The sequence below is a fragment of the Aliivibrio sp. 1S175 genome, assembly GCF_001690985.1.
Lineage (GTDB): Bacteria > Pseudomonadota > Gammaproteobacteria > Enterobacterales > Vibrionaceae > Aliivibrio.
Window position 1 is genome coordinate 1 of sequence record NZ_MAJS01000001.1, and the last position, 50,474, is coordinate 50,474.

Here is a 50,474-nt window from a genome sequence, read left to right on the forward strand (position 1 = left end):
GCAAATAGACGCTCAAGATGTAGATGAAAATGAAGCATTAGAGGAAGCCGTTGTTGAAGTCGAAGGATCTGAAGTTAAAGATGAACCAACAACAGAAGAAGACGATTCGTTATTCGATATTGATGAACTTTTAAATTCAGAAACAGAGGAAGAAAAAGACCCTCTTGATCATACTAAAGATGATGAGAATGACTTTTTATTAGATGATTTCTTAGAGGACAGTGCTGTAGATTTCTCGAAAGAGAATACTGAGGATGATCTTCAATCTGATGAAACTGAAGATAATAATTTTGATGGATTATCTATTGAAGATGCTTTAGCAGCATTGGAAGATGATTCAGAAGTTGCAAACGAGATTGCTACAGAAACATCATTGGATGAAGATAGTTTAACGAAATTAGATGTTGATGAAACCTCTACACCAGACCCTGTTGATTTTCAATCTCGGGTATCTGATGAAGAAAAAGAAGCCTTAACTTATCTTGATAGTTCAGGTTTAGATCTTGATAGCATGTTAGATGATGGTGGTAGTGATTGGAGTGGATTCAATTTAGATAATGCGACAAACACTGAGTCAGAATTAGAAGATGAAGATTGGTCAGAGCAGCCAAGTGTTGAGAGTGATCCTCATGGTGCCGACCGTTTTTTAAGCATTGAAGCGCTGATTGCTGAAAGCGAAAATGGTGATAAATCGGAGTTTGAAGAAGAGGAATTCAACCTTGATGTCGGTTTAAATGAATTCCCTGATATGCTAAATAACCGAGAACTTCATGATGTTGATGTTAATAATGATGTTCAAAGTAAACTTGATTTAGCGAGAGCATATATTGAAATGTCAGATAAAAAAGGCGCTCTAGAGTTATTAAAAGACGTTTTACATTGTGATGACGTTGCTCTAAGGGCTGAAGCTGAGAAGTTAATGAAACAAATTGATTAGTTCTTTTGAATAATCTCAAAAAGGCGGTGGCAGTGTGCCCCGCCTTTTTTATATAATGACGTATAACTGAATAAAAAGAATTGAAATCATGCGAATAGCTTTATGTATTGAATACGATGGTGCCAGTTACCACGGCTGGCAATCACAAAAAGACGTAACAAGTGTTCAAGAAGAATTAGAAAAAGCCTTAATGATCGTCGCTAATGAACCGATTGAAGTGATGTGTGCAGGCCGAACAGATGCTGGTGTACATGGTACGGGTCAAGTCGTTCATTTTGATACAAATAGCACCCGTAAATTACCCGTATGGATGGTTGGGGTAAACGCAAATTTACCAAAAAACATCGCGGTTCGTTGGGTGAAAGAGGTAAATGAAGATTTTCACGCTCGCTTTACCGCTACAGCACGACGCTACCGTTATATCATTTTTAATAATCGTCAGCGTCCTGCTATCTTTAGTCATGGAGTAAGTCATTACCATGAAGCCCTTGATGCTGATTTAATGCATGAAGCCGGACAGTATTTATTAGGCGAAAACGATTTTACTTCATTTCGAGCTGTTCGCTGTCAGTCTCGTACTCCTTGGCGTAATCTAATCCACTTGAAAGTAACTCGTCATGGGGATTTTATCGTGATTGATATTAAAGCCAATGCCTTTGTTCATCATATGGTGCGTAATATTACTGGTAGCTTAATTGAAGTTGGCAGAGGTAAGCAAAAGCCAGAGTGGATACAATGGTTATTAGAAGCAAAAGATCGTAAATTAGCGGGAGCAACAGCTAAAGCTGAAGGTTTATATCTTATTGATGTTGATTACCCTAAAGAATGGGATTTACCTAGAGTACCGTTAGGACCTTTGTTTTTACCAGATAATTGATCAAATTAATGATAAAGATTACAACTTAAAATAGCCTAAAAAACAGACGTGGATTCAACCTTGAAAATAGGTACAACCAGTTTTTTATCTACACTGGCTATTATTTATGGTTTAATCTATTTAATTGATTTTATTTCTCTTGCGATGGTGCGGGAGATCACTAATAGAAAGGTCGTCCATGAGTTGGCTTGAAAAGATTTTTAATACAAGCAATATTGTTAGTTCACGTAAAGCATCGATCCCTGAAGGGGTTTGGACGAAATGTACGTCATGTGAACAAGTACTTTATTCTGCAGAGCTAGAACGTAATCTAGAAGTGTGTCCAAAATGTGACCACCATATGCGAATGAAAGCACGCAAGCGTCTTGAAACATTTCTAGATGCAGAAGGCCGTGTGGAAATTGGTCAAGAACTAGAGCCAAAAGATCTTTTAAAATTTAAAGATTCAAAGCGTTATAAAGATCGTATTTCAGCAGCTCAGAAATCAAGTAATGAAACTGATGCACTTATCGTAATGAAAGGGACTTTGTTAGAGTTGCCTGTCGTTGCTTGTGCGTTTGAATTCTCATTCATGGGTGGTTCAATGGGTTCTGTTGTTGGTGCTCGCTTTGTGAAAGCGGTTGATGCAGCAATTGAAAATAACTGTCCTCTTGTGTGTTTCTCTGCAAGTGGTGGCGCACGTATGCAAGAGGCGCTTATGTCTCTAATGCAAATGGCAAAAACAAGTGCAGCACTAGCGCGTTTATCTCGTAAAGGCCTACCATTTTTCTCAGTTTTAACTGACCCTACTATGGGCGGTGTATCTGCAAGTTTAGCAATGCTAGGTGATATTAATATTGGCGAACCAAAAGCATTGATCGGTTTTGCTGGTCGTCGTGTTATTGAACAAACAGTACGTGAAGACTTACCTGAAGGTTTCCAGCGTAGTGAGTTCTTACTTGAGCATGGTGCAATCGATATGATTGTTGACCGTCGTGAAATGCGTCAACGTATTGGTGGGTTAATGGCGAAAATGACTAACCAAGCATCTCCATTAGTTGTTCCCGTTGACGGTTCAAAGTAAAAATCAAATTAAATGCGAACAAGGTTGCGAGTTCTTACTTTAAAACAGCAACCTAAGTCATATATACTGTCACTATATTCCGTCAGTGAAGTAGTTGAATTATGACACCATTTGATTCTCCGAAAGCCACATCTGATTTATCGGTGTGGCTTCGTTATTTAGAAAGCATTCATACAAGTGCAATAGATTTAGGCCTTGAACGCGTTCAGCGTGTAGCACAACGAGCTAAATTAATTAAACCAGCACCAACCGTTATCACGGTTGCAGGGACTAACGGCAAGGGGTCTACTTGTGCGTTAATGGAATCCATTTTAATTAATGCTGGTTATCGTGTTGGCGTTTATAGCTCTCCTCATCTTATTCGTTACAACGAACGTATCCGTATCAATGGTAACGATTTATCTGATTCTCTTATCACTCAATCTTTTGCAGCAATTGAAGCGTGGCGCAAAGAAACGTCGTTAAGCCTTTTCGAATTTGGAACACTTTCTGCTTTATGGGCATTTAAAGCACATCAAGTTGATGTTGTACTCTTAGAAGTGGGTCTTGGTGGGCGTTTAGATGCGACAAATGTAGTCGATCATGATGTTTCTATCATTACGAGCCTCGCGGTTGACCATGTTGATTGGTTAGGTGACGATATCGAAGTGATTGGTTTTGAGAAAGCTGGGATTTATCGCTCTGAAAAACCAGCGATTTGTGGTCAACCGAATCCACCATCAAGTGTTGCTGCTCATGCTGACGATATTAAGGCTGATCTATACCAAGTTGGTTATCAATTTGATTATCAAGTAAATGCAGATAATCAAACATGGTCTTGGAAAAGCGGGGCTTTTGATTTAGATAATTTGCCACTACCAAATTTACCATTAGCAAATGCTGCAACGGCGATAATGGCGTTAGGTACATCAGGATTGGAGTTAACGGATGTTAATATTGTTGCTGGGTTAAAGTCAGCAAGTTTGCCTGGACGAATGCAGCGTTTAACACGTAATAGTGGAGAGAGTGACGCAACAATTATTCTTGATGTAGCGCATAATCCTCATTCAGCTAACTATCTTGTACAACAAGTAAGACAGCGTTTCCCAAATAAGAAAATTCATGCAGTAGTTGGTATGTTGCATGATAAAGATATTAAATCTACCTTAGCTGAGTTCACGGGATGTGTGGATGTTTGGTATCCTGCGTCACTTTCTGGCCCAAGAGCGGCAAACGCTTGTGAATTAACGGCAGTAATAGAGGCAGAAGCAATAGAGTATTCATCTCCTGTAGAGGCGTTTAAAGTCGCATTGACGCAGGCAAAGAATGACGATTTAATTTTAGTCTTCGGATCTTTTCATACGGTTGGTGAAGTATGGGATTATTGGAAACAAGAACAAGCATAAGGATCATAAGTGTCTAGTCCATTTCAACGACGTTTAGTCGGAACCATTATATTAGTCGCTATTGGGGTGATTGTATTACCCGATTTATTTGATGGTAAGAAAAAACATTATCAAGAAGAGTTTGCGAGCATTCCAATCAAACCTGAGTTATCGAAAGATGTTGAGCAATTTGAGATCCAAGAACCAATAGACTTTGATGCTGAGCTTCCAGAAGAGCCGGTAGAGGTGACTATTGAGTCATCAGAAACGGAACCAAAAAAAGAAATACTTTCGATTGTTGAGAAAAAACAGCCAGAGAAAGTAGAAAAAATAGATTACGCAAAGAGTGCTTGGATTATCCAACTTGGCGTATTTAGAAATGCAGATAACGCGATGAATTTAGCTCTTAAACTACGTAAGCAAGGCTTTCAAGCTCATACTTTTCCTAAAGAACCTAAAAAAGGGGATTTAGTTAGGGTGGCGGTAGGCCCAGATGTTTCTAAATCGGATCTTGAAAAACAGTTACCGAAATTAAAAGAAATAACTGGCTTAAATGGTCAATTGCTTAAATTTTCACCATTAAACCCATAAGAAAACGTTTGCGTCGCGGATTTTTCTGTTAAAATGCGCAGCAACAGAGAAAAGATAAATTATGATTTGGATCGATTTTGTCATTTTAGGTGTTATTAGCCTATCAGCTTTAATCAGTTTGGTTAGAGGTTTTGTTAAAGAAGCGTTGTCGTTAGTGATTTGGTTTGGCGCCTTTTTTGTTGCCAGTAACTTTTATCCTAAGTTGGCCGCTTATTTCACAAATATACATGATGAAATGATAAGAAATGGCAGTGCTATTGCTGCCTTGTTTGTAGCAACTCTTGTTGTTGGTGCGGTTGTGAACTATGTCGTTGCACAATTAGTACAGAAAACGGGGTTGTCAGGAACAGATAGGGTATTGGGTATTGTCTTTGGGGGATTGAGAGGCGTGCTAATTATCGCAGCAGTTCTTTTCTTTATTGATGCCTTTACCTCATTATCGGATTCTGAGTGGTGGAAGCAATCTCAATTAATACCGCAATTTTCGGTAGTGGTTGAATGGTTCTTTGATTACTTAAAGGATACATCAAGTTTTCTTCCTGGCGCTAACTAGCGCCAGTTTTTTAGCAAATTAAGGACTCTAGGACATGTGCGGTATTGTTGGAATCGTAGGCGTAACACCTGTAAACCAGTCGATCTATGACGCTTTGACTGTGTTACAACATCGTGGCCAAGACGCTGCTGGTATTATTACCGTAGAAAGCAATCGTTTCCGTCTAAGGAAGGCGAATGGCTTGGTTAAGGATGTATTTGAAACAAAACATATGCAACGCCTACAAGGTAATGTAGGTATTGGTCATGTTCGTTACCCAACTGCGGGTAGTTCAAGTGCTTCTGAAGCTCAACCTTTCTATGTGAATTCACCTTTCGGGATCACATTAGCGCACAATGGTAACCTAACCAATGCGAATGAAATCCGTGAGACCTTATTTAAACAAGAGCGTCGTCATGTTAATACAACTTCTGATTCTGAAGTCCTATTAAACATCTTTGCTCACCATCTTGATGCAACAACTCATTATCCTCTTACTGCTGACGATATTTTTAAAACGGTAGCTAACGTACATGAGCAAATCAGGGGTGCATACGCAGTTGCCGCTATGATCATTGGTCATGGTATGGTTGCTTTTCGTGATCCAAACGGTATTCGTCCTTTATGCCTAGGTAAACGTGAAGTTGAAGGACATACTGAATACATGGTTGCTTCTGAATCCGTTGCTTTGGACGCGGTAGGATTTGATTTTGTGCGTGATGTCGCACCTGGTGAGGCAATTTACGCACCATTTGAAGGGGGTCTATACACACAACAGTGTGCACATGATCCAAAACTGAATCCATGTATTTTTGAATTTGTTTATTTTGCTCGTCCAGATTCATTTATTGATAAGATCTCTGTTTACAGTGCTCGTGTTGAAATGGGTAAACGTTTAGGTGAAAAAATTAAACGTGAATGGGATCATCTGGACATTGATGTAGTATTGCCAATTCCTGAAACGTCATGTGATATCGCACTTGAGATTGCTCAGATCATTAATAAACCGTATCGCCAAGGTTTCGTGAAAAACCGTTATGTTGGTCGTACCTTTATTATGCCAGGTCAACAAGAGCGTAAGAAATCAGTACGCCGAAAATTGAATGCAATTCGTTCTGAATTTAAAGATAAAAATGTTCTGTTAGTTGATGATTCAATTGTTCGAGGTACAACCTCAGAGCAGATCATTGAAATGGCTCGCGACTCAGGCGCAAAAAACGTTTACATGGTATCTGCTGCACCTGAAATTCGCTTCCCAAATGTATATGGCATTGATATGCCAAGCGCAAATGAGCTGATTGCTCATGGTCGTGAAGTTGACGAGATTTGTAAGGCTATCGGTGCAGATGCCCTGATTTTCCAAGACTTACCCGATTTAGTTGATGCGGTAGGATGTGGAAATCGTGAAATTGAACGTTTTGAAACATCAGTATTTAATGCTCATTATGTTACTGGTGATGTTGACCAAAATTACCTTGAATACCTAGAAGGGTTACGCGGTGATGACGCGAAACAAGAAAGCGAAGCTCAAGATGTTGCAAGCTTAGATATTTATAACGAAGGCGTGTAACTATCAGCGAATAATAATGAAAAAGCCTGTGAGAAATCACAGGCTTTTTTTGTTTTACTGTGTCATAAAAAAATGTATTAATCAGAAATGTAATTACTTACAAAATCAATAAAAAGGCGTACTTTCTCAGGCTGATGATTCTTATAGTTGTAAACCATATAAATGTCTCTAGGGTTTGCAGACCAGTTTTTAAGAACACGAACCAATGAACCATCTTCAATATATCGGCTAATCATAATATCCGGCATGAGAGTTATTCCCAAACCATCAGAGCAAGCCATTCGGATTACATTCAATTCACTGGCTTCAAATCGACCAGCATCTGTAATTGTAACCGATTCGCCTTCACTATTAGTTAAACGCCAGCGCATCAAAGGGTGTCCTTTTAATAAGCTGTGAGTGTGTAACTCTTGTGCGTGTGTTGGCTCTGAGTTTTTTTCTAGATAGCTAGGGCTGGCGACTAATATATCTTCTAAGGATCCAATCTGACGAGCAATAAGAGAGGAGTCTCGTTGCTTTCCAACTCTGAAAATAATATCCCAATCGGTAGGATCTAATTGTTCAGGTTGATTGCTCATCATTAAATTGATGCTAATATTAGGGTAGAGCAACATGAACTTATTCAAAATAGGCTGGATCATGCGTTTTGTGAGATTAGATGGTGCGGATATTTTTAACTTACCAGCAGCACCACGGCACTCTTCACCTAAACATTCGCTCGTATTTACTAAAGTAGCTAAAATAGGGGCGCATTCATCATAAAACTTTTGCCCAGCTTCAGTTAAGGATAACTTTCGAGCGTGGCGATTGAGTAAACGAATATCTAAGGAATCTTCTAAGGCTTGAATACGACGAGTAATTGTCGCAACAGGTATAAGTGTTTTTCTTGAGGCGGCGGTATAGCTGCCATTATCAACCACCTGTCGAAACAGATTTAAATCATCTAACTTCATTATATTAAGATACTCTCTGTTTTTTTCGAACGCCGAATTGTAACTAAAACCCTAAAGTAGGTGTTGTTATAAGTCAACTAAAGTGAAATTTTATAAATAAAAGTCCGGATTTTCCTCTAACGTAACAGTTATTAACAATCTTATCTAAAAATATTTGTACTCAGCGAAATATCGAACTAAATTAATTTAGTGAGATAATTAAAATATGAAAGGAAATTTCATTATTTGCTAAAAAACGTGCAGAAGGTGGTCGTATGTCGGTAGAGCAATGTCAAAAAAAAAGGGATGTAATTAAAGCGCCAGTGGAAGACCTATTATTTAATAAAGACATCCTAATTGTTGATGATGACCCCATTTTTCGCTCTATGATTAAAGCAGTTTTAGAGACTTACTCTTGTAACGTGAAAGAAGCGGGTAATGGTTTAGAGGGCTTACAAATACTGAAGCATTCATTGCCAGATGTGTTGCTGTGCGATCTGTCTATGCCAATATTGAATGGTATCGAGTTTGTTGAAGAGGCTGTGTTGGAATACCCAATGTTACCTATTATCGTCATATCGGGTAGTGGGGATATGCGAGATGTCGCTAAAGTTTTACGATTGGGAGCGAAAGATTTTCTAGTTAAGCCCATTAATGATATTTCCATTCTTATTAAATCATTAATATCCGCTCTTAAGTTGAGCGAAGAAAGCACCCTTAGAATGCAAGACTTTTCAAGTCAGTGGTTTAGAACGTCTGATTTAGATAAAAGTTGTAATGATGAATTACATTGGCATCTAGAGCACTTACAGAATGAACCAAATATTGGTAGGGAGTTATTGTTCGAACTTTTACCAGAAAGTGATGCTCAGCATGGTCATTGGAAATTGGGTTATCGACTTTTGCAATCAACAGATGGAATGCCTTTAGTTTTTGATTATGAATGGTTATTGGATGGTCGTTTATTTTTCTATCTTGTTGATTCTGATTCAGGTGGAGATAATGGAGTTATTTCTTGTTTATTAATTAGAGCATTTTTTAATGACTTTATTAGAGAACAAAATATCTCTTTAGATACTATTCCCAAGATGGTTACATCAATAGAAAAGGGGATGGAAACGATGGACCATTCTCAGCCGATGTCGGCGATTTTTGGTTATATTGATTTTTCAGAGCAAGCTCTATTTATACTCTCTGCTGGCCTTAATGCAGTATGGGAAAATAAAAATGAGCGTCATGTTCTTCATGCTGATGGTCAGTTAACAGTGAATGCAGCTAAAAACCAAGTACATCGCTTTCCTATCTCTGATCATAATAGTTTGTCACTAAATAACTTAGGCTGTAGCAGTTTTAAATTAGAACTGAATGCATTCTAGATTGATTCTTTGACTAAGAAAGGATCATAATAAAGCCCCTTATCTACATAGAGATGTTAATTTGCATTTTACTCGCAGAGTGCTTTGGTTTGTTCTTGGGGCCACTGCGCTTATTCTTGGTTTTGTTGGGATATTTTTGCCTTTACTACCAACAACACCTTTTTTACTGCTAGCGAGTGTGTGCTTTATGCGAGTCTCTCCGCGTATTCATACTTGGCTTATTACTCACCCTAAATTAGGCCCTTCAATTGTTGAATGGCAGGAACGTAAAACAATAAAAACATCGATAAAAAAGAAAGCGTATATCATGATAATTTTGAGTTTTGCATTCTCAATAATCCTTGCGCCTCTTTTATGGATAAAAGTAATGCTTTTTTTATTTTCTCTTGCACTTCTTTATTGGTTTTCTACTATTCCTACGTCGTAATTATTCCTTAGTTTTGGTTTGATCAACAGCTCATATCAGTTGGTATAGCTTGCTCATAGCCAAGAAAGTGAATAACATAAGTCGGCTAATTTATTTTAATGCCAAATTTAGGCAAAGTAGGTCATAACCATGTCGACAGAAACAGTAGAACTGATTAAAAACAGCATTAAATCAATCCCTGATTATCCAAAAGCAGGCATCGTTTTTCGTGATGTAACTAGCTTAATGGAAGACCCAAAAGCATACCAAGCGACTATTCAACTACTTGTTGAAAAATACAAACAAGGTGGATTCACTAAAATCGTTGGTACAGAAGCTCGTGGTTTCTTATTTGGTGCGCCGTTGGCATTAGAATTAGGTGTTGGTTTTATTCCAGTTCGCAAGCCTGGTAAATTACCTCGTCCAACGATAGCTCAAACGTATGACCTTGAATACGGTACAGATACGTTAGAAATTCATACTGATGCGATTGTTGCTGGCGATAAAGTTCTTGTTGTTGATGACCTGTTGGCGACTGGTGGCACTATAGAAGCGACAGTAAAACTTATCCGTCAACTTGGTGGTGAAGTAGAGCAAGCGGCTTTTGTTATCAACCTACCAGAAATTGGTGGTCAAACACGTTTAGAGGGCCTAGGGCTAAACGTATACAGCATCTGTGAGTTTGCTGGTCACTAATTCTTCATATACACAATAAATTGAGTGAGATCTCTCTATCAAGGGAGATCTCATTTTTTTGCTGTGCTACGATTTAGATCTATTTTATTTTGGGCTGTATTCTATGAGCTATCAAGTTCTGGCACGTAAGTGGCGTCCGCATCATTTTAAAGATGTTGTAGGGCAACCTCATGTGCTTACTGCGTTGGAAAACGCGCTTGACCATAATCGACTTCATCACGCTTATCTATTTAGTGGAACTCGTGGCGTAGGTAAAACTACCATCGCACGTTTGTTTGCTAAAGGCTTAAACTGCGAAGAAGGGATCACCTCAACACCTTGTGGTGTGTGTTCTACTTGTAAAGAAATTGACGAAGGGCGTTTTGTTGATTTACTTGAAATCGATGCTGCTTCTAGAACCAAAGTAGAAGATACTCGTGAGCTACTGGATAACGTTCAATATAAGCCTGCGCGTGGCCGCTTTAAGGTTTATCTGATCGATGAAGTTCATATGCTGTCGCGCCACAGTTTCAATGCATTATTAAAAACACTGGAAGAGCCGCCAGAATACGTCAAATTTTTATTAGCAACGACCGATCCACAGAAATTACCTGTGACGATTTTATCTCGTTGTTTACAGTTTCATCTAAAGCACATCAATGTTGACCAAATTCACGAACAGCTTGATTTTGTTTTAGACCAAGAAGAAGTGACTAAAGATGCGAGAGCATTAGGGCTTATCGCTCATGCTGCTGATGGCAGTATGCGTGATGCATTGAGTTTAACAGACCAAGCAATAGCACTTGGTAATGGCTCAGTGACGACAGATATCGTTTCTGCGATGTTGGGCACCTTAGATACTGATCAAGCCGTTCGGATCTTAGAAGCCATTAGCACGAAAAATATGCAGACATTAATGAGCTGTGTAAATGATCTTGCTGACATGGGTATTGCGTGGGATGGTTTAGCCAAAGAAATAGCGAATCAATTACATAAATTAGCGATGTATCAAGCATTGCCTGCAACGTTAGACAAATCTCAACCAGATGCTGAACGTATAGAGCTATTGAGTAGCCAATTATCGCCTCAAGAAGTTCAATTGTTTTATCAAATTGCATTACAAAGCCGTAAAGACTTGCCATTAGCGCCAAGTGAAAAAACGGGTGTTGAAATGATGCTATTAAGAATGGTCGCTTTTCGTCCTGTGCACGCTCAGGTATTAGAGACACAATCTATTGTTGTTCCTGCATTAGAACCACAAACGGCCGTACAGGCTGCGCCAGTGCAAGCTAGGCCATCACAAATGGCCCCAACGGTTCAAGCAACAGAAAGAGCTCAAGAGCCAATGGCTCGTTCAAGCGTGACACCGGCTCCACAGGCTCAGCAACAAAATTATGTTCCGGCACAAAATGTACCGCCAGTGCAACCAGAACAACCACCAAGATATGATGCACCACCAATGGGTGAGGCACAGCAATCTATGCAACAGCAACCGTCTTCTGTGCCTCCACAGCCACAAGAGCCAGTAGCGGCACCAACAAATAGTTTGCTTGGCGTTCGTAATCAGTTACGTAGTGCCAAAAACAATTTAACAAATACAACGAATGGTACTAGCCCAAAAAAGGCTAGTGCGGCATCCGATAAGAAAAAAACGAGTTCAGTGCTTGAACGTATTGCTGAAAAGCAACATTTAGCTCCTCGTGCTCAGGTGTCGCAAATTGGAAACTCAGCAACACAAGAGAAAAAACCAGAAGAACCATATCGTTGGAAATCGACTCAACCAGAAGCGAAAAGAGTGGTTAGTGATATTACACCAACTAAGCTTAAGCAAGCGTTAGAGCATGAAAAATCACCAGAGATGATGCAACAATTAGTCAATGAATCATCGTTACAAGATCCGTGGTCAGGTTTAGTCATGTCTTTAACGTTACCAAAACTGGTTCAACAATTGTTACTGAATTCTGCTTTTGTCGAGCAGGATGACCAAGTATCATTGCATTTGAGAGCAGAGCAAGCTCACTTAGACAGAGATAAAGCCAACGAGCTTATCACTCAAGAATTAAGTAAAGCGCTAAATAAAAATGTAACAGTATCTATCGATATTAGTTCTGAAGGCGTAAGTCCTTTAGAGTTACGTGAGCAAATGTATCAAGCGAAGTTGCAGGCTGCATATCAGAGTTTGCAGCAAGATCCGCACGTAAATTTCTTTATGCAGAGATTTGGTGCAGAAATAGACCAAGAAAGTGTTAGACCAATATAAAACAATGGTTTGTTTATATCTCAAGTAAAATATTCAATGTGGGTTGAAATTGGTATTTTTTACCCCCATTTTCTTAATATTAAAGAAGTAAACTTAAGAGAGAATAATTATGTTCGGTGGAAAAGGCGGCATGGGCAACTTAATGAAGCAAGCCCAGCAAATGCAAGATCGCATGCAAAAAGTACAAGAAGAAATCGCAAATACGGAAGTTACAGGTGAATCAGGTGCTGGTCTTGTTAAAGTGACCATCACTGGCTCTCACAGTGTTCGCCGTGTTGAGATTGATCCAAGCTTAATGGAAGAAGACGAAAAAGAAATGCTAGAAGATTTGATCGCAGCTGCGTTCAATGATGCATCTCGTCGTATTGAAGAAACACAAAAAGAAAAAATGGCTGGTGTAACAGGCGGAATGCAAATGCCACCTGGCTTTAAAATGCCATTCTAATTTATCTTAAATGATAAAAATCAAGACAGATTATTCGTATTCATCTTGGTAAAATTAGGCGGCTAAGTGGCTGCCTTTTTCTTTTCTGGAATATAAAAAAACTATGCGTACAAGTGGTTTATTAGAACAATTAATGGAATCGTTACGATGCCTTCCTGGTGTTGGTCCAAAGTCAGCTCAACGCATGGCATTTCACCTTTTACAGCGTAACCGTCAGGGTGGAATGCGATTAGCTGATTCGCTTTCGCGCGCGATGTCTGAAATAGGCCATTGCTCTGAATGTCGAACATTTACAGAGGAAGAGACGTGTGCAATTTGTCTTAACCCTAAACGTCAAATGAACGGTGAATTGTGTATCGTTGAAAGCCCTGCAGACATCGTTGCGGTTGAAGCAACGGGACAATTTTCGGGACGTTATTTTGTATTAATGGGGCACTTATCTCCATTAGATGGCATTGGCCCAAGTGACATCGGATTGGACTTACTTGACTATCGTTTAGGGCGTGGGGACATTAAAGAAGTGATTCTTGCTACAAACCCAACCGTCGAAGGTGAAGCAACCGCACACTATATTGCTGAAATATGTCAAGAACATACCGTATCTGCAAGTCGAATTGCTCACGGTGTACCGATGGGAGGAGAGTTAGAGTTAGTCGATGGCACAACGCTATCTCACTCTATTTTGGGTCGCCAGAAACTTTACTAAGCGTTATTAAGCGTGTAGCTAATTGGAGTGTTCCACCACTGAATGCTCCAATAAGATGGGCCTCTGTTGCGACTTTTGCATTGATAAGAGAAATGGTTGAGGCACTCGCTCCAAAGTATTGTTCCCAGCAAATCTTAGCGGTCACACCAATTAATAATAACCAGCCGGTATTGCGTTTTTGCTTTATGTCTTCAATGGCAGCCCAAACAAATAAACCATGTAACACACCGGATAATCCAACATAGGATTGTATTGGGGACAGGAATAAAAGTACCCCAGTCATTAAGCTTATAAAAAACAATAAACCCCATAGTTTTTTGGGATTTAATATATCCTTAAAGATAAAGCAAAATACGGTTAGAGCGGCAGCATTCATTACTAAGTGAGGGAGGTTAGTGTGGGTAAAATTACCTGTGATTAATCGCCAGATCTCGCCTTGTAAAATTAAGCGTCTATCCCAAACAAAAAAATCTGATACCGGAGTTAGTTGTGCGAGACCAAGCACGACTAAAATGCGAAAGAGTAATTTCAACAAAACAAAGGTTCCTTGTGATTCGATTTTGTCTTCAATGCCTAAAAACAAAAAAAGCCTGTATCTGTGAGTGGATAAAGCCAATCTCAACAGAGGTTGAACTCATCATACTACAGCATCCAACAGAAGCTAAGCGACCATTAGGAACGGCTAAAATTTTATCGTTAAGTTTAGCGAATTGCCGTACTTTTATTGGTGAAAACTTTACCGAACATACGGAGCTAAACCAATTATTAACGGATAATAACTATCAACACCAAGTTCTATTCTTAGATGGAACTAGCCAGGCAATTTCATCGTCGTTAAATCATATTGAAAAAAAACAGCGTGTGATTTTATTAGATGGTACATGGAAAAAAGCGTATAAAATGTGGCAGCTTTCAACCAATCTACATACGCTGCCTAAAGTGCATCTTGATACCGAATTATCTGGTAACTATCGAGTTCGTAAAGCACCAAAAGACAATGCCTTATCAACAGCAGAAGCGGGTTATCATGTTTTAAGCCAATTAGATGCAGACGTAATTAACGTTATTGATATGGATAAGTTTGGTTCGATATTAACGGCATTTGATAACATGATTGAGTTTCATATTAGCCAAATGCCTGAAGGGGTATATCAAAAGAACTACCGTTCAGAGTAGTCCTTTCATTATTCGGTATTCGATCAAATAGGAACAAATAGTTGATTATATAAACGCTGAGCATAGCCATCGGTCATGCCTGCGATATAATCTGCAATCACTCGGTGGGCGTTTCCACCAGAAGCCATTATCTCTTGCCATTCACGTTTATCATTTTCTGGTAGCAAGCGTTCGGGATCTGAATTTAGGGCATCAAATATTTCCATTACAATTTGTTGTCCTTTGTATTCAATGCGCTGCATTTCAGAGTTATGAATGACGTATTTACCGACAAACTTTTTAAGTACCTCTAGAGCATACGTCATTGGCGGGCTTAAATAGGCATTCCAGCGGAGTAATTCCGATTCAAATGCTGGTTCTTCTTCAAAAGTCGTTTGTTTAATCGTTATTGAAGTAAGTAGAGCATTCACAATGCTACCAATACCATCTTTACGCTTGTATTGAAGGCCTGAAAATAACTTGTCACTGATGGTTTCGATGTTGGCTTCAAACCATTCGTCACCACATTCTGCAAGTTTACTTGCGACAGACTCTTGCCACTGATTTCTTGTGACAATTCCCATCACAATCGCATCTTCTAAATCATGAACGCCATAAGCTATATCGTCAGCCAGTTCCATAATAGAGCAATCAATAGATTTAAAGCGTGTTTTTCTATGACTCTCGTCATCTTCTTTTTGGAATCGAAGTGTCGATAGTAGTGTTTTATCGTGATCGGATAATGGCGCTAAAATCCAATTAAGAATTTGCTCGTCATCACGATAGATCCCTTTAGGTGGATGCCATTCAATCGATTTTAGATGACGCAGATTAGTGACATCTTCAGGACGGTGCTTAGAATGCACTTGGTCAAGAAATGCAGGGTATTTTAGTACACCCAATAAGGTTCTTCTTGCTAGGTTCATTCCAAAATGTTCAGTGTAAGGTTCTAACTTACTTAATATGCGTAAAGTCTGCCCGTTACCTTCAAAGCCACCATGGTTACGCATCATATAGTTAAGCGCAATTTCACCGCCATGACCAAAAGGAGGATGACCGATATCATGAGCTAAACAAATACTCTCCATCAAGCTTGTTGAGGTTAATAGATTGCGGAATTCTGGTTGTCTTAGTTTGAGTTGTGCTACTACTCCAGTACCAATTTGTGATACTTCTAAAGAGTGCGTTAAGCGAGTGCGGTAAAAGTCATTTACGCTGCCAGGTCCATGAACTTGAGTTTTTGCTTGCAGGCGACGAAAAGCAGCAGAGTGGAGAATACGAGCACGGTCTCGTTGAAAAACGCTGCGCTGATCATTACGACGTAACTTTTGTTCATTACTGATGCGATCTTCCCAATATTGGGATAGAGTAATATCGATTGTTTTATTCATTATTATTGTTCTCGAAGTTATTGCTACACCTCTATCATTACAGGCTTGTCACAAAAAGATCAACGACTTATTTGAAAAATAGAGCCAGAACACATTGTGAAATTATCATTATTTAGTTCATTAAAATGGGTTGCTATAATGAAGTTCACTTTGTTATATGGAATATAGAGCATGAGCAGTGTCGTTAATTTATCGTATGAATTTGAACAGCTTCAACAGGCATATCAAGCGTCGCCATACCCTTCAAAAGAAGAGCGACTCTCTTTACTTAATGAACTGAAAGTGTCGTTATTATCAGAAAAGAAAAACACGGTTGAAGCCTTAGAAAAAGATTATGGCTATCGCAGTCAGTTTGACTCAACGATTTGTGATTTAATGCCATCAATACAACACATTAACTACACCATTAAACGCTTATCTAAATGGCTTAAACCTCAAAAACGTCATGCAGGCTTATTGCTCTCACCCTCTAAATTACATATTAAATATCAGCCTCTTGGGGTTGTTGGGGTCATTGTGCCGTGGAATTTCCCAATTTACTTGAGTGTCGCTCCGATAGTCACTGCCATTGCCGCGGGCAATCGTGTGATGATAAAGCTAAGTGAATACACTCCAGAGACCAATCAAGTACTTCGCCGTGTATTTGCCTCAATTTCTGAGCATATTTGTGTTGTAGAGGGTGAGAGTGAGGTGGCAGCTGCGTTTTCTCAGCTTCCTTTTAATCATCTTTTATTTACGGGCTCTACTCAGGTTGGCAAATTAGTAGCCAGTGCAGCAGCTAAAAATCTTACCCCCGTAACGCTTGAGTTGGGAGGGAAGTCCCCAGTCATTGTTGCCGAAGATGCGGACCTAACCTCAGCGGTTGATGCCATTATGCTAGGGAAATCAATGAATGCAGGGCAAATATGTGTCGCGCCCGATTATGTGTTTGTTCCAAAGGATAAGGTTGATAAATTTATTTCACTTTATTCACGCCGTTTTTTACACGCTTTTCCCGAGAAAAAGGGACATAGAGAATACAGCCATATCATCAATCAAGCTCAATATGATCGTTTAGCTCGCTATCTAGAAGATGCAGAAGGTAAAGGGGCAAAAATTACGTCAATTGGTGAGCCAGAAAAAGCTCAAGGACGATCATTCTTACCGCATATTGTGACCAATGTGAGTGATGAGATGTTGATAATGCAAGAAGAAATTTTTGGTCCTATCTTGCCTATTATCGCTTACCAACATATTGAAGAAGCCATCAGTTATATTCAAAATCGTCCTCGTCCTTTAGCGCTTTATATTATGTCGTTAGACAAAGCGATGATTCAAAATATTTGCCAAAATACTCACAGTGGTGGAGTGGCTATCAATGATACGACCATGCATGTTGCTGCCGATGATGCGCCTTTTGGTGGTATTGGGGATTCCGGAATGGGGAGCTACCACGGTATTGAAGGCTTTAAAACCTTCTCTCATGCAAAAACAATCCTTACTACACCTAAGTGGTTGCCAAGGGCTAGATTGTTATTAAAACATAAGAAATTGATGCTGAAATTACTAAGTCGACAGTTTATGAAGTAATAGTTCTAATTTAGACGCTATTGGTACGGCTTAACAGTTGGCAAATGAGGGGAACAGTCGTATGATCTGTTTCCTTTTTTTAATGTGAATGATGACCCTTTTTATGTCTCAGCATCAACCAGTCCAAGGCGCTTCTTGGATGTTAACCGCAGGCCTTTCCTTTGCGATTGTTAACAGTATTGCTCAATACGTCAGTATGAATTTTGGCCTTCCTTCAACGATGGTGGCTTTAGTTCAATATGGGATTGCGTTGATCGTCATCTTGCCTTATTTACGCACATTAGGGCTGCGTAATTCACTTCGAACTCAACATTTTGGAATGCATGCGTTGCGTGTATTTTTGTCGGTAATTGGCATCCAACTTTGGCTATGGGCTCTCGCTTATCCTGTGCCAATCTGGCAGGGGATAGCATTGCTAATGACGTCTCCTTTATTTGCAACCATAGGGTCGGGTTTATTCTTAAAAGAGAAGGTGGGTGCCGCTCGTTGGTGTGCCACGTTAGCGGGGTTTGCGGGGGCAATGATCATTCTCGAACCATGGGCTGATACGTTTACATGGGCAACATTACTGCCAGTAGGTGCTGCTTTCTTTTGGGCGTGTTATTCGTTAATGGTTAAGAAAATGTCGGCAAATGATTCACCATCAACCATGGTGGTTTATCTTCTGGTTCTTATTACTCCTTTTAATATTTTACTCGCATTACCTGATTGGCATACACCAACAGGCATAAACGTCTGGTTATTACTTTTTGGTGCCGGTGTGATGACAGCATTAGCGCAATGGGCAATTGTAAAAGCTTATGCGGTTGCGGATGCTTCGTTTATTCAACCGTTTGATCATGCTAAATTACCATTAAATGTATTATCTGGTTGGGTCGTTTTTGGTTGGGCTCCTCCTGGTCGATTATGGTTGGGTGCCGCAATTATTATTGCTTCTGTTGCTTTTATTACGCAATGGGAACGCAAGAAAAAAGCGATTATTAAATAGCATTACTTTATTTAAGAACGAGAAAAGCCGATTCGATTAACATTATTGTTAGATTGAATCGGCTTTTTTATTTTATGTCATTTTTAAATTAGGTTAAGTATTACTTCACGGCATCTTCAAGAATTTTACGAGATACTTCGAGAGTAATCGCTTGATGTTCACCTAAAGCAACCATTCCATGAGCTTCAAGTTGCTTGATGATAGCATCAATTGCAGATGCTTTATCATCACCATGCTCAGTTAACTCTGTTGGAGAGTTAAGGCTATGATAGAACGTTTCGATTTCAATGATTGTGCGTTCTGCTAAATCATCAGAAGCGTCTAAACCAAAGACGTTTTTACCCATTTGTTCTAGTTTAGCGCGTTTCGCTTCGATTTGGTTACGAAGTAAAGACGGCTGAATGATAGATAAAGAACGAGCGTGATCAACATGGTAAAGAGCGGTTAGTTCATGGCCAATCATGTGAGTAGCCCAATCGTGAGGAACACCAGTACCAATTAAACCATTCAATGCTTGGTTTGCCGTCCACATTAGGTTTGAACGCCATTCATTATTATCACGGTTCTCGTATTGCTCACCAAGAACTAATAAATTACGAAGTAGAGTTTCTGCGTAACCATCTTGAACCATTGCACCAGCAGGCATCGTTAGGTATTGCTCACAGGTATGAACCCAAGCATCGACTAAGCCATTTGTTAGTTGGCGTTCTGGTAGTGTTTTCATTGAGTCAGGATCAAGTACAGCAAATTTAGGTTGTACTGCCGCTGCCATGAAAGGCAGTTTAGTTTGTGTCGATTTTTGAGTAATTACCGCACCAGAGTTAGACTCAGAACCTGTTGCTGGTAGTGTTAAAATCGCACCCAAAGCCACAGCTTCAGTTACAGTGTGCTTACCAAGTAGAATATCCCAGCCGTTACCATCGTACTTTGTTGCAGCAGCAACGTATTTTGAACCATCAATTACAGAACCACCACCCACAGCAAGAATATAATCAACCTTTTCTGCTTTTGCGATAGCAACTGCTTTATCTAATGTTTCAACCGTTGGGTTAGGTTCAACACCTGAAAACTCAATCCAAGAATGGTCAGAAAGTGCTGCAACAACTTGGTCATAAACACCGTTTGTTTTAATTGAACCACCACCATAAATCACTAATACTTTTTGATCTTGTGGAATAGATGTAGCGATTGCTGCAATTTGACCTTGGCCAAAATGGATTTGTGTAGGGTTAACATAAGAAAATTTCATTGCTGTACCTCATTGGTTCCAAAAGGTGATGCTCTATTTTTTAGAGCTTATTATTTCAATAAATGCATATTAGTACTCAATTGTGGCTTTAGAAAGGCGGATTACTGTATTTTTATTGCCTATTTCTATAAATGTCGGTATTTTAAAAAAATAAAATGATAGATGTGATCTTGATTAGATAAAGGAACCGCGATGAAATCCCTTGGTGAATTAATGCAAAGCTATGCCGATCGATACGGTTTTAATGATCTGGAGGGTATCAGAGAAACCGCGATCCCTGGCGTGTGGTTTTATCGCAGTAGCAAAGGAAACCAACGTCAGCCATTTGTTTATCAATCAGGCATTATTGTCATGGGTAAAGGACACAAACACATTCATATTGGTAATCAGCCGGTACATTATGGGCCTGATGATTATCTGGTTGTCGGTGTGCCAATGCCACTAGAATGTGAAGCCTTTCCTGAAGATGATAGTCCATTACTTGGTTTAACGATCAATGTTGATTCAACGTTACTTCATCGTCTAGTTAATGAGCTTGAAGCTGCTAATTTTCAAGCGCCAACAAAATCAAATCAAGATGGCTTTGGCCTCACATCAGTTAAAATGGCTGATGACATGCTTGAAAGTTGTAAGCGCTTGATGTTGGCACTACATAGTGATCTCGATACGAAATTATTAGGTGAGTCTTTATTAAATGAAATTGTCTATCGAGTACTGACTGGAACAGAAGGGCAGGTATTATTTAACTTAGCGCATCATGATGGTCAATATGCGAGAGTCGCGAAGGCCATGAATAAAATGCATCAATCTTATGCCGATGGTTTAACGGTTCAACATTTAGCTGAAGAAGCGAACATGAGTATTTCTGCGTTTCATTCGGCATTCAGAAAAGTGACACTAGAATCGCCATTGCAGTATTTGAAAAAAGTACGGTTAAATAAAGCAAAAGAGCTGATTCAGTTAGAGGGACGAAGAGTGAATGATGCAGCTCACTCTGTAGGTTATACCAGTACGTCACAATTTAGCCGAGAGTTTAAGCGCCACTTTAATATGACGCCTAAAGGGTGTGTCGCTTAGTTTAAATAGAATAGATAATTCAAATATGTCAAATGTCGTATTTATAGCAACAAGCCTAGACGGATATATCGCGGATAAAAATGGGGGTATAGATTGGTTACATGCGATCCCTAATCCAGAAGGTAATGACATGGGTGATGCTAAACATGTAGCTAGTATTGATGCGTTAGTGATGGGGCGTAATACGTTAGATATGGTATTGAGCTTTGGTATCGATTGGCCTTACTCAAAACCTGTTTTTGTATTGAGCAATACGATGACTTCAGTACCTGATGGCTATGAAGATAAAATCTTTTTAGTAAAAGGCCCATTGAAAGAAGTATTAGATCAAATCCATGCAAAAGGATTTATGAATTTGTATATTGATGGCGGAGTTACGATTCAAAATTTCTTAAAAGAAGATCTGATTGATGAGTTAATTATTACCACGATTCCAGTACTTTTAGGTAGAGGATCGTCACTGTTTGGTGATTTAGAGACATCAATAGACTTTAAATGCATAAAAAGTGAGATATTTTTGGATTCAATTGTTCAAAATCAATTTGTACGTCAGCGTTCATAGTGTTCACTGTTTTTTGAATATAAAAAAGCCTGCAAATTAAGCAGGCTCTATTTTTCATTTTATATTCGCGAGATTGATATTAGATCAATTACTGCTTATAAGTATGTAAGAAGCGCTCTAGACGACCAATTGCCGTTTCTAAATCGTCAACACGAGGCAGTGTTACGATGCGGAAGTGATCGGGTTTTGGCCAGTTAAAGCCAGTGCCTTGAACTAACAGCACTTTTTCTTTGATTAAGAAATCTAGAACAAACTTCTGATCATCTTTAATCTTGTACATCTTAGGATCAAGTTTAGGGAATAAGTACATTGCCCCCTTTGGTTTGACACAACTTACGCCTGGGATTTGAGTAATTAAGTCATAAGCTTTGTCACGTTGCTCTAATAAACGACCACCCGGAAGCAAAAGCTCATTGATGCTTTGATAACCACCTAGTGCCGTCTGAATTGCGTGTTGCATTGGTACGTTTGCACACAAACGCATAGAGGCAAGCATATCCAAACCAGCGATATAACCTTGAGCATGATCTTTAGGTCCATTTAAGAACATCCAACCACCACGGAAGCCACACACGCGGTAAGCTTTAGATAAACCGTTAAATGTCACGGTTAATATATCAGGCGCCAGTGTTGCTAATGTCGTATGAACGGCACCGTCATATAGTACTTTATCGTAAATCTCATCAGCAAAAATAATCAGATTATTTTGACGCGCAATCTCGACCACTTGTAATAAGAAGTCACGACTGTACACCGCACCCGTTGGGTTATTCGGGTTAATTAACACGATACCTTTTGTGTTTGGTGTGATCTTTTTCTTAATGTCGTCTAAATCTGGATACCAGTCAGAGCTTTCGTCACACATATAATGAACAGCTTTACCGCCAGAAAGAGCGACAGATGCGGTCCATAGTGGGTAATCAGGTGCAGGCACCAACATCTCATCGCCATTATTTAATAGCGCTTGCATTGCCATTACGATTAATTCAGAAGCGCCGTTACCGATGTATACATCTTCCACATCTAAATCTAATAGACCACGACGTTGATAATGTTGTACAACCGCTTTACGTGCAGAATAAATACCTTTTGAATCACAATAACCTTGTGATGTTGGTAGGTTTTTTATGACATCAACAAGGATTTCATCAGGGGCGTCAAAACCAAATGAGGCCGGGTTCCCAATGTTTAGTTTAAGAATTTTCTGGCCTTCTTCTTCCATTCTTTTAGCATGTTTAAGAACAGGACCGCGAATGTCGTAGCATACACTGCTAAGTTTTGATGACATTGCAACATTTTGCATGGTTTAACCTTGTTGATATAAAAAACGATATAAGTCCAAATTACACTATTTTTAATGGACTTAGAAACAATTTTTAGAAAAAAAGAGTGTAAAAATGGCTCCTACAATATTTATGTCTGAAAGATGAGGCTTATTTAGATTGATTTAGCCTTCATAAAGCGACACATTTTGATATCAGTTTTATTTTTTAGACATACTATTGATGTGAATTATTTTTTATTTGCTGCACTTTTGCTAGAATCACCACATCTAACAAGGAAATAGCAAGCAATTCGGCTTGTGTATCACGGTGCCATGATGGCTGAAAACGATCAGGAGAGGTTAATTTGTCCACTTTTCAAGATGCCATTGAATCGATTCGTCATCAAATAGCACAAGCAGTATCATCTCAGACCATTTGTATTCACTTAGATTGGTCGGTAGGCGATCAGCTTATTGATTGGCTTGAAGCACAGCCTATATATCCTAAGTTTTATTGGCAATCTCGTGATGGTGAAGAAGAAGTCGCGGTATTAGGTCAAGTAAAAACGTTCTCTGACCCAAAGGTTGCTCAACAAATATTAGCGCCTCAACAGCGAGTTTGGGGTGGGAGATCGTTTGATGGACGCACTGAACGCAATCGTCGTTGTATGCAATCATTCTTCTTTTTGCCACAAGTTGAAATCTCTCGTTTAGCGTCCTCATGGCAGATCATGGTGAATCTATCGGAAGATAACTCACGCCTTTTGTTAACGTTGAATAAATTAGTTGAAAATTTTGCCTCTTTATCTGAGTTACATTGTCGGGTAACACAGCGTATTAATACGCCAGAAAAAGGGGATTGGACTAATATGGTTAATAAGGCACTTACGGCCATTTCAAACAAACAATTTGAGAAAGTAGTATTAGCACGAAAAACCACCTTAACATTGGATCAAAATTTATCTTCTGCACAATTTTTAAAAGCAAGTCGCAAAGCCAATAGCCATAGTTTTCATTTTATGATGGCGCTGGATAGTGAACATTGTTTTATTGGTTCTACACCTGAGCGTTTATATGAACGTAATGGCTACGCATTAAAAACAGAAGCTCTTGCTGGTACGATCGGTCGCGGCCATGACGAAGAAGAAGATAATCAATTAGCATCATGGTTAATTTCAGATAAGAAAAACCAGTATGAAAATCGACTTGTGGTAGATGACATAGTTAATCGATTATCTAAGTTCAGCTTATCTATGAATGTCGCTGAAACGTCTGAGCTAGTGAAACTTCGTAAAGTTCAACATTTAAAACGTCCAATCTCTGCTGAAATCAATAATGATTGCAGTGATTCACAATTGCTTGATAATTTGCAACCTACAGCGGCGATTGCAGGATTACCTCGAATGTCTGCATTGGATTTTATCATTGATAATGAACCTTTTGCCCGTGGGTGGTACAGCGGTGCTGTTGGTTTTTTAAGTCAGCAACGTAGTGAGTTTTGTGTTGCGATTAGAAGCGCATTAGTGATGGGTAATAAATTGCATTTATTTGCGGGAGCGGGCATTGTTCCTGGTTCAGAGCCAAGCTGTGAATGGGAAGAGCTAGACAGAAAAACATCTACGTTATGTTCTTTATTAGAATCTGATATTTCTATAAATTCAGATATCACGGAGTCGCAAGTCGCATGATGCAATCAGAGCAGCAAATAATGCTAAATCAAGTTTGGGCTGAATTGATTATTGAGGAGTTAGTTCGAAATGGAGTGAAGCATGTTTGTATTGCTCCAGGATCTCGTTCAACCCCGTTAACTCTTGCTGCTTCAGAGCACGCACATTTATCTCTTCATACTCATTTTGATGAACGCGGATTGGGTTTTTTAGCGTTGGGTATTGCGAAAGCGTCAAATGAAGCGGTTGCTGTTATTGTTACTTCAGGGACGGCGGTTGCGAATTTATTGCCTTCAGTAGCAGAGTCCGGCCTGACTAAAGAAAAATTGGTATTGCTAACGGCAGATCGACCTGTTGAATTGATAAATGCTGGTGCTAATCAAGCGATTAATCAGCAAAATATATTTTCATCTCACGTTTGCCATTCATTACAATTACCATCGCCAAGTATTAATGTGCCAGCTCAATGGTTATTAAGTCGTTTAGATCAAGCGTGTTTTGCTCAACAACAACAGGGCGGATCCATTCATATCAACTGTCCTTTTCCTGAACCTTTCTATGGTAAAAAAGAGAAACACCTTTTAATTGATTACCTTGCTCCGATCCAAGCGTGGAAGGCTGCATTTTCTCCTTATATTGAACAACCTACGTATTCTTTAAATGTGACAGTATCTCCTCAATGGATGAAAGTGGCACAAAAGAAAGGATTGGTTATTATCGGTAAGGTGACGTTAGAAGAAGCTCAATCTGCAGTTAAATTAGCGAAAGAGTTAGGATGGCCAGTACTTGCTGACCCGCAATCTGGGTATTATTCGCCATGGGCACATTATGATTTATGGCTGCAAAATGTCGCCTGTAATGAGATCCTTGCCGACGTTGAATGTGTATTACAGTTTGGGGCTCGTTTAGTCTCTAAACGTTTATCTTCATGGTTAGATAAATATCAACAAGACTTTTACTTGATCGACCCGCACGTCGAATTGTTGGATGACAGCTATCATTCCCATGTTCGTTATCGTGCAGATATCATGAAATGGTGTCAGGTTCATGCTCAGAGCTTAGAAGGGCGAGATTGTTTCTTTGATCATGCTCCATCACTTGAGTGGAGTGAATCACTTAAAGTGGCTTCACAAAATGCATTAGCGTTAGCGCGCTCAATGGCATGCCATAGTGAAACCTTATCAGAGTTAAGTTTTGCGCTAACCATAGGTCAAAAAACGGAAGCGTGCGATTGGTTTATTGGCAATAGTTTGATTGTTCGTTTACTTGATATGGTTGGAGAGCTCAATCTACAGCATACGTATACTAACCGCGGAGCATCAGGCATTGATGGGTTAGTAGCTACCGCAGTAGGTGTTCAATTAGCAAATCAACAGCCGTTACTCGCTTTAGTTGGTGATACTTCTTTGCTTTATGATTTAAATTCATTAGCCTTGTTGAAGCAAGCAACTGCACCCGTAGTACTTATTGTTTTGAATAACGATGGTGGTGGTATTTTTGATTTATTGCCAGTCGATGAGAAGAAAAGAGATGACTTCTATCGTATGCCACATCAGTTAGAATTTAGCCACGCGGCAGCGATGTTTGGTTTGAACTACCATAAGCCCGAAACGTTGACTTGTGCTATGTCTATGATAAATGATGGCCTTAAAGAAGGACTTCATTTAGTTGAAATCAATACGCCATCGGGTCAAGCTGGCGAAGAGTTAACTCGTTTATTCCAAATGATCCAGCATGCGACTTTATTCTAAATTACGTGTACTCAAAGAGAATACGGCGCAACCTTGTGTCGTATTTTTACATGGATTATTAGGTTCAATTCAAGATTGGGATAAAATAGCGTCTGTTATTGCTCAATCTCATTCTGTGTTATTGATTGATTTACCCGGGCATGGGCAAAGTCAATCGACAGTATTAGATGAATCTATCGGCTTTGATCAAACATGTCAGCTTATTGTTGATGTGTTACAGGCAACCCCATATAAATCATTTATTTTTGTTGGTTATTCCTTAGGTGGTCGACTGGCAATGTATTTAAGTTCGGTTTTTCCATTACCATCATCAATCAATATTTATGGTTTATGTATTGAAGGTGGGAATTTTGGTTTGGTTTCAGAGAAAGAAAAACAATTACGCTTGCAAAATGACATTGTCTGGGCTGAACGATTTGAGCAACAACCCATTGCTGATGTTTTAAACACTTGGTATAAACAAAAGGTATTTTCTTCACTAAACACTGAGCAAAGACAAGTATTAGTGAGGAAAAGAAGTGATAATCTGGGTCATTCTATTGGAATGATGTTGAGAGCAACATCACTGGCCAAGCAACCGTATTTGCTTGATGCTTTACATCGTAGCACCATTCCGATGCTCTATATTTGCGGCGAAGCAGATAACAAATTTCAACACTTGGCTGAGCAAAGTCAATTAACGTATCAAATCATTGCTCAGGCAGGTCATAACGCTCATGTGGAACAGCCAGAACGCTTTACACATGTACTTAATACATTCTTACAACAATGGAAATAAAACCCATGGCAAGAACTGTTGGCATTTCAGAACAAGAACTTTACGCTCCAGTAAATTGGACAGACTGTACGGCTCAATACGAAGATATTCAATATCACAAATCGGCTGATGGCATCGCGAAAATTACTATCGCACGTCCACAAGTACGTAACGCTTTCCGTCCTGGTACGGTTAAAGAGATGATGGATGCATTAGCCGATGCTCGTTATGACGAGAAAGTTGGCGTAATTATCCTAACCGGTTTAGGCGAAGACGCGTTCTGTTCAGGTGGTGATCAGAAGATCCGTGGCGATTACGGCGGTTACCGTGACGACAGCGGCACACACCACTTAAACGTATTGGATTTCCAACGTCAAATTCGTACGTGTCCAAAACCAGTTATCGCTGCTGTTGCAGGCTATGCGGTTGGTGGTGGTCACGTTCTTCACATGATGTGTGATTTAACGATTGCAGCTGAAAATGCGCAATTTGGTCAAACAGGCCCTAAAGTGGGTTCTTTTGATGGCGGTTGGGGTGCTTCTTACATGGCTCGTATCGTTGGTCAGAAAAAAGCGCGTGAAATTTGGTTCCTTTGTCGTTTCTACGATGCACAAGAAGCATTGGACATGGGCCTAGTAAACACGGTTGTCCCTGTTGCTGATTTAGAAAAAGAAACGGTTCGCTGGTGTCGTGAGACGCTACAACATAGCCCAATGGCATTACGTTGTCTAAAAGCAGCGTTAAATGCGGATTGTGATGGTCAAGCGGGCCTTCAAGAATTAGCAGGTAATGCAACAATGATGTTCTACATGACTGAAGAAGGTCAAGAAGGTCGTAATGCATTCAATGAGAAACGTCGTCCTGATTTCGATAAATTCCCTCGTAATCCGTAAACGATACGATCACTTATCTTCATAAGTTTGAGAGGCTCACTGGAGTCTCTTTTTTCTTTTATTGGTTGGAGTAAAAAATGAAAACAGCCAAGATATATCAGTACCAACTCCCTATGGACAGTGGAGTTATTCTTCGAGAGCAACGTCTTCAACAACGAGATGGATTGGTTATTGAATTAAGTGATGGAACACGTTTAGGTAAAGGTGAAATTGCGCCTTTACCTGAATTTAATCAAGAAACATTAGAGCAAGCACGTGAAGATTTACTTGCATTAACTCAAGCATGGTTAAACGGTGAAGAGTTAGATCTTGATGCAAATTGCCCATCGGTAGCGTTTGGTTTTAGTATGGCTTTGTTAGAACTTGAAGGCGGTTTGCCGCAAGAAGGTAATTACCAAGCGGCGCCTTTGTGTTCTGGTGACCCTGATGATTTAGTGGTTAAGCTGAATGAAATGAGTGGCAAAAAAATCGCCAAGATCAAAGTCGGTATGTATGAAGCGATTCGTGATGGAATGGTTGCGAACATGTTCTTAGAATTGATCCCTGATCTTTCTCTGCGCCTTGATGCAAACCGTGGCTGGACACCAAAGAAAGCAGAGCAATTTGCAAACTATGTGAATCCGCAATTTCGATCTCGTATTGAGTTCTTAGAAGAGCCTTGTCACACACCAGAACAAAGCCTTGAATTTACTAAAGCTACCGGTATTGCCATTGCTTGGGATGAAACAGTACGTGATGACGGCTTTGAAGTAACAGCACAAGAAGGTGTAAAAGCCATCGTAATCAAGCCTACTATGGTTGGTTCTGTCACTAAATGTATTGAACTTATCGAGCAAACTCATCTATTGGGAATGCAAGCGGTGATCAGTTCAAGCATTGAATCAAGCCTAGCATTAACACAGCTTGCCCGACTTGCTGCTTGGAAAACACCTAATACGATCCCAGGATTAGATACGATCGATCTGTTTAAGGCACAATTAGATACGGCATGGCCTAATTGTACATTACCAATGATGACATTATCTGAGCTTAACGTTGTATGGGAAAACTGATCACACCACTCTTCACTACATGGCCTTGGATTAAATGGGGTGAAGAGCGTGAATTGGAAATAGCACTTCGTGATGGCAATAACGTATGGACATGGTCTGAAGTATTAACACAGATTAACCGTTATGCTAATGGCTTATTATTGCAAGGTGTGAAACGTGATGATGTCGTTGTCGGCATTGGTAAAAACAGCATCGAACTGATTTGGCTTCAATTAGCCACTCTTCGTATTGGTGCGCATTTTTCAGTGATTAACCCGAAAACACCGACAACCCAATTACACCAACTTGTCACTAATATTGCAGCGAAACATATTTGGTTTGGTGAAGGGCAAGAAACCATCTCTGGTACTTGGCATCATTTACAGTTAATTAATGCCGAATACGGGGTTATTGCAACCATGTGGCAGCCAACGCGATTGGCTACGTTGACTTTTACTTCTGGTTCAACTGGTCTGCCAAAAACGGTCGCGCACAGTGCAAGTAATCACTTACATTCCGCGGCAGGCTTATTAAGTTGGATGGCGTTTGATAGTTCTGATTCTTGGTTACTATCGTTGCCATTATTCCATATATCAGGCTTAGCGATTGTATGGCGTTGGTTACTTTCTGGTGCAACATTAGTGATGCCAACGGAAGAAGGCCTGTTGAGTGATTTATCAGGGGTTACTCATGCCTCATTAGTTCCAACTCAATTGCAGCGTATACTTGCGAGTGGTAATGCATCTAGTCTTGCACTAAAGCGCGTTTTACTTGGTGGTTCTGTTATTCCTACTAAACTAACGGATGAAGCTAAAGAAAATGGCATTGAATGTTGGTTAGGTTATGGTATGACAGAAATGTCTTCCACAGTGACGGCAAAGTTGGCCGATGGCCTATCTGGAGTAGGGCATGTACTTCCTTATCGTGAATTTCGCATTGAAAAAGGGGAAGTTCTAGTTCGAGGCGAAAGTTTAGCTTTAGGTTATTATCGCTCATCTGGAGTCATGAGTATGACCAATGAAGATGGGTGGTATTTTAGTGGTGATCTTGGCCATGTAGAAGGGGCTGAACTTTATATTCAAGGCAGAGCTGATAATATGTTTATTTCTGGTGGTGAAAATATTCATCCAGAAAAAATAGAGCAAGCTTTGTTAACTCATCCTGATATTGAACACGTTATTGTGATTGATATTGCCGATGAAGAATTTGGTCAGCGACCTGTTGCGGTAGTTAATAGTACTAAGAGCATTGATTTTTCAACGTTCCCTGATTTTCTGAAAGGTAAGCTAAGCTCATTTGAACATCCTGTTCGGTATGAAAAGATGCCTGAATATTTACTTGGCACGGGTATTAAGATCTCGCGTCAGAAGGTGAAAGAGTGGGTTCATTCCTCATCTCTAAGTAAATAAACAGCCTATTTTTAATTAAAAGCAGTAATTACGGTTACTGCTTTTTTTTTGCTTTTTAATTCATATAGCCCGTTTTTTTTAACTATACTGCTTACAAGGATAGCTAGAGTTAAAGGATTACTATGAATTACCACCACATTAAAATCGAACAAAAAGACACTATAATGATTGTTCGTTTACATCGACCTGAAAAATTAAATGCAATAAATTACCCTATGTTTGATGAGCTGATCCACATTAGCCATCGTATAAAAAACGATCGAACCATTAGGGCGGTTATTCTAACGGGAAGTGGTGATAATTTTAGTTCAGGGCTTGATTTTAATTCCATAGTGAAACAAAAATCTCATGCAATTAAGCTGCTTTTTAAATTTTGGCCTGGTAATGCGAATAAAGCACAACAAGTGAGTGCTAATTGGCGCACGCTTTCGGTTCCTGTTATTGCTGCTATTGAAGGGTACTGTTGGGGAGCAGGATTACAAATTGTGCTTGGCGCTGATTTTCGTATTGCATCACCTAGCGCGAACTTATCCATTATGGAGTCGAAAATGGGCTTAACCTCAGATATGGCGGGTTCGCTAACGCTTAGAGAAATTATGCCGAAAGACAAGGCAATGAAAATTAGTATGTGTGCGAGCCAATTAGACGCATCAACAGCGTTAGACTATGGATTAATTACAGAGATACAGGCTCAGCCATTAGAGGCCGCTATTCAGTTAGCTCAACAAATATCCCACACTTCGCCAGATGCCATTGCAGCCACTAAACACATTTATAATCGTTATTGGAATGCACCAAAATGGAAACTATTAGCTTACGAAAGTTACAGTCAAATCCGTATTCTAGTTGGTAAGAATTTTATACAGGCTCAATATGCGTTAAAGAAAAAAACGCTACCGATGTTTAAAAATAGGCAACGTTTTTGGTAGATTCATTTTATTGGGCGGTATATTTGAGTCGATCTGATCATTATTTTTTTTCACCGCGTAATTGAGCTACTTTTTCTCGCATTAGTTTTGATGTCGCTTCTTGTGGTAGTACGGGCTCTCCTGCGACCACCTCGATCTTTGACCAGCAGCGACGTGGTCGTTTTAATATTGCTTTCCCACCATGTCGACTAAACAAACTCCCCCATAAACCACGCAGTGCCATTGGGAATACTGGAACTGACGAACGTTTCAAAATGATATCTATTCCACGCAAGAATGGACCCATCTCACCGTCTGAAGTTAATACGCCTTCTGGGAAAATTAATACAATTTCACCATTAGCTAAGGCTTCTTCAACATCAAAAAAAGCACGTCGGATAGAGCTGCTTTTAGTGGCAGTAATCGGGATGACTTTGGTTATGCGGAAAAAATATTTTACTAAGGGCAATTCAGCGTATTCTTCTTCCATGACAAATCGAATAGGACGAGGGCAAGCACCACTGAGGATAAATGCATCCATATAAGTGATGTGGTTACAGACTAATAAAGCGCCGCCTTCTTCAGGTAAGTTCTGCAACCCTTGGTGTTTCACTCGATATAAAGAATGTGTTAATGCCCATAATAAAAAACGAATGACAAAAACAGGCACTTTACAAAACAAGAAGAGAGCGACAACAGCATTTAACCCAGCGAGCAAGATAAAAAATTGTGGAATCGAAAGGTTTAAAATAGACAAACACACAATACCAAGAATTGCGCTAGCAACCATGAATAACGCATTATAGATATTATTAGCAGCAATGATTTGTGAGCGATGTTTCGGTTCCGGACGTTTTTGAATCAACGTGTATAAGGGAACAATGAACAAGCCGCCAGATACCCCTAAAAAGAATAAATTAATAAAAACAGGTAATAAATCAGGGTGTAATAGAATGGTGGCGAAGCCAGTAACATCAACCGGTGATGCTGGTGTATATAACGCAAGGTTTAAGCCGAAGATAGTAATGCCTAAGCAGCCTAAAGGAATAATCCCAAGCTCGACTCTGTGTTTTGATAATACATCGCATCCAAGTGATCCTATTGCAATACCAATCGAAAACAAAGCCAATAAGACGGTTACCGTAATGGCGTTATCATTGAGATGTAAATGTGTAAAGTTAGGGAATTGAGTTAGGTAGCTTGCACCAAGAAACCAAAACCAGCTGATCCCCATAATAGAAAGAAAAACGGCAGGGTCTTTTTTGGCGATACGGAAGGTTTGCTTTGTTTGTTTAATCGGTTGCCATTTAAAACGTAAATCGGGTGCAACGGCTTCTGCGTAAGGGATCGAGCGACTAGCTATATAACCTAATACGGCAAATACAACGACGGTGCCTGCTGCAATGTATTCTGAGTGTTCTTGTGAGGTAATAAACCCAGCGGCAATAGTACCGAATAAAATAGCGAGAAAAGTCCCCGTTTCAACTAAAGCATTACCAGAAACGAGTTCTTCATCTTTTAATTGTTGAGGTAAAAGGGCGTATTTAACAGGGCCAAAAAAAGCCGATTGTGTTCCCATTAAAAATAATAGAATCAGTAATAAAGTGTAATCTTTAAGAATAAAAGCGAGTGCACCAAACAACATAATTATGATTTCAGCGATCTTTACTTTTCTAATGAATGCCGATTTTTCATATTTATCAGCAAGGATCCCAGCTGGCGCAGAAAAAAGAAAGAAGGGGAGAATAAAGAGACCAGCAGCAAGGTTAATAAATAAATTAGAAGAAATGGGTAAACTATCTACACTTGCAAAAGCAACAAATAAGAGCAACGTATTCTTATAGATATTGTCGTTAAATGCACCTAAAGATTGGGTCAAGAAGTAAGGTAAAAATCGACGTTGAGTTAAGAGCTTGGCTTGCTTCGCCATGAAAAATCCCTTTAATTACAAAGCTAATGTTGCTTCCATTGGTTGATATAGTTCAATAGTAGATTATCAATCAGCAGATGACCATCAATAGGTGTCGATGAAAACAGTAAATCGTCTAAACTTAATAGCGTAATTCCGTGAACACTGGCCCAAATAACACGGCTACTCTGTTCTATTTCACTTTGGGCCTTAGTTGGATTAATGGCTTGAATGATCTCTTCAAGCACCTTCATTATTTGGCTAATACGGTTTTCTTGCCAATCAGGTAAGGCTTCACCATTCATGTTATGTTGAAACACTAAGCGCCAGCGATTGGGGTGTTGCTGGGCAAAGTCATAATAACAATAGGCAATGGCTTTTAATGCTTCTTCAGGCCTTGCATTATTTTCCAATCCTTGATCAACCTGCAACATAATTTCATCTAAAGTTTGAGCAATAGCACGCAGTAGCAATAAGTTATAGCTACCAAAAATATTAACTAACGTACTCGGTACGTAACCAATGCTTTTTGCTAGTTTTCTTAAGCTAAGTTCGTGGTGACTATGATCACCAAGAAATACCTTTACATTCTCTAAGGCCATGTGGCGTATTTCATGATGGGTATGGTCGTTTCTGCGAGCCATGTAAACCTAATTTAGATAATTGTGAACAATGTTCTTAATTTTAAATATATCTGTGCATTCTTCAAGTAAGAGTTTTATCAATTAGGGCGCAAAGCACAATGTTGAGAATAAAATAGAGGTTTTTTTAACACTCTGAAACATACTCATGTATTTTAATGCTCCCAATATGAAGCGAGGCAGGCTATTATCAGGTCAAATTATTTTAATATAGTAAAGGAACAGACAATGAAACGTCTTTTATCTATTGCTGCCCTAATGTTTGTTTTTGTTCTTTCTGCACCTCATGCAGAAGCAAAGAAATTTGGTGGTGGTAAATCATTTGGCAAGAGCTTTAAAACAGCGCCTGCGCCAAAACAAAAACAACAAAATACAAATACGATTGGCAAACAAGATACAGCTAAAGGCGCATCAAGCAAAAAAGGCTTAATGGGCGGATTACTTGGTGGTCTTCTTGTTGGTGGTCTTTTAGCATCAGTTTTTGGTGGCGGCGGCTTTGAAGGTATTCAGTTCATGGATATCATCATCATGGCAGGTGTTGCATTTGTTCTGTTCAAACTTTTCCGTATGTTTATGGCATCGAAAGCGGGCAGTATCAATCAGAGGCAAGGGACCGCATATGCTGGTCCGCAAACTTCTAATAACGAGCAACCAAGTTTCCGTGATAACCAGCAGTACTTCCAAGGTGAGCAAGCACAAACACAACCTACAGGTGGTTTTGGTGCTCCAGCTGCTGATGAGGTTCCGCACAATTACCCACCAGGTTTTGATCTGCAAGGCTTCATCAATGGTTCTCGCGAGCATTACCGTATTTTACAGGGTGCATGGAACCATAACCAACTTGAAACGATTCAAGAATACGTATCAATCAGTCTATACAATGACTTGGTTCAAGAACGTGCAAATCTTGAAGGAGATCAGCACACAGATGTAATGTTTGTTGATGCAGAAGTTGTTCGTGCTGATCATAATGCAAGCAGCGCACAATTAAGCCTACAGTTCTCTGGTCGCTACCGTGACTCAGTGGAAGGTGCTGAAGAAGAAATTACAGACATCTGGCATTTAGAACGTGACCTTACACAGCCTAATGCACCATGGTTGATTATTGGTATTCAAGCTTAATTGTTTAAATACTTAATAAGTTGATTAAAAAATATCCTCATAGAGAGTAATCCTATGGGGATTTTTTATAGGTGTGATCTAGCTCTGTTTTAATCTGCTAAAGACAGTCTATGCTGAATCCAGTTAACAAAATAAGAGAGATAAAATTATGCCATTTAATAAAGATGTTATCGAAGAAATGAACCTTCTCAAGCAATTTCCACTAGAAAGCACTCAAGCGGGTTTAAAAGTTCATTCAGACGCAGCACCCGAAGCAATCGAAGCAATGAAGCGTCTTTTCAGTAAAGGATTGGTTTCACAAGAAGACGGTGGTTATTTAACAAGCCACGGTGCTGAGATTTCAGAGCAAGTACAAAACGTAGTTCGCGTATTATCGTAATATCCATCTAATGTAAATATTATAACGTCATTGACTCTAGCTCAGTGATGGTTTGAATTGCTTGTTCTGGTGTTGACCCACATACATCAGGACAGGCTTTAAATTGATGACACACCTTTGGGCGTTCAGCCTTACCAAATAGCTTACACAGATTCTCATCGTTCAATTGAACACAGCGTACACCTGCAGGTTTTCCATCAGGCATTCCCGGAATAAATGAAGTAATACTTGGGGCTATGCAGCACGCACCGCAATATAATCTACATTCCATACATCATCTCATTGCATCAATTAAAGGATGCGCAAAATAGCACTCTTCCCCTTTCAGGTCAAAACTATACCAACCTAGATAAATATTTAATCATTCTTGCTTGTTAAAATCGATTATAGCTGTGTTATAAATTTTATAATTAGGCCCACTAGTTACTGCAATTTATGCCTTGCTCTAATCGATTTTTCCTACGCAATTATTTGCTCAACTACTTATCCAGATTGGTATCACTCAGGATTATCTCTTTACTGAACAGTAAACCACTTGCACTTTTATCTCAAGATGGGTATAAAACCGCCTCTTCCCATAACGAGTGTAAAGCAATGACTGAGCAATTTTGGCAACAAAAAAAATTAGAAGAAATGACAGAGCAAGAGTGGGAATCTCTTTGTGACGGCTGTGGGAAGTGCTGTTTACACAAATTAATGGATGAAGATACCGATGAAGTTTACTACACCAACGTCGCGTGTAGTTGGTTGAACAGTAAAACGTGTTCATGTAAAGATTATCCTAAACGTTTTACTTCTGGTGAAAACTGTTTAAAACTGAGCCGTGAAAACATCGCCGAATTTAACTGGTTACCAGTAACTTGTGCATACCGTTTATTGGCAGAAGGCAAAGATATCCCGGTATGGCACCCATTGATCACCGGCTCTAAATCAGCAATGCACGCTGCTGGCGAAAGCGTAAGAAACAAGGTTGTTTACGCGATTGATGTGAAGAACTGGGAAGACCATATTACAAACCACCCTCATAGAAACTAAGTAAATCAAGGCTTTTCAGAGGGTTATGTTTTCCTGTTCAATCAATAACCCTCTATATATATCTATATTATGAATGTCTGCCGCCATTTTGTCGCCACTAAAAATGGCGACATTTTTATAGGTGGAATAGGGGATTCTTAGTTACAGCATCTTCTAAATGCTCTGGTGAAAAGTGAGCATAACGCATTGTTTGCTTAATATCAGAGTGACCTAAAATACGTTGTAAGACGATAATGTTGCCACCATTCATAATAAAGTGACTGGCAAATGTGTGTCGTAATACGTGAAAAGATTGATTATTCAAATGCGGCATATTGTTCACAATGAAACGATAAGCAGTCGAATAGCCAATACTGAACAATGGCCCTGAACCTTCCTTGTAAATCTCATCATAAAGCGCTTCACTAATCGGTACTGTGCGGTTTTTCTTTCCCTTCGTCTTTGTATACGTAATTTTGTATTTATTCAGCTGAGAGCCTTTTAGGTTAGCTATTTCTAAAAATCGTCCACCAGTAGCAAGGCTAACTTTTACTACCTTTAAAATATCTTGGTGTTGATGTTGAGCTGCTGCACTAAGTAGTGTTTTGATCTCATCAATAGTAAGAAACTGCATTTCTTCTTCATGCAGCTTAAATTGACGAACAGAGCTTAATGGATTTGGGGCTTTCCATTCATCCATGCGAATAAGCTCGGCTATTACTGCATTCAGTAAATCTTGCTCAATGTTGCAGGTACGAAAAGAAACAGCCACTTTACGATTATTCAAATCTGCGATGTCACCAGCTAAACGAGTAGTTCTATATTCTGTGAACATATTTGCTGTGAATTTTGTATAAAGTGGATCACCCATACCAAGAACAATTACCTGAAGTTTTCGATAGGTGTATTTTGCGTGAGCAAGTGAAATACCATGGCGGTTGTGCCATAGAGTGACCATATCCAATAAACTGCGTTGCTCTACTTTTTCACCAAGCCATGGTTTATCTTCAACTTCTTGCATTGTGTATTTTTCAAAAGCAAGCGCTTCACCTTTAGTGGCGAAGCGCTTACGAATGCGTTTTCCTTTACGGCCTTGTGGGTAACACTCACAAAGCCAAGGAAGTTTATTACCATCTTTTAAGTTTCTTACTGACATAAAAAACCTCGCTCAATACTGTTTTAATATACAGTATCAGGGGTACAGTTAAGATTAATGTTTTATATTATAAGCAGAGTACATAGTGCAATGTTCGATTGGATAGCATGTTCGTAAGTGTTTGAAATCTTTATTTGTTGAAAGTGTAATGATAAGATAAAGGAGGATAGTGGACTAAAATAAATTATAATATTAAGGTTAATTTTAATGTCAGAGAAAAAAACAGAAAATTTGGTTAGGGATAGGCTAAGAGACTTAGGTTATTATTCTATTGATAATGGTATATCAATAGAGGAACAAAAATCTGAAATCGTAAAGGTTAAAAAACTACTTTCAACAGCGAGTAAAAATAAAAAAGGGAATAAAGGTTATCCTGAATTTATTATATCTAATCAGTTGGATACAAAGTTTATTATTATATTTGAATGTAAAGCTGATACGAAAAAACATCAAAGTAGTGATTTAAATAAAACAGTTGATTATACCGTTGATGGTATTCTTCATTATGCAAAACATCTTTCGAAAGATTATACGGTTTTAGCTGTAGCTGTTAGCGGCACTGTAGAGTCGTCAATGAAAGTATCTAATTTTATTTTTTCTGGACGAGATGATACATACACTGAGTTATTGAATGAACATGGTCATCCGGTAGAAAACATTTTGTCTTTTAATGATTATTATCGCTTATCATCTTTTGATCCTCAGGTTGCGAAGAAAAGGCATGAAGATTTAATTTCATTTTCGAAAGATTTACATGAGTTTATATGGACTAAAGCGAAAGTATCTGAAGAGGATAAACCTCTTTTAGTTAGTGGTACGTTAATTGCTCTGATGAATAATGTTTTTCAAAAAACATACAAAGCTCTGGGTGCGGAAGATGTACAAGAGGCGTGGATAACGGCTATCAAGAAGGAATTAGATAAGGCTGAAATTCCAGAAGGAAAGAAAGATACTATGATTCAGCCTTACACAACAATTGCTGTACACCCTAATTTAGGAAAGCCAGATAGTCGTACAGCTGTAGGATATCCTGATGGTGTATTTAAAGAAATTATTGACTTAATAAATGATAATGTTTGGCCTTTTATCAGTATTTACCATGATTTTGATGTTGTTGGCCAATTTTATGGTGAATTTCTAAAATACACTGGTGGTGATAAAAAAGCTTTAGGTATTGTTCTTACACCAAAGCATGTGGCTGAATTATTTTCTTTAATATCTAATGTTAATAAATCAGATACTGTTGTGGATATTTGTGCGGGCACTGGTGGATTTCTAATTTCAGCGATGCAGAAAATGTTAAAAACAGCTGTATCTGAATCTGAAATTATTGATATTAAAAAGAATAAACTAATAGGAATTGAAAATTCACCCAAAATGTTTTCACTTGCTGCAAGTAATATGATCCTGAGAGGGGATGGAAAAGCCAATTTACATCAAGGTAGTTGTTTTGATGATGGAATTGTAAATGCAGTTAAGTTGCAAAAACCTACAGTTGGTTTACTTAATCCCCCTTATGCACAGGCAAAAAGTGATGCAGGATTACATGAATTAAAATTTATGGGGCATATGTTAGATATGTTGGCTATTGGAGGAACTGGTATTGCAATTATTCCAATTAGCTGTGTTATATCCCCTCATATTGAAAAACATAATTTATTGAAAAAGCATACATTAAAAGCAGTGATGTCAATGCCGGATGATTTATTTTATCCTGTAGGAACTGTTACTTGTATTGTTGTATTTGAAGCTCATAAACCACATGCAGAAAGTAATAAAAAAACTTGGTTTGGTTATTGGAAAGATGATGGTTTTATTAAGACAAAGCAATTTGGTCGAAGTGATGAACTTGAGCAATGGGATAATATCAGAGATCAGTGGGTTGAATCATATAGGAATAATGAAGTTTTAGCGGGCCAATCAATAACTAAATATGTAGGGGCCGATGATGAATGGATTGCAGAAGCGTATTTAGAGACTGATTATTCAATGATAACTCAAAATGATTTTGAGGACATTGTGAAAAATTACGCAGTATTTAAAATGTTAAATAGGTTTAAATCATGATTGAAGTTCAAGATATTTTTGAAGTTAAGTATGGCGTTAACCTTGAACTCAACAAGCTGACTTTAAATAGCCAAGGAATCAACTTCGTATCTAGAACAGCTAAAAATAATGGAGTTTCGGCTAAAGTTGATTTAATTGATGGGGTTACACCGATTCCTGCTGGTGTATTGACTGTTGCTGGAGGTGGTTCTGTTTTAGAAACATTTCTTCAACCTGAACCATTTTATTCTGGTCGAGATTTATATTATTTACAACCGAAGGTTGAGCTAAGTGATGCTCAAAAGCTTTATTACTGTGCTTGTATTAAGGCTAATAAATTTAAATATAGTTATGGAAGGCAAGCCAATAGGACTCTTAAATATATCTTAATTCCGAAAGTTGAAGATATTCCTCACTGGATAAAGTTTGCAAATTTGAAGCAATTTAATGATGCAGATGAGGCTAAAATAAAAAGTAGTGTTCAACTGCCGTCGTTAGATGAATGGAAAGAATTTAAATATTCAGAATTGTTTTCAATAGAAAGAGGTAGAGGGCCTAGGAAAAAAGATTTAGATGGCTCAGGTTCTACACCATTTATAACATCAATTGATTCTAATAATGGTTTAACTAATTATACCCAGATGAAGCCTATCCATTATGGAAATGTTATTACAGTTAATCGTAATGGAAGTGTAGCAGAAGCTTATTATCAAGAAATTGATTTTTGTTCAACTGAAGATGTGCATGTATTTAATCCAAAGTTTAAATTAAATAAATATATTGCAATGTTTTTAATTACATTGATAAAAAAAGAAAAATATCGATATAACTATGGTCGAAAGTGGGGTATCGGAAGGATGAATAATACGTCAATTTATTTACCTGTAGATACTGCAGGAGTTCCTAATTGGGGTTTGATTGAGGGTTTTATAAAATCACAGTCATTTAGCTCTAAAATTTAAATAAAAGGCCACCTTATTAAAGGTGGTTTTTTTTATAAATCTGAACTCAGTAATGTAGCAATTTTCTTAACATCAGTACCTTTCAAAAATTGGTACTCTAACTCGCCTAGACCTGAAGCCCAAATTTTAAACTCTGCATCTAAGTCAAATGTTCCTGCAGTTTCAACTGCAAATGCAGTTATTTTACTGTATGGCAGGCAAAAGAATTCAGCTTTTTTTCCACGTAAACCTTGGATGTCGATGCTAATTAATCTCTTATTTGTAAGAATTAGCATGTCACGTATGGTTTTATACTCAAGTTGAACTGTCTCATTATCTTGAATTAAGAAACCATAACGTTCCTCATTTTTACCAACAGTTTCTTCTACCAACCCAACAATTTTTATACCTTTAAACATGTGGAGTCTCCTAGCTATTTATTATTATTATGCTCTTACTGAGCTATTGTAAGTGAATTGTTATTATCTTTATTGTGCTAAAGTTTTTCTATACTTAAGTTGATGACCCAAACAGCAAACAATATTAAATTGAAAAGTAGTGGAAGTGTAAGGTCAAATAATTTACGGTTAGTTAGCAAATCTCTAACGTAATGGTTGATTTTAAGCCAACGCAGTTCATGACGATAAGTTGCTGTATTTATTTTAGTTGTTCTATAACAAGGCTCAGAGTAATTATTAGTTTTTGCATTTAACCCCCAGTTACTCCTTAATATTTCTGAATACAATACTGTTGTTTCTATTTGGTAACTTGGGTTTTCTGTACATTCGATACTTTTAAATTTAAAGTCTGTAGTAAATTGAAATTTAAATGAGCAACTTAAATCTCGTATATCTTCATCATATTCGTAAATATTAATATCTATAGAATTACCTTTAACTTCGCTTTCATTTATACCAAGGATAGTTTTTACATCGTAAAAGTCATCATTAATATATATAGACTTCCGTACAAAACTTTCACCAATTTGACCTACTCTTAGAGAGCTTGCTAGTGCATAAAACCAATATTCTCGAAATTGTAAGGCATTTTCAAGTACATATCTGTACATGGAATACCAAACTAAGCCCCAATATAAATACACTAAGTTTTGAGGATTCAAAAAATTAATAGTTGGGAACCAAGGTATTGCAATTTTAGCTTCAGTGAGTTCTACACCAATAATCGTATGACCTAACCCGATACAGAATAATGTCATTAATCCTTTGGCTGAATTAGTAAATGTTGGGTCTGTAATCTTATCTATTGGGTTCATAATTTAACCAGCTAAACCATCATTTCTTCTTCATTTCCATAGCCACTCGGCCTACAACTATCACATCTTCTTCTGAGACTTCAATCGTTGAGTTACCAAAGGCAATAGCCAATTTTTTACCTGGTAAACGCTGCAGGTTGTTTATTGATAAACGTCCATCAACATCTAGAAGGTAACCACCTGAAACAGGATCTGTTGATTCTTTATTGATGTAATACAACCCCATACCATCTTAGTGCTTGATATCTATCTTCAAACTTACTTGTAGAATATCATTTCTATTCAATCAATAGGTAATGCTTATTGTGTTTTTTGCCGTTAAGTCCGAACTTTATCTTTAATGTGAAAAACATCAATAAATACGCTATGATCTGTTCGAGTTCCACATCATAAAAATGAAGTAAACTATGACCAATAAACCAAAAACACAAAAGCCTGATCGTAAAACCGCGATGCTAAATATTATCGAATTAGTGAAAGCGGATTTTCCATTTGATGCGCCTGAAGCTCAGATATGCGGTGATACGTGCGTTGGTTGTCCACGTAAGTTGATTGAATTGGTGGAGGGTGAATTACTGTATTGGGAGTCTTACGTTCAACGTGGCGAAACGCCCAATTTTTCAGAGATAGCAAGCTTTGCCAAGCTGTGTAAAAATGTTCGCCGTGGTTTAGTTAGAAATGGAATATTAGAGCCACTACCAAGGTAGTTTCGTCCCATCAAAATTTAAATATTGCCCGCTATTGTTAATCGATAGATGGGCAATCATTTCCGTTAACCCTTTCTTTTTTTAATCATTACTTAAGCTTTTTACGACTGAATTTTCCTTGGTGTTGTCATACGGAATACTTGTGTTTCTTGCTGTGAACAAATTGTTATCTGTTTTTAGACATTAACGCTTGAGGCTCTCTGTGCATCTTAATACAATTTACTTGCTCATTATAAGAAACATATTATAAAACCAGTCAGCCAACGATAAGATAATAATTATGAAATTAGAAGCAATTGATTACACTGCTGAGAATGCAGCAGAGCTGTTTGTTAAATCACTGCGTGAAACAGGGTTTGGCGTATTAAAAAATCACCCAATTCAACAAGAGCTTGTACAAAGCATTTATGACAATTGGTATGAATTCTTTAACAGCGAAGAAAAAGAGAACTTCCAGTTTAATGTAGAAATGCAAGATGGATTTTTCCCTTCGTCGGTATCAGAAGTTGCAAAAGGGCACACTAAAAAAGATATTAAAGAGTACTACCATTTTTACCCAACAGGTCAATGTCCTGCTCAATTGAAAGCGCAAATACAAGAGTACTACGATAACGCGAATGTACTTGCTGCTGAACTATTGTCTTGGGTTGAAGCGCATTCACCAGAAGACGTATCGGCATTGTACTCTCAATCACTGTCTAGCATGGTAGAGCAAAGTGATAAGACATTACTTCGTATTCTTCATTACCCACCATTAGAAGGTGATGAGGAGCTTGGTGCTATCCGTGCTGGTGCACATGAAGACATTAACTTATTAACCGTGCTCCCAGCAGCGAATGAGCCGGGTTTGCAAGTTAAGACTAAAGAAGGTGATTGGTTAGATGTGCCTTGTGATTTTGGAAACTTAATCATTAACATTGGAGACATGCTACAAGAAGCATCTGCTGGTTATTACCCATCAACAACGCATCGAGTGATTAACCCTGAAGGCTCGGATAAAACGAAATCTCGTATCTCATTGCCTTTGTTTTTACATCCAAAACCAGAAGTTGTGTTATCTGAGCGTCACACAGCAAACAGCTATCTAATGGAACGTTTGCGTGAGTTAGGGGTGATTTAGTCATTCTTTTATAGGAAGCAAATAGGTAGAGACAGGTTCTCTACCTATTTTTTTGAGTAAGACAAAGGCGTATTATTTACTTTGAATTGAAATCGTTGGTGGATATATCGATTCTTTTCTAAATTCTTGCATTACTCGTAAGGTAATATCTGTTTCAAATAACTTCTCAAGTTTAATATCAACAACATACGCTTTACAGATTAATTGAATCGATAAATAATTATCTGTAATCGTTTGTTTTACTAATACCACTACCGGTTTAGGTAAATGGATATAGCGACTTGAAGATGCGGCTTCTTGAATGATATCTCGCGCTTTATTGATGTCTTGATCCATGCCGATATAGAAAGGGATCACGACCTGCATATCAAGCCCACCATAGTTACCACTTACAACGACTTCATTTAGAAATTTATTGTTCGGTATAGTAATAATATCATCATTAAGAGTTTGCATTCGGACAGATCGTAAACCAATGGTGATGATATCGCCATAATGCCCTTCAAATGTGACTCGGTCTCCGACTTGGAATGGTCGGTCGATCATGACGGTTAACCCTGCGATAAAAGAGGCGGTAAGATCTTTTAATGCAAAACCGACGGAAACTGCAATCGTACCGCCAATCAATGCAAGCACACGTTCATCAACTCGAAAGCTGAGCATGAATATGGCAACAGCCGTTGACATGTAAATGAAAAATTGAAAGAAGGATTGTAGCTTTTGCATCAACATTCGGCGTTGTGCAAACTGACTACTTACGCCATCGACAATAGATTGAATAAATCGTAAGAAAAGCCATGCGCCTAAAATAATAAAAAAGGAGAAAACAACACCACTCCAACGGATTAGGCTAGTAAATTGTTGTAAGTTATCGATAGATTGAGGATCTTCTGCAAATGCAGAGCTCCCTGAAAACAGAGATAAACAAAGTATTAATAAACGGATCATATTATTTTACCAATAAATGTTGACGGTGAAGAGCGTTAGTAATATGACGATACCAATGGTCTGATATACGTGCTTTTTCATCATTCCACTCAATATAACCACGACTTTGGAAGTAGCGTAATGTACTGATTACTTCAGCAATGCTGAGTCGACTGCAATCACAAAGATCGACAGGTGAAGCAACTTCAAGCTGTACGATCGAGCGTAATACAGCAAGCATAGGCTTTGGCATCGTTTCTAGATCATCAGATTGAGGAGCCTTAAATAAACGAACTAATACCGTATCAGTTTCTTTATCTTTGTATAAAGAAAGTCTAAAGAAGCGTAAGGCAACAGTAGGGTTACCATCAGAATAGTCCCACAAAATACGATAGAATCCATTTTTAGCGCGTTCTTCATCAGTTAAGGTATCTTCATCCCACTGTCTTGGCAGGATCAATCCATCAAATGAAATTGAGCTATTACCATTATTTTCAATGATACGAGAATCCAAGAGGTGACCAATTTGTTTTTCATTCCACTTAGGCATAAAAGTAACAAGATCGAATAGTAGTCGTTCCCCACGGGCACGATCTATAAAACGCCAACTTGATTTATCAATAGACAATACGACACGATGGCTTTTTCTCGCACGTCTAAGTAAATTTGTTAGTTTCATTAAATCGACTAATCCATTCACTTTTGGTTTGACTAAGCGTTGCGTATTATCAAAAGCAATCAGGTAGCATTCATTACTGTTTCTTAGATGTTGTAGGATATCTCTCTCTGTTGCATCTTCCTCTAATCCTAATAATATTGAAAACTCAGGCAATAGCGCACTGTAGCCACCATAAGGGCAGTTGATATAGAGTGGGATTACGTTTTTTGCTTTGCTTAAAATACGGTTTAACACGGTTGTTGTACCAATACCTCGCTCGCCAGAGAGTACACATACCGCTGGACTGTCTGTGAGTAAGTAGCGAGATAATGACGTAATTTCTTCTTCCGCATATTCTTCAAGTAATTCAGATTGTTCTGAGCCAGGAGCAATATAATCAAATGCATTATCTCCCTTTATGCGGACTAGGTTTGATTGTTCACGTAAGACCTCTGTTTGTTTCGCTACTTCTATTCTAAAGAGATAAGCGAGTACATGACTAAAGGCCGCGTATTGAGAAAGCATCGAAATTACTTGATGCTGAATGGTTCTACCAAGCAGCCATACAGAACCGCACGCGGTAGCAGCAATAGACATTAAGAAGGTGTTTTTATTTCTAATTGCCCATTGAACGGATAATGGATGAGTTTCTAACTGTTCTATACGAATAAAAATGGTGTGATTCCATCGTTTGAGCGTAATGACGGTCAATAAGACAAAAAATAGATAAACAACAGAGTTAATCCAAGCATAAATAGTCCCTTGGCCTAAAGTTCTTGATGAAATCTGTAAAATTACGCCCGCAACAATGATCCCCCAAATGTATCGACGAATGGTTGAAAGTCTTAGAGCGATGGTTTCTTTTTTATTATGCTTGCTGTTTCTATAAGTAAATTCCAAAATGAAACTGACCGCAATAGAGCCACCGAGTATCCACCAGGTAAATATTTCTAGAAAAATTAAATGCTGCAAGCTTGGTAATGTTGAAATAATACGTAATGTTGCAGTAATTAATAATAAATAGGCGATGGCTTTATGTGCGCGGGTGCAGTACCAAATAGTACGGATTAATAGACTAGGGCTCGAAGTACTCTTTAGTTTTGATGTTTTAAAATCATGGATCAGTCGGTCACTGTTTCGCATCCACCAATTAAATACAAAGAAGATACCTAATACCTTGAGTATGACACTGATCACGGGCACTGGTGATATGGCGAGGTCATTGAGTAATTTTTCAAAGCTGCGAATTTGATAATAGAGATAATATCTAATATTAAGTTTAGTGATTGTTAATTCAGAATAAAATTGAGTAACGCCTCGAGGTCCAAATCCTGTTAATTGGTCTCGATTTCTTGTTTCTGTTAGATGCAGAAGTGACTCTTTACTCGTATTTAAAGAGGTTAATGAACGATGATTTTTTTCAACATTAGCCCATTCGTTATTTGTCGTATTATCTTGATAATTTGATAAAGAATCTTCTAATGCTTGAGCTTGCTTCTTTTGTTCCAGCAAAGTAAGAGACAATAGTCTTTTGACTTGCCTATAATCTTGATGTGAAAAGAAATGCTGCTCTGGGAGCTGCGTTATATCTGTTGCAATATCTTGAGCTGATTTAGAGATAGAAACTGAATCATAAGTATTCGCTCCCCATTCAGCCAATAAAGAGGGTGAGTAGAATAGAGCCAACATAAAAAGAAAACGATTAACGATATTATTCATAGGTAACAGTAAGGTCTCAATAAATAAAATGTAAAATGAGTATTTGTAAGTGAAAATTCTTTGATTGATTAGAAATGTGATATTGATAGCAATTTATAGTTTTTTTCTAGAAAAAAATCAATTTGGAAGTAAATGTCGTAAATATGTGCCTTTTAACAGAAATAACTTGCACACTTTAGTCAATCTATTGGTATTAAAAATATTTGGCTATGTGATCAAGATTTGTATTAAGTGCTCACTCTGTAATATCTACAATATTTTGTTGAATTTGTTTTTCTATAATGAATGAGAAGATATAAATGGAGATTAAGGTATGGAGTATCGAATTGTTGGTATTACTAGCGAGCACGATAACGATATTTGCTACATCATAAACAATGTAGGAGTTGAGTTTGGTGCTGCTGGTGAAAGGTTTGCTCCCGGAGATGATGAAGTATTAGATATGAGCCGTCATTATAATCCACAAAAAAGAAGCAAATACCTTATTTTGTTACTCAATGACAGGGTTGTTGGCGGGTGTGGCTTAGCTCCGTTTAACGGTAGTGAGACGGTGTGTGAGCTACGTAAACTATTTCTATTACCTGAAGCTCGAGGCAGGGGGTTTGGAAAGACGATTGCTCAGAAAGTATTAAAGAATGCCAAAGAATTTGGTTATACCCAATGTTATTTAGATACGTTATCTAGTATGAAATCGGCAATTCACTTGTATGAAGACCTTGGATTTAAGCGTTTATCTAAACCCATTGACAATACAATACACAATGGTTGCGATGTGTGGATGCTAAAAAACTTTTCTGAGGAGTAATATAGGAAGGCAATCGTTTGCTTTTTTTGTTCGTTCCTGTATTATCCGCCAAAATTTTTAATCATAAAAATGTTAATTAGGATATATACATGTCATACCTTCGCTATTTACTTACTAGTTTATCTGTATTGCTATCATTTTCTGTATCAGCGACACCAAAACCTATTGTTTTACAGGGCGCAATGGATATTGAAGTAAATTACATGATAGAGCAGTTAAACAATAAACAAGAAGTTACCTTTGGTTCGTGGACTTTCTGGACTGGTACTATTGATAACTACCCTGTGATTGTATCTAGAACAGAAGTCGGGATCGCAAATGCGTCGGCATCAACTACACTGGCGATTGAAAAGTTCTCTCCGAGTATGATCATTAACCAAGGTACTTCGGGTGGTCATGATCCTGAACTTTATCGTGGTGATATTGTATTGGCGACTAAAAGTTTCAATATGGGGGCTAATCGCTCTGAGTTTTCAACTGTGGATGCCGGAATTCAGCCAGAGAAATGGAAAAACTTCACAGTAACTATGCGTTTAAGAGAAGATAATAAATTAATAGAACATGATGCATTTTATTCAACGCCTGAGCTTGTTAATTTTGCGTATGAAAACGTGAAGCATCCAGCGAAAGGAAAAGTAGTAAAAGGCGTGATTGGTACTGCGGATGAGTGGAATAGAGAGGTTGCTAGAATTAACTGGCTGCACAAAACCTATCAAACTGCGGCAGAAGAAATGGAAAGTTCATCAGCAGCTCTAGTGGCTGAAGCATACAAAGTACCATTCATTGGGATTAGAATCTTGTCGAACACGGATTTGCATAATCAAGATTTTGATCCTGAGACTGCGGTAACTAACCAAAAGTACGTTATTGATTTTGTGAAGCAGTGGATTGCAGTACAGGAATAATAAGCAGATACAAAAAAGCCCCAGCATTTCTGCTAGGGCTTTGAATGTGGTGGAGGGATAGGGATTTGAACCCTAGAACCGCTATTAACGGTTGCCGGTTTTCAAGACCGGTGCTTTCGACCACTCAGCCATCCCTCCGATGCGGTGAATAATAGGCGTAACCCTTCTTCTTGTAAAGCACTCTTTTAAAAATAAAAACTGTTCGCTTTAAATTTACCCATATCGATGTAATTTAAAGCGAAATGTGGCTTCTTCTATTTTTATTGCAGTACAGGTCGAGCATTAATCGCTTGTATTGGGCGGTTATTACCATCATATAAAGCTTTAAATTGGGTTAACTGTTGTGATGAAATCGTCATTGGATTCTTCATTACAAACCAAGTTACTCCCTCATTGCATGGTGGCGTCGTTAATGAACCATTAAAACGATAATAAGCTTGATCGGATGGAAGTAAATTCACAAGGTTTAATTTGTTTGTTAGAACTACCTCACCAGATTTTGGCATTTCTTGCCATACTTTAGCTAATTCCGTATTTGCTTTTCCTTCTGTAAACATTACTCCAACAACGGCGAGATTTCCGTTTTTGTCAGAATGAACCAAATGCATCTCTAGTGGAAAAGAATGACCAGCAATGAGGTTTTCACTTGGGGCATGGAAATGTAACTGAAGAAGGTTAAATGTTTTCTCTTCTATTTGTACTGATTGCTTGCCATCAAAATTGACTTGCACTGTATGCCCATTGTTTACGATGCTTTGTCCCGCTTGGTTATAATTAAAGGCAATTGGTTTTAATGTGCTTTCAATTGCATCTGTAATATCGATTGGGGATTGGTTAACACCTGATTGACATGTTCCATGCCAGTGAGCGGGAGCCGTTTCACCAGAGTAACTCCATTCGGAAGCGGCAACAAGGCAGCTAGCAGATAGAGCAGTTAAAGCCGTTAACGTTGTCATTATTTTTTTCATGGAACTTGGGTCCTTATTATTTTATTAATGAAGAGACAGGCTAGTACAGATGATCATGAGATTAAAACGCTTTGAATTAAATTTAGACAGCTACTTCCATTTATATGAAACGGTTTGAAATTTTGTTTTATTTCTAAGGCACTATTGATAGGAATAGGGAATTTATCGAGTTGATTCAGAGACTAATTAGACTCTACCTGAATTTTGAAAAGGGATAGAGGGGTAGGGTTTGAATTCTAGAGTTATTATCTTAATGAAATTTATTGGGATCTCATATTCGACAGATACAAAAAAGCCTCGTCATTTCTGACAAGGCTTCGTGATGTTGGTGGAGCGGACGGGACTTTCTATCTCACCTTGAGAGCAATACGTCCCCCGGCGTGTCAGGCTGCTAAGCTCTTCAATAGAAAGTCTAACCAACTGAACTACCGATCCAATTTTTAAAACCCAGATTCTATCTGAATTTTGAAATGTGGTGGAGGGATTGAATACTAGAGTTATTATGTATGAAATTTAGGGGGATCTCATATTCGACAGATACAAAAAAGCCTCGTCATTTCTGACAAGGCTTCGTGATGTTGGTGGAGCGGACGGGACTTTCTATCTCACCTTGAGAGCAACACGTCCCCCGGCGTGTCAGGCCGCTAAGCTCTTCAATAGAAAGTCTAACCAACTGAACTACCGATCCAATTTTTAAAACCCAGATTCTATCTGAATTTTGAAATGTGGTGGAGGGGTTGAATACTAGAGTTATTATGTATGAAATTTAGGGGGATCTC

Annotated in this window: 49 protein-coding genes, 1 tRNA gene and 1 pseudogene; 34 read left to right on the top strand and 17 right to left on the bottom strand. The window is 38.5% G+C overall.

The features are described from left to right. The 7 genes from A6E06_RS00005 to purF form a co-directional block, all read left to right on the top strand. Positions 1–937, top strand: a 937-nt coding sequence (locus A6E06_RS00005; protein ID WP_304362676.1) for a FimV/HubP family polar landmark protein, incomplete at its 5' end; no start/stop codon positions are given. An 88-nt stretch (positions 938–1,025) separates the two neighbouring features. Continuing rightward, the gene (gene truA / locus A6E06_RS00010; RefSeq protein ID WP_065593662.1) at positions 1,026–1,814 is read left to right on the top strand and encodes a tRNA pseudouridine(38-40) synthase TruA; all 789 of its coding nucleotides are present in this window, start codon (positions 1,026–1,028) and stop codon (positions 1,812–1,814) included. A gap of 178 nt (positions 1,815–1,992) precedes the next feature. Continuing rightward, positions 1,993–2,877: an acetyl-CoA carboxylase, carboxyltransferase subunit beta gene (accD, locus tag A6E06_RS00015; RefSeq protein ID WP_065593661.1), complete on the top strand. Its 885-nt coding sequence runs from the start codon at positions 1,993–1,995 to the stop codon at positions 2,875–2,877. A 101-nt stretch (positions 2,878–2,978) separates the two neighbouring features. Beyond that, positions 2,979–4,262 carry a bifunctional tetrahydrofolate synthase/dihydrofolate synthase gene (gene folC / locus A6E06_RS00020; RefSeq protein ID WP_065593660.1) on the top strand — a complete coding sequence of 428 codons (1,284 nt, stop codon included), beginning with the start codon at positions 2,979–2,981 and terminating at the stop codon, positions 4,260–4,262. Between the two features lie 9 nt (positions 4,263–4,271). After that, the gene (locus tag A6E06_RS00025; RefSeq protein WP_065593659.1) at positions 4,272–4,832 is read left to right on the top strand and encodes an SPOR domain-containing protein; all 561 of its coding nucleotides are present in this window, start codon (positions 4,272–4,274) and stop codon (positions 4,830–4,832) included. Positions 4,833–4,893: 61 nt separating this feature from the next. Then, positions 4,894–5,385 (top strand): CvpA family protein, encoded by a 492-nt coding sequence (locus A6E06_RS00030; protein ID WP_065593658.1) that lies wholly within the window; start codon positions 4,894–4,896, stop codon positions 5,383–5,385. 34 nt (positions 5,386–5,419) lie between these two features. After that, positions 5,420–6,934, top strand: a complete 1,515-nt coding sequence (gene purF / locus A6E06_RS00035; RefSeq protein WP_065593657.1) for an amidophosphoribosyltransferase — start codon at positions 5,420–5,422, stop codon at positions 6,932–6,934. A 77-nt stretch (positions 6,935–7,011) separates the two neighbouring features. Here the strand turns inward: purF and A6E06_RS00040 are convergent, their stop codons facing one another. Beyond that, complete coding sequence (locus tag A6E06_RS00040; RefSeq protein WP_065593656.1) at positions 7,012–7,887, bottom strand: LysR family transcriptional regulator; 876 nt, start codon at positions 7,885–7,887, stop codon at positions 7,012–7,014. Between the two features lie 254 nt (positions 7,888–8,141). Between A6E06_RS00040 and A6E06_RS00045 the strand changes: the two genes are divergently transcribed. The 6 genes from A6E06_RS00045 (at position 8,142) to recR (ending at position 13,734) form a co-directional block, all read left to right on the top strand. Then, on the top strand, positions 8,142–9,242 hold the full coding sequence (locus A6E06_RS00045; protein WP_065593655.1) for a response regulator: 1,101 nt from the start codon (positions 8,142–8,144) through the stop codon (positions 9,240–9,242). 61 nt (positions 9,243–9,303) lie between these two features. Next, positions 9,304–9,669, top strand: coding sequence for a YbaN family protein (locus tag A6E06_RS00050; protein WP_065593654.1), 366 nt, complete (start codon positions 9,304–9,306; stop codon positions 9,667–9,669). A gap of 129 nt (positions 9,670–9,798) precedes the next feature. Then, positions 9,799–10,344 carry an adenine phosphoribosyltransferase gene (apt, locus tag A6E06_RS00055; protein WP_065593653.1) on the top strand — a complete coding sequence of 182 codons (546 nt, stop codon included), beginning with the start codon at positions 9,799–9,801 and terminating at the stop codon, positions 10,342–10,344. Positions 10,345–10,447: 103 nt separating this feature from the next. Continuing rightward, complete coding sequence (dnaX, locus tag A6E06_RS00060) at positions 10,448–12,583, top strand: DNA polymerase III subunit gamma/tau (RefSeq protein ID WP_065593652.1); 2,136 nt, start codon at positions 10,448–10,450, stop codon at positions 12,581–12,583. A 109-nt stretch (positions 12,584–12,692) separates the two neighbouring features. Then, positions 12,693–13,028: a YbaB/EbfC family nucleoid-associated protein gene (locus tag A6E06_RS00065; protein WP_060991399.1), complete on the top strand. Its 336-nt coding sequence runs from the start codon at positions 12,693–12,695 to the stop codon at positions 13,026–13,028. Positions 13,029–13,131: 103 nt separating this feature from the next. Further along, positions 13,132–13,734 (top strand): recombination mediator RecR, encoded by a 603-nt coding sequence (gene recR, locus A6E06_RS00070; RefSeq protein WP_065593651.1) that lies wholly within the window; start codon positions 13,132–13,134, stop codon positions 13,732–13,734. On the opposite strand, the gene rrtA is transcribed toward recR, so the two are convergent. Next, positions 13,706–14,269 carry a rhombosortase gene (rrtA, locus tag A6E06_RS00075; RefSeq protein ID WP_065594236.1) on the bottom strand — a complete coding sequence of 188 codons (564 nt, stop codon included), beginning with the start codon at positions 14,267–14,269 and terminating at the stop codon, positions 13,706–13,708. The two genes, recR and rrtA, sit on opposite strands and share 29 nt — an antisense overlap. Positions 14,270–14,283: 14 nt before the next feature. Between rrtA and A6E06_RS00080 the strand changes: the two genes are divergently transcribed. After that, complete coding sequence (locus A6E06_RS00080) at positions 14,284–14,910, top strand: tRNA-uridine aminocarboxypropyltransferase (protein ID WP_065593650.1); 627 nt, start codon at positions 14,284–14,286, stop codon at positions 14,908–14,910. Between the two features lie 23 nt (positions 14,911–14,933). On the opposite strand, the gene A6E06_RS00085 is transcribed toward A6E06_RS00080, so the two are convergent. Further along, positions 14,934–16,280 carry an anti-phage deoxyguanosine triphosphatase gene (locus tag A6E06_RS00085; protein ID WP_065593649.1) on the bottom strand — a complete coding sequence of 449 codons (1,347 nt, stop codon included), beginning with the start codon at positions 16,278–16,280 and terminating at the stop codon, positions 14,934–14,936. A gap of 171 nt (positions 16,281–16,451) precedes the next feature. Here A6E06_RS00085 and A6E06_RS00090 point away from each other — a divergent pair, with 171 nt between their 5' ends. Further along, positions 16,452–17,849: a coniferyl aldehyde dehydrogenase gene (locus A6E06_RS00090; RefSeq protein WP_065593648.1), complete on the top strand. Its 1,398-nt coding sequence runs from the start codon at positions 16,452–16,454 to the stop codon at positions 17,847–17,849. A 103-nt stretch (positions 17,850–17,952) separates the two neighbouring features. Next, complete coding sequence (locus tag A6E06_RS00095; RefSeq protein WP_065593647.1) at positions 17,953–18,837, top strand: DMT family transporter; 885 nt, start codon at positions 17,953–17,955, stop codon at positions 18,835–18,837. Between the two features lie 100 nt (positions 18,838–18,937). Here A6E06_RS00095 and A6E06_RS00100 read toward each other — a convergent pair whose 3' ends face one another. Beyond that, the gene (locus tag A6E06_RS00100; protein ID WP_065593646.1) at positions 18,938–20,086 is read right to left on the bottom strand and encodes an iron-containing alcohol dehydrogenase; all 1,149 of its coding nucleotides are present in this window, start codon (positions 20,084–20,086) and stop codon (positions 18,938–18,940) included. Between the two features lie 192 nt (positions 20,087–20,278). On the opposite strand from A6E06_RS00100, the gene A6E06_RS00105 reads away from it, so the two are divergent. Both A6E06_RS00105 and A6E06_RS00110 read left to right on the top strand, forming a co-directional pair. Then, positions 20,279–21,163 (top strand): AraC family transcriptional regulator, encoded by an 885-nt coding sequence (locus tag A6E06_RS00105; protein ID WP_065593645.1) that lies wholly within the window; start codon positions 20,279–20,281, stop codon positions 21,161–21,163. Positions 21,164–21,188: 25 nt separating this feature from the next. Next, entirely contained in the window at positions 21,189–21,725 is a 537-nt protein-coding gene (locus A6E06_RS00110) for a dihydrofolate reductase family protein (RefSeq protein WP_065593644.1), read from the top strand. A gap of 88 nt (positions 21,726–21,813) precedes the next feature. On the opposite strand, the gene A6E06_RS00115 is transcribed toward A6E06_RS00110, so the two are convergent. After that, entirely contained in the window at positions 21,814–23,028 is a 1,215-nt protein-coding gene (locus tag A6E06_RS00115; RefSeq protein WP_065593643.1) for a pyridoxal phosphate-dependent aminotransferase, read from the bottom strand. 196 nt (positions 23,029–23,224) lie between these two features. Further along, complete coding sequence (locus A6E06_RS19925; RefSeq protein WP_176703470.1) at positions 23,225–23,362, bottom strand: hypothetical protein; 138 nt, start codon at positions 23,360–23,362, stop codon at positions 23,225–23,227. Here A6E06_RS19925 and A6E06_RS00120 point away from each other — a divergent pair. From A6E06_RS00120 to A6E06_RS00150, 7 genes are all read left to right on the top strand, one after another. Beyond that, positions 23,355–24,677 (top strand): isochorismate synthase MenF, encoded by a 1,323-nt coding sequence (locus A6E06_RS00120; protein ID WP_065593642.1) that lies wholly within the window; start codon positions 23,355–23,357, stop codon positions 24,675–24,677. The two genes, A6E06_RS19925 and A6E06_RS00120, sit on opposite strands and share 8 nt — an antisense overlap. Continuing rightward, a complete protein-coding gene (gene menD, locus A6E06_RS00125; RefSeq protein WP_065593641.1) occupies positions 24,674–26,407 on the top strand; it encodes a 2-succinyl-5-enolpyruvyl-6-hydroxy-3-cyclohexene-1-carboxylic-acid synthase in 1,734 nt (577 codons plus the stop codon). Before A6E06_RS00120 ends, menD begins: the two co-directional genes overlap by 4 nt. After that, a complete protein-coding gene (gene menH, locus A6E06_RS00130; protein WP_065593640.1) occupies positions 26,391–27,185 on the top strand; it encodes a 2-succinyl-6-hydroxy-2,4-cyclohexadiene-1-carboxylate synthase in 795 nt (264 codons plus the stop codon). Before menD ends, menH begins: the two co-directional genes overlap by 17 nt. Positions 27,186–27,190: 5 nt before the next feature. Next, a complete protein-coding gene (gene menB, locus A6E06_RS00135; protein ID WP_065593639.1) occupies positions 27,191–28,057 on the top strand; it encodes a 1,4-dihydroxy-2-naphthoyl-CoA synthase in 867 nt (288 codons plus the stop codon). Positions 28,058–28,134: 77 nt separating this feature from the next. Continuing rightward, positions 28,135–29,109, top strand: coding sequence for an o-succinylbenzoate synthase (gene menC, locus A6E06_RS00140; RefSeq protein WP_065593638.1), 975 nt, complete (start codon positions 28,135–28,137; stop codon positions 29,107–29,109). After that, complete coding sequence (gene menE, locus A6E06_RS00145) at positions 29,097–30,497, top strand: o-succinylbenzoate--CoA ligase (RefSeq protein ID WP_065593637.1); 1,401 nt, start codon at positions 29,097–29,099, stop codon at positions 30,495–30,497. Before menC ends, menE begins: the two co-directional genes overlap by 13 nt. Positions 30,498–30,619: 122 nt before the next feature. Next, a complete protein-coding gene (locus tag A6E06_RS00150) occupies positions 30,620–31,426 on the top strand; it encodes a crotonase/enoyl-CoA hydratase family protein (RefSeq protein WP_065593636.1) in 807 nt (268 codons plus the stop codon). A gap of 40 nt (positions 31,427–31,466) precedes the next feature. On the opposite strand, the gene A6E06_RS00155 is transcribed toward A6E06_RS00150, so the two are convergent. Next, a complete protein-coding gene (locus tag A6E06_RS00155; RefSeq protein ID WP_065593635.1) occupies positions 31,467–33,335 on the bottom strand; it encodes an MFS transporter in 1,869 nt (622 codons plus the stop codon). 23 nt (positions 33,336–33,358) lie between these two features. Then, positions 33,359–33,958: a TetR/AcrR family transcriptional regulator gene (locus A6E06_RS00160; RefSeq protein ID WP_065593634.1), complete on the bottom strand. Its 600-nt coding sequence runs from the start codon at positions 33,956–33,958 to the stop codon at positions 33,359–33,361. 225 nt (positions 33,959–34,183) lie between these two features. Between A6E06_RS00160 and A6E06_RS00165 the strand changes: the two genes are divergently transcribed. Both A6E06_RS00165 and A6E06_RS00170 read left to right on the top strand, forming a co-directional pair. Continuing rightward, the gene (locus tag A6E06_RS00165) at positions 34,184–35,077 is read left to right on the top strand and encodes a Tim44 domain-containing protein (RefSeq protein WP_065593633.1); all 894 of its coding nucleotides are present in this window, start codon (positions 34,184–34,186) and stop codon (positions 35,075–35,077) included. A 148-nt stretch (positions 35,078–35,225) separates the two neighbouring features. After that, on the top strand, positions 35,226–35,456 hold the full coding sequence (locus tag A6E06_RS00170; protein ID WP_065593632.1) for a TIGR02647 family protein: 231 nt from the start codon (positions 35,226–35,228) through the stop codon (positions 35,454–35,456). 19 nt (positions 35,457–35,475) lie between these two features. On the opposite strand, the gene A6E06_RS00175 is transcribed toward A6E06_RS00170, so the two are convergent. Then, the gene (locus tag A6E06_RS00175) at positions 35,476–35,727 is read right to left on the bottom strand and encodes a YkgJ family cysteine cluster protein (RefSeq protein WP_045102448.1); all 252 of its coding nucleotides are present in this window, start codon (positions 35,725–35,727) and stop codon (positions 35,476–35,478) included. Positions 35,728–36,050: 323 nt separating this feature from the next. Between A6E06_RS00175 and A6E06_RS00180 the strand changes: the two genes are divergently transcribed. Next, positions 36,051–36,491, top strand: a complete 441-nt coding sequence (locus tag A6E06_RS00180) for a YcgN family cysteine cluster protein (protein WP_065593631.1) — start codon at positions 36,051–36,053, stop codon at positions 36,489–36,491. Between the two features lie 115 nt (positions 36,492–36,606). Here the strand turns inward: A6E06_RS00180 and A6E06_RS00185 are convergent, their stop codons facing one another. Further along, positions 36,607–37,626 carry a tyrosine-type recombinase/integrase gene (locus tag A6E06_RS00185; RefSeq protein ID WP_065593630.1) on the bottom strand — a complete coding sequence of 340 codons (1,020 nt, stop codon included), beginning with the start codon at positions 37,624–37,626 and terminating at the stop codon, positions 36,607–36,609. A gap of 207 nt (positions 37,627–37,833) precedes the next feature. Here A6E06_RS00185 and A6E06_RS00190 point away from each other — a divergent pair, with 207 nt between their 5' ends. Together A6E06_RS00190 and A6E06_RS00195 are read left to right on the top strand one after the other, a co-directional pair. Continuing rightward, entirely contained in the window at positions 37,834–39,693 is a 1,860-nt protein-coding gene (locus A6E06_RS00190) for a class I SAM-dependent DNA methyltransferase (protein ID WP_065593629.1), read from the top strand. After that, a complete protein-coding gene (locus tag A6E06_RS00195; RefSeq protein WP_065593628.1) occupies positions 39,690–40,634 on the top strand; it encodes a restriction endonuclease subunit S in 945 nt (314 codons plus the stop codon). The genes A6E06_RS00190 and A6E06_RS00195 overlap by 4 nt, the downstream gene beginning before the upstream one ends. Positions 40,635–40,666: 32 nt before the next feature. Here the strand turns inward: A6E06_RS00195 and A6E06_RS00200 are convergent, their stop codons facing one another. The 3 genes and pseudogenes from A6E06_RS00200 to A6E06_RS00210 form a co-directional block, all read right to left on the bottom strand. Further along, positions 40,667–41,032, bottom strand: coding sequence for a PH domain-containing protein (locus tag A6E06_RS00200; protein ID WP_065593627.1), 366 nt, complete (start codon positions 41,030–41,032; stop codon positions 40,667–40,669). A 77-nt stretch (positions 41,033–41,109) separates the two neighbouring features. After that, complete coding sequence (locus A6E06_RS00205; protein WP_065593626.1) at positions 41,110–41,886, bottom strand: hypothetical protein; 777 nt, start codon at positions 41,884–41,886, stop codon at positions 41,110–41,112. 19 nt (positions 41,887–41,905) lie between these two features. Next, a pseudogene (locus tag A6E06_RS00210) lies at positions 41,906–42,106 on the bottom strand (transcriptional regulator); the annotation flags it as partial. Between the two features lie 187 nt (positions 42,107–42,293). On the opposite strand from A6E06_RS00210, the gene A6E06_RS00215 reads away from it, so the two are divergent. Both A6E06_RS00215 and A6E06_RS00220 read left to right on the top strand, forming a co-directional pair. After that, positions 42,294–42,593 carry a hypothetical protein gene (locus tag A6E06_RS00215; RefSeq protein WP_065593624.1) on the top strand — a complete coding sequence of 100 codons (300 nt, stop codon included), beginning with the start codon at positions 42,294–42,296 and terminating at the stop codon, positions 42,591–42,593. 280 nt (positions 42,594–42,873) lie between these two features. Beyond that, a complete protein-coding gene (locus tag A6E06_RS00220; RefSeq protein ID WP_065593623.1) occupies positions 42,874–43,713 on the top strand; it encodes a 2OG-Fe(II) oxygenase family protein in 840 nt (279 codons plus the stop codon). A 72-nt stretch (positions 43,714–43,785) separates the two neighbouring features. Here A6E06_RS00220 and A6E06_RS00225 read toward each other — a convergent pair whose 3' ends face one another. Together A6E06_RS00225 and A6E06_RS00230 are read right to left on the bottom strand one after the other, a co-directional pair. Further along, complete coding sequence (locus tag A6E06_RS00225) at positions 43,786–44,661, bottom strand: mechanosensitive ion channel family protein (RefSeq protein ID WP_065593622.1); 876 nt, start codon at positions 44,659–44,661, stop codon at positions 43,786–43,788. Position 44,662: 1 nt separating this feature from the next. Continuing rightward, positions 44,663–47,017 carry an ATP-binding protein gene (locus A6E06_RS00230; protein WP_065593621.1) on the bottom strand — a complete coding sequence of 785 codons (2,355 nt, stop codon included), beginning with the start codon at positions 47,015–47,017 and terminating at the stop codon, positions 44,663–44,665. Between the two features lie 313 nt (positions 47,018–47,330). Between A6E06_RS00230 and A6E06_RS00235 the strand changes: the two genes are divergently transcribed. Beyond that, positions 47,331–47,822 (top strand): GNAT family N-acetyltransferase, encoded by a 492-nt coding sequence (locus tag A6E06_RS00235; protein ID WP_065593620.1) that lies wholly within the window; start codon positions 47,331–47,333, stop codon positions 47,820–47,822. 89 nt (positions 47,823–47,911) lie between these two features. Continuing rightward, a complete protein-coding gene (mtnN, locus tag A6E06_RS00240; RefSeq protein WP_065593619.1) occupies positions 47,912–48,727 on the top strand; it encodes a 5'-methylthioadenosine/S-adenosylhomocysteine nucleosidase in 816 nt (271 codons plus the stop codon). A gap of 47 nt (positions 48,728–48,774) precedes the next feature. Here the strand turns inward: mtnN and A6E06_RS00245 are convergent. Beyond that, positions 48,775–48,865 (bottom strand) — tRNA-Ser (locus A6E06_RS00245). Between the two features lie 122 nt (positions 48,866–48,987). Then, positions 48,988–49,695 carry a carbonic anhydrase gene (locus A6E06_RS00250; RefSeq protein ID WP_065593618.1) on the bottom strand — a complete coding sequence of 236 codons (708 nt, stop codon included), beginning with the start codon at positions 49,693–49,695 and terminating at the stop codon, positions 48,988–48,990. Between the last annotated feature and the right edge of the window lie 779 nt (positions 49,696–50,474).

Bases quoted from the DNA above. Each gene is read 5' to 3' on its own strand.
- A6E06_RS00190 (WP_065593629.1), top strand. From the start codon at position 37,834: ATGTCAGAGAAAAAAACAGAAAATTTGGTTAGGGATAGGCTAAGAGAC.
- mtnN (WP_065593619.1), top strand. From the start codon at position 47,912: ATGTCATACCTTCGCTATTTACTTACTAGTTTATCTGTATTGCTATCA.
- A6E06_RS00105 (WP_065593645.1), top strand. From the start codon at position 20,279: ATGAAATCCCTTGGTGAATTAATGCAAAGCTATGCCGATCGATACGGT.
- A6E06_RS00195 (WP_065593628.1), top strand. From the start codon at position 39,690: ATGATTGAAGTTCAAGATATTTTTGAAGTTAAGTATGGCGTTAACCTT.
- menE (WP_065593637.1), top strand. From the start codon at position 29,097: ATGGGAAAACTGATCACACCACTCTTCACTACATGGCCTTGGATTAAA.
- A6E06_RS00185 (WP_065593630.1), bottom strand. From the start codon at position 37,626: ATGTCAGTAAGAAACTTAAAAGATGGTAATAAACTTCCTTGGCTTTGT.
- A6E06_RS00095 (WP_065593647.1), top strand. From the start codon at position 17,953: ATGTCTCAGCATCAACCAGTCCAAGGCGCTTCTTGGATGTTAACCGCA.
- recR (WP_065593651.1), top strand. From the start codon at position 13,132: ATGCGTACAAGTGGTTTATTAGAACAATTAATGGAATCGTTACGATGC.
- A6E06_RS00150 (WP_065593636.1), top strand. From the start codon at position 30,620: ATGAATTACCACCACATTAAAATCGAACAAAAAGACACTATAATGATT.
- A6E06_RS00110 (WP_065593644.1), top strand. From the start codon at position 21,189: ATGTCAAATGTCGTATTTATAGCAACAAGCCTAGACGGATATATCGCG.
- A6E06_RS00205 (WP_065593626.1), bottom strand. From the start codon at position 41,886: ATGAACCCAATAGATAAGATTACAGACCCAACATTTACTAATTCAGCC.
- A6E06_RS00045 (WP_065593655.1), top strand. From the start codon at position 8,142: ATGTCGGTAGAGCAATGTCAAAAAAAAAGGGATGTAATTAAAGCGCCA.
- A6E06_RS00180 (WP_065593631.1), top strand. From the start codon at position 36,051: ATGACTGAGCAATTTTGGCAACAAAAAAAATTAGAAGAAATGACAGAG.
- A6E06_RS00215 (WP_065593624.1), top strand. From the start codon at position 42,294: ATGACCAATAAACCAAAAACACAAAAGCCTGATCGTAAAACCGCGATG.
- A6E06_RS00100 (WP_065593646.1), bottom strand. From the start codon at position 20,086: ATGAAATTTTCTTATGTTAACCCTACACAAATCCATTTTGGCCAAGGT.
- A6E06_RS00040 (WP_065593656.1), bottom strand. From the start codon at position 7,887: ATGAAGTTAGATGATTTAAATCTGTTTCGACAGGTGGTTGATAATGGC.
- A6E06_RS00225 (WP_065593622.1), bottom strand. From the start codon at position 44,661: ATGATCCGTTTATTAATACTTTGTTTATCTCTGTTTTCAGGGAGCTCT.
- truA (WP_065593662.1), top strand. From the start codon at position 1,026: ATGCGAATAGCTTTATGTATTGAATACGATGGTGCCAGTTACCACGGC.
- A6E06_RS00090 (WP_065593648.1), top strand. From the start codon at position 16,452: ATGAGCAGTGTCGTTAATTTATCGTATGAATTTGAACAGCTTCAACAG.
- A6E06_RS00155 (WP_065593635.1), bottom strand. From the start codon at position 33,335: ATGGCGAAGCAAGCCAAGCTCTTAACTCAACGTCGATTTTTACCTTAC.
- A6E06_RS00230 (WP_065593621.1), bottom strand. From the start codon at position 47,017: ATGAATAATATCGTTAATCGTTTTCTTTTTATGTTGGCTCTATTCTAC.
- A6E06_RS00165 (WP_065593633.1), top strand. From the start codon at position 34,184: ATGAAACGTCTTTTATCTATTGCTGCCCTAATGTTTGTTTTTGTTCTT.
- dnaX (WP_065593652.1), top strand. From the start codon at position 10,448: ATGAGCTATCAAGTTCTGGCACGTAAGTGGCGTCCGCATCATTTTAAA.
- menD (WP_065593641.1), top strand. From the start codon at position 24,674: ATGATGCAATCAGAGCAGCAAATAATGCTAAATCAAGTTTGGGCTGAA.
- A6E06_RS00085 (WP_065593649.1), bottom strand. From the start codon at position 16,280: ATGAATAAAACAATCGATATTACTCTATCCCAATATTGGGAAGATCGC.
- A6E06_RS00160 (WP_065593634.1), bottom strand. From the start codon at position 33,958: ATGGCTCGCAGAAACGACCATACCCATCATGAAATACGCCACATGGCC.
- menB (WP_065593639.1), top strand. From the start codon at position 27,191: ATGGCAAGAACTGTTGGCATTTCAGAACAAGAACTTTACGCTCCAGTA.
- A6E06_RS00170 (WP_065593632.1), top strand. From the start codon at position 35,226: ATGCCATTTAATAAAGATGTTATCGAAGAAATGAACCTTCTCAAGCAA.
- apt (WP_065593653.1), top strand. From the start codon at position 9,799: ATGTCGACAGAAACAGTAGAACTGATTAAAAACAGCATTAAATCAATC.
- menC (WP_065593638.1), top strand. From the start codon at position 28,135: ATGAAAACAGCCAAGATATATCAGTACCAACTCCCTATGGACAGTGGA.
- menH (WP_065593640.1), top strand. From the start codon at position 26,391: ATGCGACTTTATTCTAAATTACGTGTACTCAAAGAGAATACGGCGCAA.
- folC (WP_065593660.1), top strand. From the start codon at position 2,979: ATGACACCATTTGATTCTCCGAAAGCCACATCTGATTTATCGGTGTGG.
- A6E06_RS00200 (WP_065593627.1), bottom strand. From the start codon at position 41,032: ATGTTTAAAGGTATAAAAATTGTTGGGTTGGTAGAAGAAACTGTTGGT.
- A6E06_RS00115 (WP_065593643.1), bottom strand. From the start codon at position 23,028: ATGCAAAATGTTGCAATGTCATCAAAACTTAGCAGTGTATGCTACGAC.
- accD (WP_065593661.1), top strand. From the start codon at position 1,993: ATGAGTTGGCTTGAAAAGATTTTTAATACAAGCAATATTGTTAGTTCA.
- A6E06_RS00175 (WP_045102448.1), bottom strand. From the start codon at position 35,727: ATGGAATGTAGATTATATTGCGGTGCGTGCTGCATAGCCCCAAGTATT.
- A6E06_RS00235 (WP_065593620.1), top strand. From the start codon at position 47,331: ATGGAGTATCGAATTGTTGGTATTACTAGCGAGCACGATAACGATATT.
- A6E06_RS00030 (WP_065593658.1), top strand. From the start codon at position 4,894: ATGATTTGGATCGATTTTGTCATTTTAGGTGTTATTAGCCTATCAGCT.
- A6E06_RS00065 (WP_060991399.1), top strand. From the start codon at position 12,693: ATGTTCGGTGGAAAAGGCGGCATGGGCAACTTAATGAAGCAAGCCCAG.
- A6E06_RS00250 (WP_065593618.1), bottom strand. From the start codon at position 49,695: ATGAAAAAAATAATGACAACGTTAACGGCTTTAACTGCTCTATCTGCT.
- purF (WP_065593657.1), top strand. From the start codon at position 5,420: ATGTGCGGTATTGTTGGAATCGTAGGCGTAACACCTGTAAACCAGTCG.
- A6E06_RS00220 (WP_065593623.1), top strand. From the start codon at position 42,874: ATGAAATTAGAAGCAATTGATTACACTGCTGAGAATGCAGCAGAGCTG.